This is a genomic window from Actinoplanes sp. NPDC051411 (genome assembly GCF_040682075.1).
Taxonomy (GTDB): Bacteria; Actinomycetota; Actinomycetes; order Mycobacteriales; family Micromonosporaceae; genus Actinoplanes.
Genome location: NZ_JBFBAD010000013.1, coordinates 57,672 through 98,175 on the forward strand (window position 1 = coordinate 57,672; position 40,504 = coordinate 98,175).

41 protein-coding genes (1 of these 41 running past the window's edge) are annotated in these 40,504 nt (G+C 70.4%); 17 read left to right on the top strand and 24 right to left on the bottom strand.

What is annotated here, in order from left to right; translation table 11 throughout:
* Together AB0M88_RS09885 and AB0M88_RS09890 are read right to left on the bottom strand one after the other, a co-directional pair.
* Positions 1 to 304: the 5' portion of a sigma-70 family RNA polymerase sigma factor gene (locus AB0M88_RS09885; RefSeq protein ID WP_364098222.1), read on the bottom strand. The gene continues 248 nt to the left of window position 1, outside the view; 304 of the gene's 552 nt are visible here — the first part of the coding sequence; its start codon is at positions 302 to 304; its stop codon lies off the left edge, out of view.
* Positions 305 to 369: 65 nt separating this feature from the next.
* Positions 370 to 798, bottom strand: a complete 429-nt coding sequence (locus AB0M88_RS09890; protein WP_364098225.1) for a GNAT family N-acetyltransferase — start codon at positions 796 to 798, stop codon at positions 370 to 372.
* A 65-nt stretch (positions 799 to 863) separates the two neighbouring features.
* Here AB0M88_RS09890 and AB0M88_RS09895 point away from each other — a divergent pair, with 65 nt between their 5' ends.
* From AB0M88_RS09895 to AB0M88_RS09915, 5 genes are read left to right on the top strand one after another with little or no spacing between them, the layout of a single operon-like run.
* Positions 864 to 1,496 (top strand): transporter, encoded by a 633-nt coding sequence (locus tag AB0M88_RS09895; protein ID WP_364098228.1) that lies wholly within the window; start codon positions 864 to 866, stop codon positions 1,494 to 1,496.
* Complete coding sequence (locus AB0M88_RS09900) at positions 1,493 to 1,807, top strand: transcriptional regulator (RefSeq protein WP_364098231.1); 315 nt, start codon at positions 1,493 to 1,495, stop codon at positions 1,805 to 1,807. Before AB0M88_RS09895 ends, AB0M88_RS09900 begins: the two co-directional genes overlap by 4 nt.
* A 10-nt stretch (positions 1,808 to 1,817) precedes the next feature.
* Positions 1,818 to 2,684, top strand: coding sequence for an ABC transporter ATP-binding protein (locus AB0M88_RS09905; RefSeq protein ID WP_364098234.1), 867 nt, complete (start codon positions 1,818 to 1,820; stop codon positions 2,682 to 2,684).
* Between the two features lie 19 nt (positions 2,685 to 2,703).
* On the top strand, positions 2,704 to 3,435 hold the full coding sequence (locus AB0M88_RS09910) for an ABC transporter permease (protein WP_364098423.1): 732 nt from the start codon (positions 2,704 to 2,706) through the stop codon (positions 3,433 to 3,435).
* Positions 3,436 to 3,485: 50 nt separating this feature from the next.
* Positions 3,486 to 4,235 carry a VOC family protein gene (locus tag AB0M88_RS09915; protein ID WP_364098237.1) on the top strand — a complete coding sequence of 250 codons (750 nt, stop codon included), beginning with the start codon at positions 3,486 to 3,488 and terminating at the stop codon, positions 4,233 to 4,235.
* 259 nt (positions 4,236 to 4,494) lie between these two features.
* Here AB0M88_RS09915 and AB0M88_RS09920 read toward each other — a convergent pair whose 3' ends face one another.
* From AB0M88_RS09920 to AB0M88_RS09935, 4 genes are all read right to left on the bottom strand, one after another.
* On the bottom strand, positions 4,495 to 5,406 hold the full coding sequence (locus tag AB0M88_RS09920) for a helical backbone metal receptor (RefSeq protein WP_364098240.1): 912 nt from the start codon (positions 5,404 to 5,406) through the stop codon (positions 4,495 to 4,497).
* Positions 5,407 to 5,628: 222 nt separating this feature from the next.
* On the bottom strand, positions 5,629 to 6,093 hold the full coding sequence (locus AB0M88_RS09925) for a DUF4229 domain-containing protein (RefSeq protein ID WP_364098243.1): 465 nt from the start codon (positions 6,091 to 6,093) through the stop codon (positions 5,629 to 5,631).
* A 13-nt stretch (positions 6,094 to 6,106) separates the two neighbouring features.
* A complete protein-coding gene (locus tag AB0M88_RS09930; protein WP_364098246.1) occupies positions 6,107 to 6,535 on the bottom strand; it encodes a hypothetical protein in 429 nt (142 codons plus the stop codon).
* Positions 6,536 to 6,574: 39 nt separating this feature from the next.
* On the bottom strand, positions 6,575 to 7,537 hold the full coding sequence (locus tag AB0M88_RS09935) for an aminofutalosine synthase MqnE (RefSeq protein ID WP_364098249.1): 963 nt from the start codon (positions 7,535 to 7,537) through the stop codon (positions 6,575 to 6,577).
* Between the two features lie 305 nt (positions 7,538 to 7,842).
* Here AB0M88_RS09935 and AB0M88_RS09940 point away from each other — a divergent pair, with 305 nt between their 5' ends.
* Positions 7,843 to 9,393 carry an NlpC/P60 family protein gene (locus tag AB0M88_RS09940; RefSeq protein WP_364098252.1) on the top strand — a complete coding sequence of 517 codons (1,551 nt, stop codon included), beginning with the start codon at positions 7,843 to 7,845 and terminating at the stop codon, positions 9,391 to 9,393.
* A 224-nt stretch (positions 9,394 to 9,617) separates the two neighbouring features.
* On the opposite strand, the gene AB0M88_RS09945 is transcribed toward AB0M88_RS09940, so the two are convergent.
* Together AB0M88_RS09945 and AB0M88_RS09950 are read right to left on the bottom strand one after the other, a co-directional pair.
* Entirely contained in the window at positions 9,618 to 10,199 is a 582-nt protein-coding gene (locus tag AB0M88_RS09945) for a hypothetical protein (RefSeq protein WP_364098255.1), read from the bottom strand.
* Positions 10,200 to 10,256: 57 nt separating this feature from the next.
* Positions 10,257 to 10,640 carry a hypothetical protein gene (locus AB0M88_RS09950; RefSeq protein ID WP_364098257.1) on the bottom strand — a complete coding sequence of 128 codons (384 nt, stop codon included), beginning with the start codon at positions 10,638 to 10,640 and terminating at the stop codon, positions 10,257 to 10,259.
* Between the two features lie 766 nt (positions 10,641 to 11,406).
* Between AB0M88_RS09950 and AB0M88_RS09955 the strand changes: the two genes are divergently transcribed.
* From AB0M88_RS09955 to AB0M88_RS09965, 3 genes are all read left to right on the top strand, one after another.
* A complete protein-coding gene (locus AB0M88_RS09955; protein WP_364098260.1) occupies positions 11,407 to 12,288 on the top strand; it encodes a hypothetical protein in 882 nt (293 codons plus the stop codon).
* A 248-nt stretch (positions 12,289 to 12,536) separates the two neighbouring features.
* A complete protein-coding gene (locus tag AB0M88_RS09960; RefSeq protein ID WP_364098263.1) occupies positions 12,537 to 14,276 on the top strand; it encodes a DEAD/DEAH box helicase in 1,740 nt (579 codons plus the stop codon).
* 92 nt (positions 14,277 to 14,368) lie between these two features.
* The gene (locus AB0M88_RS09965) at positions 14,369 to 14,989 is read left to right on the top strand and encodes a putative glycolipid-binding domain-containing protein (protein ID WP_364098266.1); all 621 of its coding nucleotides are present in this window, start codon (positions 14,369 to 14,371) and stop codon (positions 14,987 to 14,989) included.
* Between the two features lie 19 nt (positions 14,990 to 15,008).
* Here AB0M88_RS09965 and AB0M88_RS09970 read toward each other — a convergent pair whose 3' ends face one another.
* Complete coding sequence (locus AB0M88_RS09970; RefSeq protein WP_364098269.1) at positions 15,009 to 15,458, bottom strand: Lrp/AsnC family transcriptional regulator; 450 nt, start codon at positions 15,456 to 15,458, stop codon at positions 15,009 to 15,011.
* A 212-nt stretch (positions 15,459 to 15,670) separates the two neighbouring features.
* Here AB0M88_RS09970 and AB0M88_RS09975 point away from each other — a divergent pair, with 212 nt between their 5' ends.
* Positions 15,671 to 15,982 (top strand): BldC family transcriptional regulator, encoded by a 312-nt coding sequence (locus tag AB0M88_RS09975; RefSeq protein ID WP_364098426.1) that lies wholly within the window; start codon positions 15,671 to 15,673, stop codon positions 15,980 to 15,982.
* Here the strand turns inward: AB0M88_RS09975 and AB0M88_RS09980 are convergent.
* From AB0M88_RS09980 to AB0M88_RS09990, 3 genes are all read right to left on the bottom strand, one after another.
* Positions 15,970 to 16,599 carry a UbiX family flavin prenyltransferase gene (locus tag AB0M88_RS09980; RefSeq protein ID WP_364098272.1) on the bottom strand — a complete coding sequence of 210 codons (630 nt, stop codon included), beginning with the start codon at positions 16,597 to 16,599 and terminating at the stop codon, positions 15,970 to 15,972. The two genes, AB0M88_RS09975 and AB0M88_RS09980, sit on opposite strands and share 13 nt — an antisense overlap.
* Positions 16,600 to 16,707: 108 nt before the next feature.
* Positions 16,708 to 17,604: a menaquinone biosynthesis prenyltransferase MqnP gene (gene mqnP, locus AB0M88_RS09985; protein ID WP_364098275.1), complete on the bottom strand. Its 897-nt coding sequence runs from the start codon at positions 17,602 to 17,604 to the stop codon at positions 16,708 to 16,710.
* Positions 17,601 to 19,061 (bottom strand): menaquinone biosynthesis decarboxylase, encoded by a 1,461-nt coding sequence (locus AB0M88_RS09990; RefSeq protein ID WP_364098278.1) that lies wholly within the window; start codon positions 19,059 to 19,061, stop codon positions 17,601 to 17,603. Before AB0M88_RS09990 ends, mqnP begins: the two co-directional genes overlap by 4 nt.
* A gap of 108 nt (positions 19,062 to 19,169) precedes the next feature.
* Between AB0M88_RS09990 and AB0M88_RS09995 the strand changes: the two genes are divergently transcribed.
* On the top strand, positions 19,170 to 20,327 hold the full coding sequence (locus tag AB0M88_RS09995) for a hypothetical protein (protein WP_364098281.1): 1,158 nt from the start codon (positions 19,170 to 19,172) through the stop codon (positions 20,325 to 20,327).
* A gap of 76 nt (positions 20,328 to 20,403) precedes the next feature.
* Here AB0M88_RS09995 and AB0M88_RS10000 read toward each other — a convergent pair whose 3' ends face one another.
* The 8 genes from AB0M88_RS10000 to hemL are packed head-to-tail and all read right to left on the bottom strand — an operon-like array spanning position 20,404 to position 27,563.
* Complete coding sequence (locus AB0M88_RS10000) at positions 20,404 to 20,883, bottom strand: DUF3291 domain-containing protein (protein WP_364098284.1); 480 nt, start codon at positions 20,881 to 20,883, stop codon at positions 20,404 to 20,406.
* Between the two features lie 11 nt (positions 20,884 to 20,894).
* A complete protein-coding gene (locus tag AB0M88_RS10005) occupies positions 20,895 to 21,530 on the bottom strand; it encodes a transcriptional regulator (protein WP_364098287.1) in 636 nt (211 codons plus the stop codon).
* A 31-nt stretch (positions 21,531 to 21,561) separates the two neighbouring features.
* Complete coding sequence (gene ccsB, locus AB0M88_RS10010; protein ID WP_364098290.1) at positions 21,562 to 22,557, bottom strand: c-type cytochrome biogenesis protein CcsB; 996 nt, start codon at positions 22,555 to 22,557, stop codon at positions 21,562 to 21,564.
* On the bottom strand, positions 22,557 to 24,164 hold the full coding sequence (locus AB0M88_RS10015) for a cytochrome c biogenesis protein ResB (protein WP_364098293.1): 1,608 nt from the start codon (positions 24,162 to 24,164) through the stop codon (positions 22,557 to 22,559). The genes ccsB and AB0M88_RS10015 overlap by 1 nt, the downstream gene beginning before the upstream one ends.
* Entirely contained in the window at positions 24,161 to 24,994 is an 834-nt protein-coding gene (locus tag AB0M88_RS10020) for a cytochrome c biogenesis protein CcdA (RefSeq protein WP_364098296.1), read from the bottom strand. Before AB0M88_RS10020 ends, AB0M88_RS10015 begins: the two co-directional genes overlap by 4 nt.
* On the bottom strand, positions 24,994 to 25,554 hold the full coding sequence (locus tag AB0M88_RS10025) for a TlpA disulfide reductase family protein (RefSeq protein ID WP_364098299.1): 561 nt from the start codon (positions 25,552 to 25,554) through the stop codon (positions 24,994 to 24,996). The genes AB0M88_RS10020 and AB0M88_RS10025 overlap by 1 nt, the downstream gene beginning before the upstream one ends.
* Positions 25,555 to 25,557: 3 nt before the next feature.
* Positions 25,558 to 26,181 (bottom strand): histidine phosphatase family protein, encoded by a 624-nt coding sequence (locus AB0M88_RS10030; protein WP_364098428.1) that lies wholly within the window; start codon positions 26,179 to 26,181, stop codon positions 25,558 to 25,560.
* Between the two features lie 38 nt (positions 26,182 to 26,219).
* Positions 26,220 to 27,563, bottom strand: a complete 1,344-nt coding sequence (hemL, locus tag AB0M88_RS10035; protein ID WP_364098302.1) for a glutamate-1-semialdehyde 2,1-aminomutase — start codon at positions 27,561 to 27,563, stop codon at positions 26,220 to 26,222.
* Between the two features lie 125 nt (positions 27,564 to 27,688).
* Here hemL and AB0M88_RS10040 point away from each other — a divergent pair, with 125 nt between their 5' ends.
* The 3 genes from AB0M88_RS10040 (at position 27,689) to AB0M88_RS10050 (ending at position 28,828) form a co-directional block, all read left to right on the top strand.
* Entirely contained in the window at positions 27,689 to 28,021 is a 333-nt protein-coding gene (locus AB0M88_RS10040) for an STAS domain-containing protein (protein WP_364098305.1), read from the top strand.
* 67 nt (positions 28,022 to 28,088) lie between these two features.
* Positions 28,089 to 28,499, top strand: coding sequence for a MerR family transcriptional regulator (locus AB0M88_RS10045; RefSeq protein ID WP_364098307.1), 411 nt, complete (start codon positions 28,089 to 28,091; stop codon positions 28,497 to 28,499).
* Positions 28,481 to 28,828, top strand: a complete 348-nt coding sequence (locus AB0M88_RS10050; protein WP_364098309.1) for a thioredoxin domain-containing protein — start codon at positions 28,481 to 28,483, stop codon at positions 28,826 to 28,828. Before AB0M88_RS10045 ends, AB0M88_RS10050 begins: the two co-directional genes overlap by 19 nt.
* Before the next feature lie 3 nt (positions 28,829 to 28,831).
* On the opposite strand, the gene AB0M88_RS10055 is transcribed toward AB0M88_RS10050, so the two are convergent.
* Together AB0M88_RS10055 and AB0M88_RS10060 are read right to left on the bottom strand one after the other, a co-directional pair.
* On the bottom strand, positions 28,832 to 29,380 hold the full coding sequence (locus tag AB0M88_RS10055) for a response regulator (protein ID WP_364098311.1): 549 nt from the start codon (positions 29,378 to 29,380) through the stop codon (positions 28,832 to 28,834).
* Positions 29,381 to 29,391: 11 nt separating this feature from the next.
* Positions 29,392 to 33,798 carry a HAMP domain-containing protein gene (locus AB0M88_RS10060; RefSeq protein ID WP_364098314.1) on the bottom strand — a complete coding sequence of 1,469 codons (4,407 nt, stop codon included), beginning with the start codon at positions 33,796 to 33,798 and terminating at the stop codon, positions 29,392 to 29,394.
* A gap of 114 nt (positions 33,799 to 33,912) precedes the next feature.
* Here AB0M88_RS10060 and AB0M88_RS10065 point away from each other — a divergent pair, with 114 nt between their 5' ends.
* Together AB0M88_RS10065 and AB0M88_RS10070 are read left to right on the top strand one after the other, a co-directional pair.
* A complete protein-coding gene (locus AB0M88_RS10065) occupies positions 33,913 to 35,934 on the top strand; it encodes a SpoIIE family protein phosphatase (protein ID WP_364098317.1) in 2,022 nt (673 codons plus the stop codon).
* A gap of 47 nt (positions 35,935 to 35,981) precedes the next feature.
* Positions 35,982 to 36,599: a dihydrofolate reductase family protein gene (locus AB0M88_RS10070; RefSeq protein WP_364098320.1), complete on the top strand. Its 618-nt coding sequence runs from the start codon at positions 35,982 to 35,984 to the stop codon at positions 36,597 to 36,599.
* Here AB0M88_RS10070 and AB0M88_RS10075 read toward each other — a convergent pair.
* Positions 36,596 to 37,711 carry an FAD-binding oxidoreductase gene (locus AB0M88_RS10075; RefSeq protein WP_364098323.1) on the bottom strand — a complete coding sequence of 372 codons (1,116 nt, stop codon included), beginning with the start codon at positions 37,709 to 37,711 and terminating at the stop codon, positions 36,596 to 36,598. The genes AB0M88_RS10070 and AB0M88_RS10075 overlap by 4 nt on opposite strands.
* Before the next feature lie 151 nt (positions 37,712 to 37,862).
* Between AB0M88_RS10075 and AB0M88_RS10080 the strand changes: the two genes are divergently transcribed.
* On the top strand, positions 37,863 to 39,932 hold the full coding sequence (locus AB0M88_RS10080) for a S9 family peptidase (RefSeq protein WP_364098326.1): 2,070 nt from the start codon (positions 37,863 to 37,865) through the stop codon (positions 39,930 to 39,932).
* 46 nt (positions 39,933 to 39,978) lie between these two features.
* On the opposite strand, the gene AB0M88_RS10085 is transcribed toward AB0M88_RS10080, so the two are convergent.
* Positions 39,979 to 40,386, bottom strand: coding sequence for a glycoside hydrolase family 2 protein (locus AB0M88_RS10085; protein ID WP_364098329.1), 408 nt, complete (start codon positions 40,384 to 40,386; stop codon positions 39,979 to 39,981).
* Positions 40,387 to 40,504: the final 118 nt, after the last annotated feature.

Genomic DNA, 40,504 nt, shown 5'->3' on the forward strand with positions numbered 1-40,504 from the left:
CCGTCTCGGACGGCGCCGCGTCCTCGTAGCTGATCGGCGGCGCGGCGTCTCGGGCCAGCCGCCGATGCAGGCGCCCCCGGCGCTCGGTCTGCCGCCGATGGTTGGCCAGCACCCGCCGGGCCACCCCGAACAGCCACAGCCGCCCGGCGTCCACCGGGATGTCCGCGCGGCGCCGCCACGCCACGGCGAACGTGTCCGCGCAGAGGTCGTCCGCTTCGGCGGCCGAACTCGTCCGGCGTCGAGCGAAGCTCCACACGTCCGCGATGTGCGTCGCGTAGAAGTCGCGGAAATGCTCCTCGGTCATGTTCCCTCCACCGGCCGGGCAGGCGGCCTACCTGTACCTGTCCGGCGACGGAGGAATCTCGCCGGCTAGAGCGGCTTCACCCAGCGCGACCACTCGCTCTGCCGGGTGTAGCCCGCCGCGGCCCAGATGCGGTGGGCCTGATCGTTGTCGTCGAGGACCATCGCGTCGGCGCGGGCGCCGCCGAGCGCCCGGAAGCGTTCCTCGGCCGCCGCGATCAGCCGGCGTCCGATGCCGGCCCGCCGCCGGTCGGGCGCGACCGCGAGCCGGTAGAGGTGGCAGCGCCACCCGTCCCATCCGGCGACGATCGTGCCGACGATCTCGGGGCCGTCGACGGCGACCAGCAGAGCGTCGGGGTCGCGCAGGCGAAGCGCCGCCAGCGCCGCCGGCGTGTCGGCCGGACGGTTCTCGTTCGCGCCCGCGACCTGCCAGAACCTCAGGATCGCGGACAACTCGTCCGCCTGCGCGGTGCGCACCGCCAGATCTCCCACGTACATGATCCTTCCAGGTCGCGAACTTTATGGCACAAACTTCTTTGACTTTGTGCGGTAAAGTTCTTTGCATGACACCGATCGACGACGACAGACCTCTCACCGACCCGGCCGAGTCGTTGCGCCTCATCCGCGAGGAGCAGGCCAACCTGGCCCGCACCCTCGTCCCCGACCCGCGGTTGATGTATTGGCCGTGGGGCGTCGCCTGGCTGATCGGCTTCGGCCTGCTCTTCCTGCGCTTCGCGCCGGGCGGCCGGGTGCTGGTCGACATGCCGGCCTGGCTGCCGTCGACGATCCTGATCGTCCTGCTGATCGGCGCCGGCATCGCCACCGGCGTCGCCGGCGGCCGGGCCGGGCGGCACATCGCCGGGCCGTCCAGCCGCCAGGGCTTGATGTATGGGTTGACCTGGTCGATCGCCGTCGCCGGCATGTCGATCGTGTTCGCCCAGTTCACCAACGAGCTGTCCGACGCCCGCCAGAGCCTGCTCTGGGGCGGCGGCATGGTCGCCCTCACCGGCGCGCTGCACATGGCCGGCGGCGCGATGTGGAACGACCGCAATCTCTTCGTTCTCGGCGCCTGGACCAGCGCCGTCAACATCGTCGGCATCCTGTTCGGCGTCGGCTGGCACCCGCTGATCGTGGCGGTCCTGGCCGGCGGCGGGATGCTCGTGCTCGGCCAGGTCGGGTGGAAGCGCCTGCGATGACCGGCACCGACGAAATCCCCGAGCTCGACCCGGTCATCCACGCACAGGCTCGGCTGCGGGTCGTCTCCGCACTCTCGGTGATGCGCGAGGCCGACAGCATCGCGTTCCCCCGGCTGCAGGAGACACTCCGGATGACCGCCGGCAACCTCTCGGTTCACCTGCGCAAACTCGAGGACGCCGGCTATGTCGAGGTCACCAAGACCCACCACGGGCGCACCCCGATGACGCTCGTGAAGCTCACCCGCCGTGGCCGCCTCGCCTTCGACGACTACACGGCGGCGTTACAGGCACTGCTGAACCCCCCGTCATGAAGGAGCAGTCGTGATCCTGGCCCGCGCTCTCGAGGCGACCCGCCGTTACGGCGACACGCTCGCCCTCGACCACATCAACTTCGACGTCCACGCCGGCGAGCTGGTCGGCCTGCTCGGCCCCAACGGCGCCGGCAAGAGCACCCTGGTCAACCTGCTGACCGGCACCCGCCGGCCGACCTCGGGCAAGGTCGAGCTGTGCGGCGGCGACCCGCGCGACCCGGCCAGCCGGCGCCGGCTGGGCGTCACTCCACAGGAGACAGGTCTGCCCGCCTCGCTGCGCGTCGGCGAGGTCGTCGACTTCGTCCGCGCGCATTTCGACCACCCGCTCGGGCGGGGCGAGTTGCTCGACCGATTCGGTCTCGCCGATCTCGTACGCCGTCAGACCGGTGGACTCTCCGGCGGGCAGAAGCGACGGCTCGCGGTCGCCCTGGCGTTCGTCGGCCGTCCGCAGATCGTCTTCCTCGACGAGCCGACGACCGGGCTCGACGTGTCGGCCCGCCGGTCGCTGTGGGACGGCATCCGCGCGTTCCACGACGACGGCGGCACAGTCGTGCTCACCAGCCACTACCTGGACGAGATCGAGGCGCTGGCCCGGCGGGTCGTGGTGATCGGGGGAGGCCGGGTGCTCGCCGACGACACCGTCGAGGCGGTACGCGGCCTGGTCGCCATCCGCCGGGTCAGCCTCACCTCGCCCGACCCGCTGCCGGCCCTCGACGGCCTGCTCGGCGTGGAGCAGCAGGGCGACCGGCTGCACCTGCTCACTCCCGACGCCGACCGTCTGGTCCGCGACCTGGTGGCTGAGCACGTGAAGTTCGCCGACCTCGAGGTGCGGCCGACCTCGCTGGAAGAGGCATTCCTGACTCTCACGAGCGCTTGAGGAGGCGGCCGTGTCGTCCATGGTTCTCACCCACACCCGTTACCAGCTGCTGGAGACGATCCGCATCCCGATCGCGGTGATCGGCAGCGCCTTCTGGCCGGCCGCGTCGATGCTCGCCTTCGTGGTCCCGTTCGCCGGCGACGATCCGGTCTCCGCCACCTACGCGACCGCTTCGATGATCACTTTCGCGGTGATGAGCACCAACCTCTTCCAGTACGGCGTCGGCGTCGCGGCCGATCGCGCCGAACCCTGGGATCCCTATCTCCGCACCCTGCCGGCCGGCGCGTTTCCCCGGTTCACCGGGCGCCTCCTCGCCGGCCTCGCCATGATGGCCTTCTCCGTGCTCCCGGTCCTGGTGATCGCGGCCCTGTTCACCAAGGCGACGGTCACCCCACTGGCCTTCCTGGCCGCGATCGGGGTCACCGCGGTGATCGCGATCCCGTTCATCCTGATGGGCCTGGCCATCGGCTACGCCCTGCCGCAGAAGGCGGCGATCGTGGTCGCTCAGGTGCTGTTCTTCCCGCTCGCCTTCGCCGGCGGCCTGATGACCGCGCCCGGTCAGGCCCCCGGGTTCGTCGAGCACCTGGCGCCCTACGTTCCGACCGGCGGGGCGGCCCGACTGATGTGGGCGACCGTCACCGACTTCCCGTTCGACGCCCGTTCGATCGCGTCACTGGTGGCGTGGACTATCGCACTCGCCGGATTGGCGGTATGGGCCTATCGACGGGACGAGGGTCGGCGGTTCAGCTAGAACCGCGACACTTAAGTCGCTTTTAAGGCCCCCGATGTAACGATGCCGGTATGACCTCACCGGCGCCCGGCGCACCGAACTGGGTGGATCTGGCCACGGCCGATCTGGACGGCGCAAAACAGTTCTACACGCGCTTGTTCGGCTGGACCACGGACGTTTCGGACGGCTATACGACCTTTCTGCTGAACGGACTTCCGGTGGCCGGCGCCGGCCCTCTCGCCGGCGACAGCCAGCCGACCGCCTGGAGCACTTACCTGGCCACCGACGACGCCGAAGCGGTGGCCGCACGGGTGACCGGGGCCGGCGGCAAGGTGCTGGTGGCGCCCTTCGACGTGATGGAGCAGGGCCGGCTGGCGGCCTTTCTCGATCCGACCGGGGCGCCGTTCAGCGTGTGGCAGCCGGGCACGGTCGGCGGGGCCGCCGTTTTCGACGTTCCGGGCGCTCTGACATGGAATGAGCTGAACACCCGCGACATCGAAGGATCCGCCATTTTCTACGCATCTGTCTTCGGCTGGACATTTCGGGAGAGTTCGATGGACGGGCGCTCCTATGTGGTCGCCGAATTGAACGGAACCGCGATCGCCGGCATACAGCCGATGGTCGGCGATCAATGGGGCGACCTGCCGCCGCATTGGATGGTTTATTTCGCGGTGCACGATTGTGACCGGGCCGCCGCCACCGTTTCCGGGCTCGGCGGCACGGTGCTCCAGCCCCCGCGCGGCATCGCGATCGGGCGCTACGCGGTCGTGGCCGACCCGTCCGGCGGCGTCTTCTCACTCCTGGCCGGCAACACCGCATAGCGACTTGGGCCGGCAACACCGCATAGCGACTCCGGCCAGCCACCCCGCGTGGCAGCTTCGGCCGGCCACCCCGCATAGCGACTTGGGCCGGCCACCCCGCATAGCGACTCCGGCCAGCCGCCCCGCGTGGCAGCTTCGGCCGGCCACCCCGCATAGCAGCTTCGGCCGGCCACCCCGCATAGGGGCTTCTCCGGCCTGCCCCGGCCACGAGCGGTGCGCTCGTGATCGCGAGCGCGCCCTCGCGATCGCGGCCCGAGTCCTAGCCGCGGGTCGCGGCGGCCACGGTTCGCACGAGGTCGACGGTGCGTGGACCCCAGGTCGAGGCGATGTCGTCGTCGAGCAGAAAGATCCGCCCGGTGCGGACGGCGGAGATCACGTTCCACCCCGGGCGCACACTGACCGTAGCCGCGCTCTGCCGGCAGCACATACTGTCGGCCAGAAAGATCATGTCCGGATCGGACCTGATCAGACCCTGTGGAGAAAGCTGGGGATAACTGCCGCCCAGCGGCCCGACGTGATCGGCGACGCTGGTCAGGCCCAGCATCTTGAAGATCGACCCGACGAAGGTCCGCGACGTGACCGTGTAGAGGGTCGGATCGAGCTCGTAGTAGTAGGTGAGCGGCCGGGCCCGGGGAAGCACACCCTCCGCAACCTGGGCGATCTGCCCGGCCATCTGACGGTGCAGGGCCTCGGCCTCGGGCCGGTGGCCGGTCAGGGCGCCGAGTTGGCCGATCTGCCGATAGGTGTCGTTCAGCGTCGCCGCCGGGGGCGTGAGCAGCACCGGAATCTTGAGCCGCCGGAGAACAGCGGTGGCCGGCCCGAGGTCATCGGAGATCACGACCAGGTCGGGGCGCAGCGCGGCGACCGCCGTGACGTCCGGTTCCAGCCCGGAGAGGCCGGTCTTCGGCGCGTCGGTCGGATAGTTCGAGTCCTCGTCGACCGCGACGACCTGCCGGCCGGCGTCGATCGCGAAGAGCATCTCGGTCGCCGACGGCACGAGCGAGACGATGCGCTCCGGACGCCGGTCCAACGTCAACGCGGCCACCGTGACCGGGTAGCCGAACGTGCTGAGGTCAGGTGCGGAGGCGACCGGGAAGCGGCCGTTCTCCCCGCATCCGGCCACGGTCAGCAGGGTCGTGACCATGGCCGAGGCAAGCAGAGCACGTCTCATGGGGTAGAGACGCTAGCTCAAATTCCACCAAAAGCCGCTTATTGGGCGCCACACTTCGCCTTATCAGGCGGCAGAATCCGCCGCCCCAGTTCCGGTCGGCGCTTGCTTCCGGCCGCCGCTCACTTCGCGGCAGCACTTGCTCCTCGCCGCCGCTCACTTTGCGTCGGCGCTTGCTTCTGGCCGCCGCTCACTTCGCGTCGGCAGCTAGCTCCTCGCCGGCGCTTACTTCTCGTCGCCTGCGGTGGCCGGCCGGTGGTCGTCCGGCGGGCCGGCCTTGACCGCGTCGACGGCGGCCGACGCCGCCGCGGTCGACGCCTTCGCGGCGTTGGCGGCGCCCTTGGCCCGGTCGTTGCTGTCGAGGGCCGCTTCCTCGGCGTCGTCTTCGTCCTCTTCGGAGCGGCGAACGGCGGCGGCGGCGACCCGGTCACCGGCCGCGACCGCCTCCTCGTCGCCGGCCAGGGCGGCCCGCAGCCGCTGCTTCTCCGCGCTGCGCTTGGAGGCGGCCGAGCTGAGCTGGTCGCCCATCTGGTCACGCCACCGGCGCAGCACGAACAACGCCAGCACCGCCGAGACCAGCAGCGCGACCATGGCCTTGACCAGGATGTTGAGCGGAGTCGGCAGGAGCAGGAGGAAGCACAGCAGGAACAGGCCCAGCCGCCCGTAGCTGTATTTGAACGCGGGACTCATCTCTATCTTCTCTCTAGCCCGCGCGGTGGCTCAGCCACCGCAGACCGTAGAACCAGACCAGGCAGTAGACCACCGCGAAGGCGGCCGCCCCGACGAACCCGCTGACCAGCCGCGGGAAGTCGATCGCGGCGAGGCCGGCGAAGCTCAGCCCGATGGCCACCGCGAAACCGGCCGCCAGCACGGCGACGACCACGCGGTTGGCGCCGAACTTCTCGGCCCGGAACTCCTCGGTGAACAGCCATACCGGCAGGATCACCGCCAGCCAGCCGCTGGTGTCGCCGAAATGCGAAACCCGGGTCACCGAGAGGATCGACTCGAGGATCAGCACCAGCACGATGCCGGTCACCAGGCCGGCCAGGCAGGTGCCCACCAGGTCACCCAAGGTGGCCAAGCGTCCGTTGGGGTCGCGGCGCGGACGCCGCTCACTCTTAGCGTCGGTCATGGCACGTCGAGCGTACGCCGTGGCTTTCGGCCCCCTGGTTCACGCCCAGACCTGCTGAGGCTCGCTGCGACGGTCGGCGAAACTGGGTGCCGTGTCGTACTCGCGGACCACCGCGTACGTGCTGTTGCGCTCGATCGGGCGGAAGCCCGCGTCCCAGATCAGCGTCAGCCGGTCGTCGTGGGCGATGTCATCGGGCGTGTCGAGGTCGTCGGCGCCGAAGTTGAGCGACAGCTGGGTGACCGCCGAGCCGTGCGTGCCCCAGGAACTCTGCACGTGGGCGACGTTGTCGAACAGCAGTCGCGACACCGCGAAGGTCTTCAGCGACTCGGCCGGTGCCGGCGTCGTGCCGGCGTCCGCCGAACCGGGCTGGTGGCGCAGCGGAATGAAGACCGCGAAACCGCCCGTCTCGTCCTGCAATTCGCGAAAGCGCACAACGCGGTCGACCCGGTCACCAGCCTCCTCGGCGTGGCCGTAAAGCATCGTCGCGGGCGTCTTCATGCCTCGCTCGTGAGCGAGGCGGTGGATGCGCTCCCACCGGCCGTCGTCGCCGGCACTCTCGTCGCCGGTCAGCGACTCCAGCCCGGCGGCCATGAGCTCGTCGAGGACCTCGCCGGCCGGCCGCCCGCTGATCTCCTCGAACCGCTGCACATCGGCGACGGTGAAGCCCCGGAGACTCACGCCGGGCAGCGCCGCCGTCAACGCACCGAGCGCCTCGAGGTGATCGCGCCAGGAGAGGTCAGCGAGCATGCCGTTGACGATGTGCAGCTCTGTGACCTGCTCGCCCGCCAACTCCGCGGCCCGGCTCACGGCCTGGTCGAGGCCGAGATGCCGATTCGCGGCGAACGTGACCCGATCGCCATTGATCTCCGTACGCTGGTGGTGGGCGAGACGCCCGAGCCAGGCCAGATCGTCGCTCTCGAAGAGGGCGATGCCGTCCTCGCGAGTCAGCCGCTCACCGGCATAGACCTTGGCCTCGAGCTCACGCTTCAACCCGGCATCCATACGACGAACCCCTTCCCGATGCTCGCCGTCGAGGGTACGGCCCGCCCCTGACACTTCCTCGGAGACCGGCTCCGAGGCGAGATGTCTCACCCGGCTGTTCCCTCGATTCCCAGCCTTCTTTCACCTCGGATCAATCGACAGCAATGTCGGGCTTGGGGTAAGTCTGTAGGGGGACAAGAAGGGACGGGCACTCACCCGTCCCGGACGGGGAGCTCATGCCGACTGCACAGCACGCACACCGCCGGGCACGCTCGGGGCAAGCCTGGTGGCGCCCCGCGGCGTATTCCGCGGCGGCTGCCGCTGCCGTGGCCGCCCTGTTCAACCCGCTGCCCGCGCTGGCTGATCCGGCCATCGGCCAGGGCGGCGTTCCGGGTTCGGTGCCCGACGCCGGCTCGCGGCCGATCCCGGCCGGCGCGCTGGTGCTGCCCGGTCAGTCGTCGGCCACCGCGACCACGCCGATCACCACCCCGGCGCTCTCCGGCTCGACCAACCCGATCCTGCAAAAGATCCAGAAGGGCCGCGACAAGATCGAAACGCTCGGCGATCAGCTGATCGGGTTCGGTCAAGATCGCACCAGCTTCAAGACCCAGGTCGACAACGCCCAGCAGCTTTATCAGCAGGCCGAAAACGATCTGCGCACCGCCGAGGCAAATCTGTACGAGGCCGCCCAGCAGGACTGGCGCGAGGCCGCGGCCATGCCGCCCGGCCTGACCGGCTCCGGCCTCCAGGGCCTCGACGACCTAGCCCACCTGCAGCACGGCCAGACGACCTCGTCCGACCTGGCGCTGAGCCAGCTTCAGCAGGCGCAGATCGCGGCGCAGATCGCCCTCGACACGCAGTCCCAGGCCGAGACCCAGTTCTCCGCCGCCGACGCGAAATACACCAAGCTCCAGGCCGAGATCAACAAACTGCAGGCGGCTCAGCAGAAACTCGAGAACGCCAACCAGCCGCTGCTCAACGCGGCCGAGGCCAGCCAGGCGGCCGCCGACAGCCAGCTGGGCTCGCAGATCCTGGCCGGCTCCGAGGCCGGCCGCGGCGCCGACCCGCGCGCGGTCCAGGCCCTTCAGTTCGCCCTCTCCCAGCGCGGCAAGCCTTACGTCTGGTCGACCGAGGGCCCCAACACCTACGACTGCTCCGGCCTGATGTACAGGGCTTATCACAACGTCGGCTTCCCCCTGGTGCGCGTCTCCCGCGATCAGTATTGGCAGACCCGCAACAAGGTCGTCGACCGTTACTCGCTGCTCCCGGGCGACCTGCTCTTCTTCAGCTACACCAACAGCTGGACGGGCATCCACCACGTCGCGATGTATGCCGGCGACGGCATGATGGTCGAGGCACCGCGCACCGGTCTCAACGTGCGCCTGGTCCCGGTCCGGTGGACCGAGCTCTTCCAGGCGACCCGGGTCTTCGGCTCGGTCGAGGGCGGCCAGCAGGGCCCCGACCTGGGCAACCCCGACCCGCAGCCGACCGAGACCACGCCGGCCCACACCGGCAAGCCGACGACCAAGCCGCCGACGAGCAAGCCCCCGACGAGCAGCACGCCGAGCCACTCGGCCAGCCCGTCCGGTTCGCCGTCGACCAGCCCGTCCGGTTCGCCGTCGACCTCGCCGAGCCACACGACCAGCCCGTCGCCCACCAAAGACCCGTCACCGACCGGCGATCCGTCGACCAGCACCCCGTCGCCGACCGGCGGCGACTCGACCAGCCCGTCCTCGTCCGGCGGCGCGGCATCCGCCGGCGGCTCGACCTCGCCGTCGAGCACCGAAGCGACCAAGGCGAGCGAGTCGGCCTCGAAGTCCGCGTCGGCCTCGAAGTCGGTGTCGACCTCGCCGTCGTCCTCCGACGGGACGAAGTAAATCGCCATATAGCTGGTCGAGCACGGGCCGCCCGAGCGGTCCGGTTGATGCCGGGTGCGCTGACGAGCACGGATATGGCACGGTTAAGGGCAGCGCCCGACGTCCCAACCCGTCGGCACGCGACGGCTGGGAGGATGCATGGACGAGCGGCAGGCGACACCGGACGGCGACCGCGGCTCGGAGCCGCACGCTGGGCGGCCGCCCGCGAGCACGGACCAGGAGGGCTACGCTCCCCCGCCGCCGCCCGCAGCGGGTGCGCTCTGGGCCGCGCCCGCCTCCCCGTCCGACGACGAAGACAAGCCCGCCAACGCGCCGACCAGCGGAGCGAGCGGCCGCGCCACCGTGCCCGGGGCCGGCGGCTCAGCCCCCGCCGGTCCTTCCGCGCCCGTCAGCGGCTCGGCGTCGGTCAAGCCCACGCCGCCCGGCACGGCAACCGGATCGGCCCGCGTGCGGCCCGCCGGCTCGGCCAGCGGCTCCGCGTCTGTTTCGGCATCGTCTGGCGGCTCCGCCAGTGGCTCCGCGTCCGTCTCGGCACCATCCGGCGGCTCGGCCAGCGGCTCGGCTGCCGTGTCGCCCTCCGGCTCGTCCAGCCGGGCGAGCGGGTCGGCGCGACCGGTGAGCCCCGGCAGTTCCGGCCTCGTGCCCGAACGCATCGACGGCTCATCCCGCCCGATCTCGGCCATGCCCGGGGCGAACGCGGCTCGCGCCAGCGTCCCCGGCTCCGCCACCAGCAATTCCTCCGCCGGCCGCACTCCGGCAGGCGGCAGCTCGGCCGGCACGTCGGCCGCCAGCGGCTCGGCCGGCACGTCGGCGGCCAGCGGTTCGGCCCGGGTGAGCGGCTCGGCCCGAGTCCGTCCGGCCGATCAGCCTCGCGAAACCGACAAGTCGGAAACATCGGACAAGTCACCGGACGACGGCTTCAACGCCTTCGGTCCCCGCACTCCGAAAACCGACAGCTCAGACTCGCTCAAGCCGGCCTCGCCCAAGACCGACGACGGCTTCGACGCGTTCAAGTCCAAGACCGGCGCCGACAGCTTCGGCGCGAGCTCAAAGAGCACCGCCGACGAGGGCTTCAACCCGTTCGGGCCGAGCTCGAAGGCCACCGCCGACGAGGGCACGGACAGCAAGTTCAACCCGTTCGCCCCCAACCCGGCGCGCGCCGCGAGCGACAACCTGAGCGCCTCCGACGCCGGCGACCCCAACCGCCCGGTCGGCAGCGACCCCGATTCCAGCCGCTCGACCGCCACCGGCCCGGAACCTGCCGACCCGAAACCGTCCGACCCCAGGCCGTCCGATCCGAAGCCGTCCGATCCGAAGCCAGCCGACCCGAAGCCAGCCGATCCGAGGCCGGCCGATCCGAGGCCGGCCGATCCCAAGCCGTCCGACCCGAGGCCGGGCGACCCCAGGCCAGGCGACCCCAGGCCAGGCGACCCCAGGCCAGGCGACCCCAGGCCGAGTGATCCGAAGCCGGGCGACCCCGAGCCGTCCGAGCCGGAGCCGGGCAAGCCCGAGCCCACCGAGCCCGAGCCGGGCCGCCCGACCCCGCCGATGCCGGTCCCGCCGCACCGCCCTGACCCGAGCCGCCCCGACCCGAGCCGCCCCGATCCGGAGCGTCCCGACCCGAGCCGTCCCGAGCCCGGTGGTCCCGAGCCGGTCCAGCCGCCCAACCCGTTCCCGGCCCCCGAACCGCCGGGTCCCTTCCCAGCGCCGCAGCCGGGCCCGTTCCCGACACCGCAGCCGGGCCAGCCCCCGGTCCCGCCGACTCCCGGTCCCAGCCCGGTCCCACCCGGCCCGAACCCGGCGCCGCCCGGCCCCAACCCCGCGCCGCCCAGTCCCGATCCCAGCCCAGTGCCGCCCGGCCCCGGACCTAACCCCGTGCCGCCCGGCCCCGGACCCAGCCCGATCCCGCCCGGCCCGGGCCCCTCGCCCGTACCGCCGGGGCCGTCACCGGCCCCGGTCCCGCCGGGCCCCGGCCCGAGTCCGATCCCGGCGCCCCCGCCCGGTCCCGGCCCGGTGCCCGGCCCGCAGCCGGTCTTCCCGCCGCCGATGATGTCGTCCGGTTTGCCGTCCTACACGGTGCCGCCGGCAGCCGCGAAGTCACCGGCCGGCCACCAGTTCGGCGCCAACTCGCCGTCTGCCGACAACCCGTCGGCCACGCAGCCCTTCGCCGCCGGTTCCCCGGCGTCGGCAACCCAGCCGTTCAGCCCGGGCTCTCCGGCCGGGTCGGCTCAGACTGGAACGCCTCCCGTCTGGCCCGGCTCGCAGCCGCCGACCACCTCGCCCTCCGGGGCGGGACCGGCGACTCAGCCGGCTCAGCCGTCGTTCGGTTCGGGCTCGCCGGCACCGGCTACGCAGCCGTTCGCGAGCCAGCCCTACGGCACCGGCTCCCCGTCCGCCTCCCCCGAGGACGCCCCTCACCCCTACCGCGACTCGGCCGGCCACCCGTACGGGGTCGGCGGCGCGGCCGCGACCCGCAAACCGTTCGGCGGGTATTCCTCGCCGAGCGCGCAGCGCACCGCACCGTCTGACACGTACGGTTCGTCCGTTCCGCAGCAGCGGAATGACCTCGGCAGTGACGGATATCCGTCGCCCGACGCCACCATGCCGGTGCCGACCGGGTTCCCACCGGCCGACATGACCATGCCGGTCTACAACTACGGCTCGATCGACTCGACCATGCCGGTGTCCACCAATCCGGTGGAGAACTCGGGCTCGCTGACCGGCCACATCCTGGCCCAGGGCTGGCATGACGAGGCCACGGACCGGCGCCGCAGCAACGTCAAGGTGGCGGTCGCGATGCTGGTCGTGCTGGGTCTGCTGGTGACGGTGAGCCTGGTGTTCCTGCTCACCGCCGGTGACGCATTCACGAACATGGTCCGGGGCGTGTTCAAATAGGCGACTTTGCGCTAGGGCCCGGTCGTCCTACACTGGCCGGGCCGCGATGCGTTGTGAGGTGAGCCTGCCCACTACGCACGTGGAATGCGGTCGGCGCTTTCGGCGTTGACCCGTACACTTATGACAGTTACTGACGCGGCGCGCCCCCTGAGGTGCGCCACGGGCGTTCTTGCGGGCATTTCAGCGGCCGCTTCTCGACAAGCTGCGGCGGGCCATTCGCGAGCATGCGCCCCCGTAGAGAGGTTCTCTTGACCACTTTCGCTGATCCCAGCACGTTCCCGTCCGTCTTCGAAACCCCCAGCACTGACAAAGCGGCCGAGAAGGCTGTCACGGCCGACACGACCACCCCGGTCGAGACGACCGAGGCCGTCGAGGCCGTCGAGGCCATCGAGGCCATCGAGGCCGTCAAGCTTCCGAGCTTCGCTGACCTGGGCGTCCCGGCCGAGCTGGTGCGTGTGCTCAACCGCGAGGGCATCACCACGCCGTTCGAGATCCAGGCCGCGACCATGCCCGACGCGCTGGCCGGCCGTGACGTTCTCGGCCGTGGCCAGACCGGTTCCGGCAAGACGCTGGCCTTCGGCCTGCCTCTGCTGACCCGGGTCGCGGCCGGTGGCCGGGCCCGCCCGCACCACCCCAAGGCGCTCATCCTGGTGCCGACCCGCGAGCTGGCCATGCAGGTCAACGACGCGCTCATCCCGCTCGGCCGGGCGGTCGGCGTGTTCCTCAAGACCGCGGTCGGCGGCGTTCCGTACGACCGGCAGATGGACGCGCTCCGGCGCGGCGTCGAGGTGATTGTCGCCACTCCGGGTCGTCTCGGTGACCTGATCGAGCGCGGCGCCTGCAACCTCGACGAGGTCGAGATCACGGTGCTGGACGAGGCCGACCAGATGGCCGACATGGGCTTCCTGCCCGAGGTCACCGAGCTGCTGGCGAAGACGCCCGAGCTCGCTCAGCGGCTGCTCTTCTCGGCCACTCTCGACGGTGACGTCGACACCCTGGTCAAGCGGTTCATGCACGACCCGGTCACGCACTCGACCGCCCCGGCCGAGGCCAGCGTGTCCACGATGGATCACCATCTGCTGCTGATCCCGCCGCACGACAAGTTCCCGATCACCGCCTCCATCGCCAACCGGGAGGGCAAGACGATCGTCTTCGCTCGCACCCAGATGGGCGTCGACCGGCTGGTCGAGCAGCTGCGGCAGGTCGGTGTCCGGGCCGGTGCCCTGCACGGCGGCAAGACGCAGCGGGTCCGCACCCGCACGCTGGCCGAGTTCAAGGAGGGGCGCACGCCCGTCCTGGTCGCCACCGACGTCGCCGCCCGCGGCATCCACGTCGACGGCATCTCGCTGGTCGTGCACGTCGACCCGCCGAAGGACCCGAAGGACTACCTGCACCGCGCGGGCCGCACGGCCCGGGCCGGTGAGTCGGGCGCGGTGGTCACGCTGGTGCTGCCCAAGCAGCGTCGCAGCACTCAGCAGATGATGGGCAAGGCCGGCGTGGCGCCGGCCGAGGTCCGCGTACGCCTCGGGGACGCCAAGCTGTCCGAGGTCACCGGCGCTCGTGAGCCGTCGGGTGTCCCGGTGGTGGAGGAGCCGGAGCCGCGTCGTGATCGTGGCGACCGTCCGCGGGGCCGCTTCGGCGACCGTCCGCGGGGTGACCGTCCGCAGCGTTCGTACGGTGACCGTCCGCGCGGCGACCGTGACCGGCCGGCGTACGGCGACCGCCCGCGGCGCAGTTTCGACGACCGTCCGCAGCGTTCGTTCGGTGAGCGTCCGGCGCCGTCCGGCGAGAAGGCGAGTTACTCCGCCGACCGCCCGCGCACCGACAAGGCCGGTTACACCGACCGGGCGCGCGGTGAGCGCAACTTCGCTGACCGTGGTGGCCGCAACGCCGACCGGACCGGTGGTTTCCGCGCCGGCGGCCAGCGCAACGATCACCGTGACGGCACGGCGGGTCGCTTCGGCGCCCGGCCGGCCCGCTCCTACTGACGGTTCGACCTTCGACAAGCCCGGCCCCGATTGGGGCCGGGCTTTCGGCTGTACGGGGTGACAACGCCCGCCCGGCCCGGTAGAGGTGAATCATGTCGACTCTGCCCGTATCGCTGTTCTGGCGTCGCAAGGACACCACCGGCACCGAGCACGCCCTGGTGGACGCCCGCCGCGGCCTCTACGCCCGCGGCCACCAGCTGGCCGTCGATCCGGTCGCTTTCACCTGCCGATACGAGCTGCAGACCGATCCGACCTGGGCGACGGCCCGGCTCGACGTGGCGGCCGAGGGTGCCGGCTGGGTGCGCAGTGTCCGCCTGGAGCTGGCCGCCGGCCGGTGGCGGGTGACGGCAACCGAGCAGGGCAACCTCGACGCGACCCTCACAGCGGCCGGACACGCCCGTGCGGGCCTGCCCGGCATGGAGGATCCGGATCTGCTCTACGGAGCCTTCGACGTCGATCTGAGCGGCTCGCCGTTGACCAACACGCTGCCGATCCGCCGGCTGGACCTGGCGAGGGCGGAGGTCGGCGTGGCGCACCGGCTGAGCGTGGCCTGGGTGCTGCTGCCCAGCCTCGAGGTGGTTCAGGCCGATCAGATCTATACCGCGCTGGGCGACGGCCGGGTCCGCTACGCGAGCGAGACGTTCAGTGCCGATCTGATCGTCGACGACGACGGTTTCGTGCGCGACTATCCCGGACTGGCCGAGCGGGTCTGAGCGCGTACGGAAACCGGGGTCAGCCGAGGCCGGGCTGCGGCCGGTTTTCCCATTTCGTGCTCAGCGCGATCGCGGTGCGGGTCGAGGCCACCCCGGGCGTCCGGTTGATCCGCACGATGAGTTGTTCGAGTTCGGCGATCGTGCCGACCCGCACGATCAGTTCGTACGACTCCACGCCGGCCATGAAATAGCAGCTCTCGACCTCGGGCATGGCCCGCAGGGCGGCGAGCACGTCGTCGGTGTCGGCGCCCGAGTCCTCGATGATGCCGATCAGTGCGGTGACGCCGAGTCCGAGCGCTTCGTGGTCGACCTCGGCCCGGTATCCGCGGATGGTGCCGGCCGCTTCGAGCTTGCCCACCCGCTCGTGCACGGCGGGGGCGGAGAGCCCGACCTGGCGGGCGAGTTCGGCGTACGAGGAGCGGGCGTTCTCCCGTAGCAGATCGATCAGCCGGAGGTCGATGGAGTCCATGCTTGAGACCCTAATCGGGTGGCAGATGGTCACTCACGCCCGGTAGCGGCGAATGGGCGGCAGGATAACGATCACTGTCGCAATTAGGGCTTTTTCCGCATTCCAGGGACTCGGTTCCGGGGCAATGCTCTAATGGCTTTACGTCCCGATCGAGCATGCCGACACTCACCGTGATCACGGCCGCTCCAGAAGACCGACGCGAGGAGGGGGTTGTGGACACTGGAGATCGTCTGCTGACACCGGGCGAGGTGGCCGCGCTGTTTCGCGTCGACCCGAAAACGGTGACGCGCTGGGCCGCCGCTGGGCGCATCGGCAGCATCCGCACTCCGGGTGGCCACCGCCGGTTTCGCGAGTCCGAGGTGCGCGCATTGCTTGAGGGCGACGGCGTGGTCGAGGAAATGCGCGAGGACGACGCGGCTAATCGGCCCCGCAATGCGGGTCCGGCAAATCCCGGTGGTTACGGTCCGCCCAATGGCTTGCGCTTCACCGCGGGCCCTGAGCACCGTACGCATTATCCGCGCTGAGCATTCAGCTCACCCTTCCAACGCGTGAACAGGGTGTGGGGTACGCCGAGGGCGTCGAGCACTTTTCCTGCCACGAAGTCGATGAGTTGCTGAGCCGTCGCCTGGGCCCCGGCACCGTAGAAGCCGGGGCTGGCCGGCAGCACCACCGCACCCGCGTCGTGCAACGCGATGAGGTGCTCGAGATGACTGCGGGTGACCGGGGTCTCCCGAGGGACGATCACTGTGCGTCGTCGTTCCTTGAGGTTGACCTCGGCCGCGCGCTGGAGCAGGTCCTTGGACAGGCCGATCGCGATCCCGGCGCAGGCCGCCGTGCTGGCCGGCACGACCACCATCCCCTGCGCCGGGTAGGAGCCGCTGCTCGGTCCGGCCGCCAGGTCACCGGCCGGCCAGTAGGTGAGGTCGGCATCGCCCGGGTCGCGGCCGAGCCAGGCCCCGACGTCGTCTTTCCAGTGGGCGTCCCGGAGCGTTGAACCGGTCTCGTCGAGCAGGGTCAGCCGGGCCGCCTTGGAGACGACGAGGTCGACGGGTTCGCCGGCGTCCAGGATTCCGGTGAGTACGGCCTTAGCGTACGGCGTGCCCGACGCCCCGGAGACGCCGACGATCCACGGTTCGCGCATGTCTCCCAGTGTCCGTCAGGTCGGAAGTCGGGCCGACGTGGCCAGGACCGCGTCCTCGGCCACCGGCCGGTCCGCGCCGGGATTAGACGGATGTCGCCGCCCGGCCGGTTACAAAATAATCAGGTCGAGGAGCGCGAAGAGGAACAGCGCGATGCCGACGAAGCCGTTGGCGGTGAAGAACGCACGGTTGACCTTGGAGAGATCGTTCGGGGTGACGACCACGTGCTGGTAGGCGAAGGCGGCCGCGGTCAGGGCGAGCCCGACCCACCAAAGCCAGCCGAGGCCGGTCAGCTGGCCGAACCACACGAACAGGGCGAAGGTCACCACGTGGGTCACGGTCGAGATGTGCAGCGCGGTGCGTACGCCGAAGCGGGCCGGCGTCGAGTGCACGCCGATCCGGCGGTCGATCTCCACGTCCTGGCAGGCGTAGATGATGTCGAAGCCGCCGATCCAGAGGCCGACCGCGACGCCGAGCACCCAGGCCGGGCCGGAGTCGTGGAAGGTGCCGGTCATCGCCAGCCAGGCGCCGACCGGGGCCACCGCCTGGGCCAGCGCGAGCACGTAGTGCGGGAAGTCGGTGAACCGCTTGGCGTAGGGGTAGACGACGAGCGGGATCACGGCGAGCGGGAACAGCGCCAGGCAGAGCCAGTTGAGCAGGCCGGCCGCGATCGCCATGACGACCAGGGAGACGGCGGCGCCGGTCCACGCCGTACGCAAGCTGACCGCGCCGGTGACCAGCTCGCGGTTCTGCGTGCGCGGGTTGAGCGCATCGATCTTGCGGTCGAGGATGCGGTTGGCCGCCATCGCGAACGTGCGGCCGGCGACCATCGCGACCGTGACCAGCAGCAGGTCGACCCAGTGCACGCCGGTGCCCAGGCGGTCGAGCGCGACCAGCGCCGACAGGTAGGCGAACGGCAGGGCGAAGATCGAGTGCTCGATCTTGACCAGCTGGAGGAACGACTTGACCCGGCCGGGATTTTCTCCGACTGCGGCGACTGCCGTCATATGCCGTATTCCTTCCAGCGCTTGTCGACCAGACTCGTGATCTCGCTCGACATGACCATCTCTTCGGGCCAGCCTCGGTGGTAGCCCTCGCCCGGCAGCTTACGGGTGGCGTCGATGCCTGCCTTGCCGCCCCAGAACTGCTGGTAGGACGAGTGGTCGAGGTGGTCGACCGGGCCCTGGGTGAGCAGCAGGTCGCGGTCGTAGTCGACGTTGCCGAACGCGCGGAACGCCACCTCGGCGTAGTCGTGGACGTCACAGTCCTCGTCGACCACCACGATCAGCTTGGTCAGCGACATCAGGTGGGCGCCCCAGATCGCGTTCATGATCTTCTGGGCGTGCTTCGGGTAACGCTTGCGGATCGAGACGATCGCGCAGTTGTGAAAGACGCCGGCCGCCGGCAGGTCGTAGTCGACGACGTCGGGGATCAGCATGCGCAGCAGGGGCAGGAAGATGCGCTCGGTCGCCTTGCCGAGGCCGTGGTCCTCCTGCGGCGGCTTGGAGGTGATGATCGAGTGGTAGACCGGCTGCTTGCGCATGGTCATGCACTCGACGTGCAGCACCGGGAACGGCTCGACCGGCGTATAGAAGCCGGTGTGGTCGCCGAACGGGCCCTCGGGCATTCGCTCGCCGGGCTCCAGATAGCCCTCGAGGACGATCTGGGCGTGGGCCGGCACCTGCAGCGGCACGGTCAGGCAGTCGACCATCTCGACCCGCTCACCGCGCAGGAAGCCCGCGAACAGATATTCGTCGATGTCGGACGGCAGCGGGGCGCTCGCCGCGTAGCTGACCACCGGGTCGCAGCCGATCGCGATGGCCACCGGCAGCCGCTGGCCGAGCCGCTCGGCGACCGCGTGGTGGGCGGTCGAGTCCTTGTGGATCTGCCAGTGCATGCCCAGCGTGTTGCGTGAGTGCTGCTGGAGGCGGTAGAGCCCGAGGTTGCGCTTGCCGGTCTCGGGGTGCTTGGTGTGGGTGAGCCCGAAGTTGTGGAAGATGCCGCCGTCGTCCGGCCAGACCTGCAGGCCGGGGAGCCGGCCGAGATCGACCTCGTCGCCCTTGAGCACGACCTCCTGGCAGGGTGCGGTCTTCACCTTCTTCGGCGGGACCGACTTGAGCTGGAGCACCTTGCCGATGCCCTCGCGGATGCCCGACCAGCCGACCGGCAACTCCGGCTTGAGCAGTGAGCCGATGCGGTCGCCGACCTCGTCGAGCGAGTCGACGCCGAGGGCCATCGCCATGCGCTTCTCGGTGCTGAACAGGTTGATCGCCACCGGCATGTCGCCGCGCGTCGGACGCTCGAAAAGCAGGGCCGGGCCGCCGGCCCGGACGGTCCGGGTGACGATTTCGCTGATCTCCAGCGTCGGGTCCACCGGCACGGTGATTCTCCGCAGCTCACCCGCCTTTTCCAGGGCGTCGAGGAAGCTTTGCAGATCGTCGTGGGGAAACCCGCGTGGCGCCATACATCCAGTGTTCCCCACCGGTACGGCCGACCCCACGAGGGGTCGATCACCATAACCCGCCATGTCCGATTTGCGTTGAGTTGACGATTGTCCGCCCGGCTCAGCGAGGTGACCTTGAAGCTCCGGAACGTGGCGCACTGGACCGCGCCGGGCGTGCTGATCGCCGCGCTGCTCATCGCGGGCCCCCGATCGGCAGCCGGCGTCGAGGGCCAGGCGGCCGTCCGGGCAAAAGCGCTTCCGGCCTGCGGCCCCGGCGGCGCCTCGACCCACGGGCCGACTGCCCCGGCCGGCCCGGACACCCCCGGCGCCTGCCGCGCGAACGGCCCGATCCTCGAGTCGACGCTGCGGCTCACCCAGCCCGTCCAGGCCGGCTTCACCCCGGCCGGCTACCACCACCTCGGCGCCAACACCAGCGGCGAGTGGGATGGGGTCTCCGGGCGCATCTCGGTGGTCAACGGCTCGGTCCGGTCCCGCTCGTACGACTTCGTGGCCAGCCGGTTCATGGTCAAGCGGGACCTGGGCGGCGGCGACATCGCCTGGCTGGAGGCCGGCTGGGCCGAGACGGGGTGGGCCGGCGTCGGCTCGCCGCACGTCTACACCTTCAACACCAACACGAAGACCTGGCAGTTCTACAACCAGTACGACATCAAGTCGGGCGACCGGCTCTGGGTCGACATCCACAGCGACACCGACGGGGTGTGGGGAGCCTGGCTGTGGTGGAACAACCGGTGGAATCTGCTCACCGCCCAGAAGCTGCCGATCGGCTCGAGCGCGTACGTCGAGCAGTACGTCGAGGTCCACGTCGACGACGGCCATCCGACCCGCGTCGACGTGCCGCCGGTGACCGTCGACAACGTGCAGCTCAAGTCGGCCGACGGCGGCGGCCAGCGCTTCTGGCGGGCCGACGTGCCGACGGTCACCGGGACCGGGCCGGGCGAGCAGCAGCGCACCGGCGGATTCTGCCTCGACTGGATCAACCCCTATGACACCTGGACGGCCGGCGACTGCGACGACGGCGGCGGCGGGCTGCTGATCACCCGGCCGGCGGCACCGTCCGGCGAGGCCGAGGTGGTCGGGCCGTCGGCCACACCGACCGGCCCGGCAGCAACCGGCCCGACGCCCGTGAGTCCGGCGACGGCTGCCCCCACGACCTCCAGCCCGACCGATCCCGCGGTGCCCGCGAGCCCGAGCGCCGCGCCGACCCCGGCGACGACCCCGACCCCGGCGGGACGCCGCCCGGGCCTCCTCGGCCACCTACTGGGCTGACCCGGCCCGACCGAACAAGGTGCCCGCTGGGTTGAAAGCCGGACGAGGTCGCTGGCCCGCTGAGCGGATGCGGGCGTCAGACGGCCGGGACCGGGGCCGGGAAGGGCTGCCGGAACGTGAAGGCCTCCGGGCTCGGGCCGTCGGCGAGCAGGCGGCCGAGCCGGGAGATTCCCCCGCGCAGGGTCGGCCGCCGGCCGGCCGGAACCCACCACATCACCAGCCCGTCGTGCCGGCCGTGCGGGAGGAACCACTCGCGGCGTCGCCGCAGGTAGTCGAGGTGAGAGCTCTGATAGACGAATGCCCGGAGATGGTCCAGCGACTCCCAGACCGACAGCGTGAAGATCGTGCGCGGGTCGGCGGGCAGCGAGATCGTGCCGTCGCCGGTTTCGCCGGTGAGCCGCCACACGAAGCCGGGCGAGCGGTCGGCGAGATCGTTCATCAGCGTGACGCCCTCGACGAACTCGGCCATCGACGGGTCGTCGAGCGGGGCTGACAGGCGGGCGTTGTTCATCTGGGCCAGGTGAAAAGCGCTCATGCCCGCCAGCACATCAGCCACCGACTCTAATGTCAATCAGATTGTTTTTTAGAAACCGTGACGCAGCAGCGCCCCGGAGCGGCATCCATCCGGGCCTCCCACTCGCCGCCGGCCAGGAGCCCGGTGATCAGGGCCAGGTTCATCCCGCAGATCACCGGCGGAAACTGCTCGGCCAGCCGATGGAAGGGGCAGTTGCGCAGCTCGATCCGGTCGCGGTCGCCCGCCACCGGCGCGTAGCCGTGCTCGGCCAGCAACTCGGTGACCTCGGCGGGCGCCGAGGCGTCTCGGCCGTGCCGCTGGGCGACCTCGTACAAGATCTCCTCGGCGCCGGCCCGCTCCAGCGCCTCGGCGAGCAGCTCGGCCGCGGTGCGGTAGGCCCGCGGCGGCACGCTGACCGCGTGCTCCGCCGCGGCGACCCGATAGAGCTTGGCCGGACGGCCGGCGCCGGGCCCGGTCTTTCCCGACCTCCGGGCGTACGACGTTTCGAGTAACCCGGCGGCCGCGAGTTTGTCGAGGTGGAACGCGGCCAGGGTGCGGCCGATGCCCAGCGCCTCGGCCACCTCGTCCCGCCCGACCGGCGCGCTCGCGTCGGCGACCAGCTGGTATGCCTGCCGGCGCACCCGGTCAGCGAGGCTGGCCAGCGCGTCAAGATCGTCGAGAGGAGTCACGCACCCATCGTATTGTCAATACGAGTTGGTCTTACATACCGCCCGGGTTGGCGTACGAGTGCAGGCCCGAGAAGAACAGGTTGACGCCGAACAGGTTCATCAGCATGGTCGCGAAGCCGAGCAGGGCGATCCACGTCGCCACCGTCCGCTTGACGCTCGGGGTCGACCGGGCGTGCAGGTAGGCCGCGTAGACCACCCACGAGATGAACGCCCAGACCTCCTTGGGGTCCCAGCCCCAGTAGCGGCCCCAGGACGCCTCGGCCCACAGCGGCCCGGCGATCAGCGCACCGAACGTGAACAGCGGGAACGCGAACGCGTGCAGCCGGAAGGTCAGCCGCTCGAGCATCGCCGCGGCCGGAATGTTGCGGCCCAGCGAGTACGGGAACTTGCGCTTCCCCTCGTCGTACCCGTTGCGGATGAGGAACATCGAGGCCGGCACCGCGCCGACCAGGAAGATGCCGGAGGCGAGGATCACGGTCGAGACGTGGATGACGAACCAGTACGAGTGCAGGGCCGGCACCAGCGGGCCGACCGGGGTGTAGGCCACCATGCCGGCCGCGCCGAGCAGCACGACCAGGCCCAGCGTGGCGAAGAGGCCGAGGTGGCGTACGACCGGCCGGCGCAGCACGATGCCCGCCCAGACGACCGACCCGACGAAGGTGGCCGAGAGGATGTACTCGTACATGTTTCCCCAGGGCATGCGGTCGGCCGCGATGCCTCGGGTGGTGAGCGTGCCCAGGTGGAGCAGCACGGCCACCAGGTTGATGCCGACCGCGATCCGGCCGACCAGTTCGCCCGGGTTGTTCCGCGCGGGCGGGGGCGGCAGGTCGTCGGCGGGCGGGAACACCTCCGCGTCCGGGTTGTCGGCCACCGGCGCGCCGGCTCCGACCAGCGCGCGAGCGGGGCGGACGGCGGCCCGGCCGATGCGGCTGCGCTTGCCGAACGCGTATTCCCCCGCGTAACACACCATCGCGACCAGGTAGGCCAGGACGGTGAGCGCCATCAGGTGGTTGGACAAGTCCGCCATCAGGGTGTCCCTTCCTCGGCGGCCTTCACGAGAGCCTTGAACTCGTCGGAGAAACCGGGATAGTCGGTGCGCGGGAGGCCACCGGACGTCAACACGCTACCGCCGCCGGAGTCGGGCGAACCTGGCAGGGCGCGGAACCAGACCCGGCGCCGGTGCATGGACAGCGAGAGCATCAGCCCGGCCAGCCCCAGCACGGCCCCGACCAGCACCATCTCCTGGGTCGGGTCGTAGCGGATGGTCAGCGTGGCGAACGGCTCCAGCCCGACGAACTGCAACGTGGTGCCGTCGTCGAGGGTCCAGCTCTGGCCGACCTTGAGCTCGTGCGGGCGTACGCCGCTGATGTTCTTGAGCTCGCCGGAGGCGATCTGGCTCTGGTTGAGCGAGTAGACCGAGCCCGGGGTGCCGACGTCGAGGCCGAGGTCGCCGCGGTAGGCGGTGAGGAACAGCGCCGGATCGTTGGCGGCCGGGAAAGACGAGGTCGCGCTGCCGTCCGAGGCGACCGTGGGCAGGAACCGCCCCTCGAAACCGATCTGCTGGGTGGAGTCGCGCTGGTCGGTCTTGGGGTCGAGGTTGATGTCCGGGAACTGGATCGCGCCCTCGGAGGTCTGGTTCTGATCGATCGGCAGGAACGCCGCGGTCTTGGTCTGGGCGACGCCGAAGCGGTCGGTGTAGCGCACCACCGCCGCGTACCCGTGGCCGAGCAGGTGCACGTTGGCGTGGTGCAGCCGCAGCGTGTGGTTGACCGTGAACTTGTGCTGGACCCACGGGCCGTCGTCCTGCTGGGCGAGCACGGTCGCCTCGAACGTCTTCGGCTCGCCGCTGCTCTGGTAGGTCGCGGAGAAGTCAGTCAGCTTGAGGCAGAAGTCGGCCAGGTCGGAGGGGGCCACCCGGGGGCCCAGCGTGGACTCGTCGTATTGCGCGACCGAGTTGCAGAACCCCTGGTCGGCGCCCCCGACGAGGATGCGGTCGCCGTGCCAGCCGTACCAGTGCCCGAAGCCGACCCCGATCAGCACCGCGAGCAGCGCGAAGTGGAAGAGCAGGTTGCCGGTCTCCTTGAGATAGCCCTTCTCGCCCGCCACGGTGAAGCTGCCGTCGGCCTGCTCCCGCACCTTGGTGCGGAACCGGCGCCGGCGCATCATGGTGGCCACGGCCTCGGCCACCTCGGCCGGATCCTCCGGCCTCGCGGCCTCGGGAGATCGCTGCGGCAGGCGGTCGAAACGCTTCGGGGCCTCCGGCGGGACCGTACGCACGGCGCGTACGTGATCGAGCAGACGCGGAATCACGCAGCCGATCAGCGACGTGAAGAGCAGCAGGTAGATGGCCGCGAACCACGGCGAACCGTAGACCTCGAACCCGCCCAGCCGCGCCAGCCAGGGCGCCCACTGCGGATGGGCCGAATAGTATTGATCGACCTTTTCCGGACTGACCGCGCGCTGGGGGAAGACCGACCCGGGGATGGCCGCGACGGCGAGCAGGAACAGCAGCACCAGCGCCGTCCGCATGCTGGTGAGCTGCCGCCACGAGTTGCGCAGCACGGCCCACAGCCGGTTGACGCGGCGCGGGGGTGGCGCGGCGGACGGCGCCTCGCGCTCCTCGACGATCGTCACAGCAGAGACCCTCCGGAGAAGTCGAGACTCGTCTTCAGCCAGACCAGGAAGTGGTCCCAGCCGCCGGTGACCAGCCCGATGCCGACCAGGATGAGCAGCGCCCCGCCGATCCGGGTCACCCAGCGGCTGTTGCGGCGGACCGCCCGGAACACCCCGAGCAGCTTGCGGAAGAAGAGTCCGAACAGGACGAACGGCACGCCCAGGCCCAGGCAGTAGGCGAGCACCAGGACCACCGCCCGGCCGGTCTCGCCACTGGTCGCGGCCAGGCTGAGCACCGCGCTGAGGGTCGGGCCGGTGCACGGGACCCAGGAGAGCGCGAAGATGCCGCCGAAGATCGGGGCGCCGATCAGGCCGGCCGCCGGCAGCTTGCTGATGCGGGCCTCGCGCTGCAGACCCGGAATCCAGCCCAGGTAGCCGAGGCCGAGCACGATGATCAGCACGCCGAGCGTGATGTCGAGCGCCCGCTCGTGGGTGCGCAGGGTGAAGCTGATGTTGACGACGGTGACCGCGAGCAGGGTGTAGACGACCGCGATGCCGAGCACGAACAGCGAGGTGCCGGCCAGGATGCGGCCGCGCACGCGGGTCGCCGACCGGGTCCGCACAGCCACGCCACCGCCGCCGCTCTCGTCGGCGGCCTGGTCGACGGCCTGGTCGACGGGCTTGTCGGCGTCGAGGTCGGAGCCGGCCAGGCCGGTGACATAGGACAAATAGCCCGGGACCAGCGGCAACACGCACGGCGAGAGAATGCTGACCAGCCCGGCCAGGGCGGCGAAGACGACCGCCAGCAGCAGCGGGCCGCTGCTTGCCGTGGAGTGGAAGTAGTCGCCCATCAGCCGTTCACCTCCGCCGCCACCTTTTGCACCATCGGCAGCAGTTGCGTGTAGACGGTGGCGTCGCGGATCGCGTACGCGATGCGGCCCTGCCGGTCGATGATCAGGGTCTGCGGCGTGGCCACCTGGGTCACGTCGAACTGCAGGGCGACCTTGCCGTCGAAGTCGTAGATGCTCGGGTACGTCGACCGGCCGCGCACGAACGCCTTGGCCGCGTCCTTGTCGTCGCGCGAGTCGATGCCGAGGAAGGCCACGCCCTTGGACCGCGTCTCCTGGTAGGTCTTCTCGAGGTCGTCGGCCTCGGCCCGGCAGGGCGCGCACCACGAACCCCAGAAGTTGACCACCACGACCTTGCCCTTGTCACTGGCCAGGTCGTACGAGGTGCCGTCGAGCAGGTCGCCCTTGACGTCCTTCCCGATCGGCGTGCGCTGGTCGGGGGCGCACTCGACGACCGTGTCCCTGGTCGTGCACTTCTTGGCCCAGTCTTCGCCGCTGCCGCAGCCGGCCAGCGCGCCGGTCGCGAGGGCGGCGGTGATCAGTACGGCGGCGAGGCGGCGCATCTCCTAGGCTCCCTTGGCGGTCTTGGCCGAGGCGGAGAGCGCGACCAGGTGGGCCGCGGGCTCGGAGTAGTCGATGCCGACGACCTTCGACCCCTCGAACCGGAACGAGGTCAGGCTGGCCAGGCCGCACTGCCGGCGGCGCGGATCGTGCCAGAGACGCTTCTTTTCCACATAGCGCCGCAGCGTCCAGATCGGCAGCTGATGCGACACGCAGACCGCCTCGTGGCCCTCGGCCGCGACCCTCGCTGCCTGGAGCGCGGCGAACATCCGCTCGGCGATCGCCAGGTACGCCTCGCCCCAGGACGGGGTGATCGGGTCACGCAGCACCCACCAGTGCCTCGGGTTGGTCAGCGCGCCGTCGCCGACCGACACCCGCTTGCCCTCGAAATAGTTCGCGCTCTCGATCAGCCGGGTGTCGGTCGCGATGTCGAGCTTGAACTCACCCGCGATCGGCTCGGCGGTCTCCTGCGCGCGGTCGAGCGGGCTCGCGACCACGTGGGTCACGTCGCGCCCGGACAGTGCCTCGGCGGCCGCCTTGGCCATCTGCTTGCCCAGCTCGGAGAGGTGGAAGTCGGGCAACCGGCCGTACAGAATCTTGCTGGGGTTGTAGACCTCGCCGTGCCGCATGACATGCACGGTCGTCCTGGTCGGTTCGCTCACGGTGCCTATGCTCCCCCGCTGGCCGCCGCCCTGGCCGCGTGGGGCAGAGCATCGGCGATGTGTTCCATGGCCTCGTCGTCGAGCGCCGTCGAGACGAACCACGATTCGAACGAGCTCGGTGGCAGGTAGACCCCGCGCGAGAGCATCTCGTGGAAGAACGCCTTGAACGCCGCCTGGTCCTGAGTCTTGGCCGAGTCGTAGTCGACCACGTCCACGTCGGTGAAGAAGATCGAGAACATGTTGCCGGCGTACGACAGGCGGTGGGTGACGCCGGCCGTGTTCAGAGCGTCGGAGGCCAGCGCACCCACGGTCGCCGACAGCTCGTCGAGGCGCTTGTAGACCGCTTCGTCGGCCAGCCGCAGCGAGGCCAGACCGGCCGCGCAGGCGAGCGGGTTTCCGGACAGCGTGCCGGCCTGATAGACCGGGCCGGCCGGGGCGAGCCGCGACATGATCTCGCGGCGCCCGCCGAACGCGGCCGCGGGCAGGCCGCCGCCCATCACCTTGCCGAAGGTGAACAGGTCGGCGTCGACCGGGTCGAGCCCGGCCCAGCCGCCGGCCGAGACCCGGAAGCCGGTCATCACCTCGTCGACGATGAGCAGCGCGCCGTGGGCGTGGGCGATCTCGGCCAGGCGCTGGTTGAAGCCCTCTCGCGGCGCGACCACGCCCATGTTGCCGGCCGCCGCCTCGGTGATGATCGCCGCGATCTCGCCGCCCTCGGCCGCGAACACCGCCTCGACCGCGGAGACGTCGTTGTAGGGCAGCACCAGGGTCTCGGAGGCCGCCGCGCCGGTCACGCCGGGCGAGTCGGGCAGGCCCAGCGTGGCCACGCCCGAGCCGGCCGCGGCCAGCAGCGCGTCGACGTGGCCGTGGTAGCAGCCGGCGAACTTCACGATCTTGGACCGGCCGGTGAAGCCGCGGGCCAGCCGGATCGCGGTCATCGTCGCCTCGGTGCCCGAGTTGACCAGGCGCACCTGGTCGACCGAGGTGCGGCGCACGATCTCCTCGGCCAGGTCGACCTCGCCGGCGGTCGGGGTGCCGAAGCTGGTGCCCCGGGCCGCCGCGGCCTGCACCGCGGCGATGATCTCGGGGTGCGCGTGGCCGTGGATCAACGGGCCCCACGAGCACACCAGGTCGACGTAGCGCCGGCCATCGGCGTCGGTCATCCAGGCGCCGGAGCCGTGGGCCATGAATCGGGGCGTGCCGCCGACCGCTCGGAAGGCACGCACGGGTGAATTGACCCCGCCGGGCACGACGGCCGAGGCGCGGTCGAACAGGGCCTGAGAGGCCGGGGCGTCCTGCGGGTAGGGCAGGCCCTCGGCGCGGTATGAGGTGGTCACAGCGGATCCCATTCTGTCAGCGCGGTCGGACCGGATTCTCAAGAGGGTTGTTCACATCACCGGCGGATGTCCGGATCCGCCCGATCTCATCGTCGCCCAGCGGGCCGATCCGCACCGGAGGCGATAGGCTCAGGCACGTGGAACGACCGGAGCTGTCCATAGCGGTTCAGCGCACCCCCGACGAGGTCGTTCTCCACCTCGCGGGGGAAATCGACGTGCTCACGGTCGCCAACCTCTCGACGATCGTCAACGAGGCCGTGGCCGCCGAGCCGCCCGCGCGCATCGTGCTCGACATGGCCGGGGTCACCTTCTGTGACTCACAGGGCCTGGGCACGCTGGTCGTGCTCAGCCGCAAGGCCCAGCATGCCGGATCCCTCCTCGCGCTGACCAACGTCGGCGATTTCCTGATGCGCGTGCTCGACATCACCGGCCTGCGCAGTGCTCTCATGATCAGCTCGGCGACGTCGTAGAAAACACCATTGCCCTCACGCCGATGTGAAGGCCTAGCGTCGGCCCAGACATGAAGAGGGGCGACGCATGCTGATCGGTGAGCTGGCCGAACGGGCCGGGACGAGCGCTCGCACGCTGCGTTACTACGAGGAGCAGGGCCTCATGCGGCCCCGGCGGGACGCCAACGGTTACCGGCAGTACGACGATGCCGAACTCCGGGTCGTCGCCGAGATCCGGGCCCGTCTCGCGGCCGGCTTCGGGCTCGAGGACATCCGGCCGTTCGTCGAATGTCTCCGGGCCGGCAACGAGGCGGGACACGTCTGTCCCGACTCCGTGGTGGTGCTGCGCCGCAAGCTCGCCGAGGTCGACGGCTATCTCGACCAGCTCACAGAGGTCCGCGACCGGCTGCGCGCCCAGCTCACCGAGGCCCAACAGGATCGCGTCCAGCGAAACCGGGCCGTCGAACAGCGGGAGACCCGATGCCGGAAACTGCCCTGACCATCCTCACCGACGCGACCTTCGCCCCCACCGTCCGGAACTCCCGGATGCCGGTCGTGGTCGATTTCTGGGCCGAGTGGTGCCCGCCCTGCGGCCCGATGGCCCGCCACCTGGCCGAGCTGGCCGGCGAGTTCGAGGGCCGCCTGCTGATCGCCAAAGTCAACGCCGACGAAAACCCTGAGACGATGCGCCTGTATCGAGTGATGTCCATGCCGACGCTGCTCTTCTTCGAGCACGGCACCGTGGTCAACACACTGGTCGGGTTGCGGCCCAAGGCGGTACTCCGGCAGGCCCTGAGCGCGGTGCTCACCCCGTACGTCAATAGCTGACGCCTAGTTTCCCCAGCGTGCCCTCTCCAAGAGCGCCAGCGCGACGGCGGCGGCATCGCCGCCGCCGGAGCGCAGCACCCGGGCCGCCTCGTCGACCGTGTCGGTCAGTTTCTGCCACTGCGCGTCGCGTTCCCGGGCCGCCTCGGCCTGGGATTTGAGCTGCTGGGTCTTGGTCCACAGCTCGACGAAGATCGAGACCTTGGCCCGCAGCACCCACGGGTCGAAGGGCTTGGTCAGATAGTCGACCGCCCCGACCGCATAGCCGCGCAGCGCCAGCTGAGCGTCGCGGTCGGCCGCGGTGAGGAACAGAATCGGCACGTGCCGGGTGCGTTCCCGCCGCTTGATGTGGCTGGCCGTCTCGAAGCCGTCCATGTTAGGCATCTGCGCGTCGAGCAGGATGACCGCGAAGTCGTCGGTGAGCAGCTGTTTGAGGGCCGCCTCACCGCTCTCCACCGCCACCGGCAGCACCGGCAGGCCCTGGAGGATCGCCTCCAGGGCTAACAGGTTGTCCTTGCGATCGTCGACCAGCAGGGCTTTGGCGCGTTCCGGCACTAGTGCTCCCCTCAGCCGCGCTCAGGTTCGGCGGTCTCGGCGTTGACCCAGCGCGCCATCAGTTCGATCAGCTCGTCCAGGTCGACCGGCTTGGTGATGTAGTCGCTGGCACCGGCCGCGAGGGCCGACTCACGGTCACCAGGCATGGCCTTCGCGGTTAGGAAGACTACCGGTAGGTCCTGGAAGCGCTGATTGCGCCGGATGCCCCGGGTGGTCTCGTAGCCGTCCTGGTCGGGCATCATCGCGTCCATCAAGACGATGTCGACCTCCGGGTGCTCGGCCAGCAACCGTACGCCGTCCACGCCATTGTCGGCGTAGAGAACGTTGAGCCCGTGCATCTCCAGCGCGCTGGTCAGGGCGAACACGTTGCGCACGTCGTCGTCGACGATCAGCACCGTGGCGCCGTCCAGCTGCCGGCTGGCCGGGGTGACCACGTGCCCCTCGATCTCGGTGTGCTGGGTCATCGACGGCGGCAGCTCCATCAGCGGGAGGTCGAGCGGCGCCGGGGCGGGCTGCACCACCACCGTGGCCGGCGGCAGGCCGGCCGCGCTGATCGCCGGGATCGCGTCCGGGGTCAGCGCGTCGGGCATGTAGAGCGTGAAGGTCGAGCCCTCGCCCGGCCGGGACGACACCACGATCGTGCCGCCGAGCAGGGCGGCCAGGTCGCGGCTGATCGACAGGCCGAGGCCGGTGCCGCCGTACTTGCGGGTCGTGGTGCCGTCGGCCTGCTGGAACGGCTCGAAGATGATCGCCAGCTTCTCGTCGTTGATGCCGATGCCGGTGTCGGCGACCGAGAATCCGATGACCTGCCGGGCCGCGCTCAGCGCCGGCACGTCGAAGTCGGTGTTGGGCGGCGCCGCGAAGATGGTCAGCGTCACCGCGCCGGTGTCGGTGAACTTGACCGCGTTGGAGAGCAGGTTGCGCAGGATCTGCTGCATCCGCTGCGAGTCGGTGACGATCGAGGCCGGCAGCCCGTCGTCGACCGAGACCCGGAACTCCAGGCCCTTCTCCTGGGCCTGGGGCAGGAACGCCTGCTCGACGTAGCTGCGTACGCCGTCGAAGTCGACCTGGTCGGGCTCGACGTCCATCCGGCCCGCCTCGATCTTGGCGAGGTCGAGGATGTCGTCGATCAGTGAGAGCAGGTCGGAGCCGGCACTGTGGATCGTGCGGGCGAACTCGATCTGCTTGTCGGAGAGGTTCTGCTCGCCGTTGTCGGCCAGCAGCCGGGCCAGCAGGAGCAGCGAGTTGAGCGGCGTGCGCAGCTCGTGGCTCATGTTGGCCAGGAACTCCGACTTGTAGGCGCTGGCCCGCGACAACTGCTGGGCCTGCTGCTCCAGGTCGAGCCGGGCCAGCTCGATCTCGCGGTTCTTCGTCTCGATGTTGGCCTTCTGCTCGCTGAGCAGCTGCGCCTTGTCTTCGAGCTCGGCGTTGGTGCGCTGGAGCTCGGCCGACTGGTCCTGCATCTCGCGGGCCAGCCGCTGCGACTGGGCGAGCAGTTCCTCCGTACGCCGGTTGGCCTGGATCGTGTTGAGCGCGACCCCGATGGTGGCGACCAGGCGCTCGAGGAACGTCAGGTGCAGCCCCGAGAAGGCGGCCACCGACGCGAACTCGATCACGCCGAGCATCTCGCCCTCGAACAGCACCGGCAGCACGACCAGGTCGTTCGGTGGCATCGACATCAGGCCGGAGCGCATGGTCAGGATGCCGTCGTGGGTCGCCCGCACCCGGATCGTGCGGCGGGAGACCGCGGCCTGGCCGACCAGCCCCTCGCCCGGCCCGAAGGTGACCTCGTGGTTGCGGGCCACGTAGCCGTACGACGCGGCCAGCCGCAGCCGCATCACCGCCTGCTCGTTGTCGACCAGGAAGAACGCGCCGAGCTGGGCGTCGACCAGCGGCGTCACCTCGGTCATGATCATGCGGCAGACCTCGCCGAGGTCGCGCTGGCCCTGGAGCAGGCCGCCGATGCGGGCCAGGTTGGAGTCGAGCCAGCCCTGCTCGGCGTTGGCCTTGGTGGTCTCGCGGAGCGTGACGATCATCTGGTTGATGTTGTCCTTCAGCTCGGCGACCTCGCCCTGGGCCTCGACCGCGATGCTCTGGGTCAGGTCACCCCGGGTCACCGCGGTCGACACCTCGGCGATCGCGCGCAGCTGGATGGTCAGCGTCGAGGCGAGCTGGTTGACGTTGTCGGTGAGGTCCTGCCAGGTGCCGGAGACGCCCTTGACCTGGGCCTGACCGCCGAGCTTGCCCTCGACGCCGACCTCCCGGCCGACCCGGGTGACCTCGGTGGCGAACGACGACAGCTGGTCGACCATCGTGTTGACCGTGTCTTTGAGCTCGAGGATCTCGCCGCGGGCGTCAACCGTGATCTTCTGCGACAGGTCGCCCTTGGCCACGGCCGTGGTCACCGAGGCGATGTTGCGGACCTGGGCGGTCAGGTTGGACGCCATGTAATTCACGTTGTCGGTCAGGTCACGCCACGTGCCGGCCACTCCCCGCACCTGGGCCTGACCACCGAGCTTGCCCTCCGAACCCACCTCACGCGCCACCCGGGTCACCTCGTCGGCGAACGACGACAACTGGTCGACCATGATGTTCACGGTGCTCTTGAGCTCGAGGATCTCGCCCTGCGCGTCGACCGTGATCTTCTGCGACAGGTCACCCTTCGCCACCGCGGTCGAGACGCTGGCGATGTTGCGGACCTGGGCGGTCAGGTTGGACGCCATGTAGTTCACGTTGTCGGTCAGGTCACGCCACGTGCCGGCCACCCCGCGCACCTGGGCCTGACCCCCGAGCTTGCCCTCCGAACCCACCTCACGCGCCACCCGCGTGACCTCGTCGGCGAAGCTCGACAACTGGTCGACCATCGTGTTGACCGTGGTCTTCAGCTCGAGGATCTCGCCCCGGGCGTCGACCGTGATCTTCTGCGACAGGTCACCCTTCGCCACCGCCGTCGTGACGGACGAAATGTTCCGCACCTGGCTGGTCAGGTTGGACGCCATGTAGTTGACGTTGTCGGTCAGGTCGCGCCAGGTGCCCGACACGCCCTTGACCTGGGCCTGGCCGCCGAGCTTGCCCTCCGAACCGACCTCGCGGGCCACCCGCGTGACCTCGTCGGCGAAGCTCGACAGCTGGTCGACCATCGTGTTGACCGTGTTTTTCAGCTCGGCAATCTCGCCCCGGGCGTCGACCGTGATCTTCTGCGACAGGTCACCCTTGGCCACCGCGGTCGAGACCTGGGCGATGTTACGCACCTGGTCGGTGAGGTTGTTGGCGAGTTGGTTCACGTTTTCGGTGAGGTCCCGCCACGTACCGGAAACGCCCCGGACCTGGGCCTGACCGCCCAGCTTGCCCTCGGTGCCGACCTCGCGGGCCACCCGGGTGACCTCGTCGGCAAAGCTCGAAAGCTGGTCGACCATGGTGTTGACGGTGTCTTTGAGCTCGAGAATCTCGCCCTGCGCGGCCACCGTGATCTTCTGCGACAGGTCACCCTTGGCCACCGCGGTCGAGACCTGGGCGATGTTACGCACCTGGCTGGTCAGGTTGGAGGCCATCGAGTTGACCGAGTCGGTGAGGTCCTTCCAGGTGCCGGCCACGTTGGGCACCTCGGCCTGACCGCCCAGCTTGCCCTCGGTGCCGACCTCGCGGGCCACCCGGGTCACCTGCTCGGCGAACAGCCGCAGCGTGTCGGTGAGGCCGTTCATGGTGTCGGCCAGCTCGGCCACCTCACCCCGCGCCGAAACGGTGATCTTCTGCGACAGGTCGCCCCGCGCCACCGCGGTCGCGACCTGCGAGATCGAGCGCACCTGGTGGGTCAGGTTGGACGCCATCAGGTTCACCGAGTCGGTGAGGTCCTTCCAGGTGCCGGCCACCCCGCGGACGTCGGCCTGACCGCCCAGCTCGCCCTCGGTGCCCACCTCGCGCGCCACCCGCGTGACCTCGTCGGCGAACGACGACAGCTGGTCGACCATCGTGTTGACCGTGCGGCCGATGCGCAGGAATTCGCCCCGCAGGGGTCGGCCGTCCATCTCGAGGGCCATGTGCTGGGAGAGGTCGCCCTCGGCCACCGCCACGATGACCCGGGAAATCTCGGTGGTCGGGCGGCCCAGGTCGTCGATCAGAGAGTTGACCGAGCGGACGCTGTCGGCCCACGCTCCGTCGAGGCCCTCGTCGTCGAGCCGCTCGGTCAGCCGGCCGTCCCGGCCGACGATGCGACTGATCCGCCGCACATCGAGATTTTGCCGCTCCTGCAGCGACACGACCTCGTTGAACGCGTCGGCGACCTCGCCCGCGGCCCCGCTGCGCCGGGGCAGGCGGACCTTGAGATCGCCGCGTCGCACCCGGCGGAGCGCCTCGGCCAGTTCGCCGAGAAGCGCGGTGTCGTCGGGCATGCCGACGCTGGCTTCTTTCGCCGCAGTCATGCTGGTCCTCACTCGCTGAGCCGTGGCCGTCCGGGCCTTATCCTCTCTCGCCCGACCGGGTCAATGCGAGAGACGACTTTGTGCATCGGGCCTTCAACAAGAGAGGATGCATGCGTGTCAGTGGAGGCCGGAGCGCCCGCGGGCGGACTCGTCCGCCGCGTCCGTCTGCCCAACGACCGCCGCACCCCGGCCGCCGCGCGAGCGCTGGTGCGGTCGGTGCTGGAAGAGGCCGGGCTCGACACGCTGCTCAACGAGGCCCTGCTGCTGACCACCGAACTCTCCACCAACGCGGTGGTGCACGCCAACACCGAGCTCGACATCGAGGTGCAGGCCGACCACTCGGGCCTGACCGTCACGGTCACCGACTTCGCGCCCGGCCCGGTCGAGCAGCTGGCGGTCGGCCCCCGCAACGAGAGCGTCGACATCGGCGAGGTGGCCGAGCGCGGCCGCGGCCTGCTGCTGGTCGACCACTTCGCGAGCCGCTGGGGCACCGTGCACGAGGGCAGCGGCAAGGGCGTCTGGTTCCGCCTGGAGGGTTCGGCGTCCACGCCCACCCCCTCGCTGCCGGCCGGCCACGTGCCCGAGGCCGGCACGCCGAGCGTCGGCGCGCTGACCTCCCTGCTCGAGATCGACCCGGTGCGATCGGGCGAGGACGGGCTGGCCGAGTTCGCCACCGACCTGATGTCGCGGCTGGCCCGGCTGACCGGGGCGGCCGGCGGGGTGGTGCGACTCGACCGCGGCGAGGGCGGCGGCCGCCAGCAGCTGGCGCGGTACGGCCGGGCCCCGCGCGACGACGCGGCCACGATCCGGGTGCCGCTGACCGTCCACCGGCCGTACTCGGGTGAGCTCGAGCTCGACGCGTCGCCGACCGGCTATGCCCAGCCCCTGGCCACGATCGTCGCCGAGCGGCTGTCGCTGCACCTGGAAAACGACCGGTTGCGCCGAGCCGACGTGCGCCGGCAGACCTGGCTGACCTTCCTGGCCGAGGCGAGCGAGCTGCTTGCCCAGTCCCTCGACGTCAACCTCACGATGGCGCTGATCCCGCAGCTGGTGGTGCCCCGGCTCGGCCGGTGGTGCGCGGTGCACACCACCGACGCCTGGGGCCGGCTGCAGCTGGCCGCGGCCACCCACGCCGACGAGGCGGCGGTCCCCGAGCTGCACGCCACGCTGGCCGAGACCGGCCCCGACGCGATCCTGGCCCGGCTCGAGGAGGCGTCCCGACTCGGCACCCAGATCATGTTCGGCGCGCCCAACGAGGGTTTCGCGGTGCCGCTGGTGGCCCGGGGCACCCGGCTGGGCACCCTCGCGGTCGGGCGCAACCCGCGGCACAAGCACGACGCCGACGAGGTCGCGGTGGTCGAGGACGTCGCCCGGCGAGCCGCGCTCGCGATCGACAACGCGCGCATTCACGACGAGCGGCGCAAGGTCGCGCGTACGCTCCAGGCCTCGCTGCTCCCGCCCGCCCTGCCCCACGTCGACGGCATCGGCTTCGCGGCCGAATACGTGCCGACCGGCTCCGAGGTCGGCGGCGACTTCTACGACGTGGTCCCGTCCAGTGACAACCACTGGCTGGTCGTGGTCGGCGACGTCTCGGGCAAGGGCGTCCAGGCCGCCACGGTGACCGGCCTGGTCCGCGACGTGATCCGCATCCTGGTCGACGACGGCAAGCCGATGGCCGAGATCCTCTGCCGGGTCAACCGCACGCTCGTGCAGCGCGGCGGCGGGCGCTACTGCACGCTCGCGATGGCGATGGTTTCCCGGGAATCGGACGGCATTCTCACCGTCTGCCTCCACCTGGCCGGCCACGATCGCGCGGTGCTGGTGCGCTCGGACGGCAAGACCTCGTTCGTCGGCGAGGGCGGCACCGCGCTCGGCCTGCTCGAGTCGATCTCGTCTCCCGACGTCGAAGTGCGACTTCAGCCCGGTGATTCGCTTATCTTCTATACAGACGGCGTCACCGAGCGCCGGCGAGGCCGGGAGCTGTTCGGCACCGGGCGGCTGCGCGAGGCGGCGGGCCCGCTGGCCGGCTATCCGGCCGACGTGATCGCGGCCCGCCTGCGCTCGACCACGATCAATTTTTCGGTCGAGGAGCCCCGCGACGATATCGCGATCCTGGTTCTGAGAAACGACGCCTGACGTCGATTTCGCCCCTTTCGGCGACATTCGCGTGGCATCGTGAGGGCATGCCGAAAACCCAGTACTACGCGGCGACCAGCATCGACGGCTTCATCGCCGACGAGCACAACTCGCTGGAATGGCTCATGGACGTCGACGGCGGCAGCGAGAACCCGTTCGGCGGCTTCTTCGCGGGGGTCGGCGCTTTCTGCATGGGTGCGAACACCTACGAGTGGGTGCTGGAGAACGACAACGTGCTGGCCGAGCCGCGCAACTGGCACGATCTGTACGGAGACGTGCCGTGCTGGGTCTTCGGCAGCCGCGAGCTCCCGCTGGTGCCCGATGCCAACATTTTCATGGTCAGCGGCGACGTGCAGCGCGTGCACGAGGCGATGCACGTGGCCGCCAAGGGTAAGAACGTGTGGCTGGCCGGCGGCGGCGACCTGGTCGGCCAGTTCGTCGACCACGGCCTGCTCGACGAGATCATCCTCGGCATCGCCCCCACGCTGCTCGGTGCCGGTGTCCAGCTGCTGCCCCGGCATCTCTCGTCGCAGGAGCTGATCCTCACCGGGGCCGCCGCGGTCGGCCGTTTCGCCTATCTGACCTACGCCGTGGGCACGATCGCCGGGCTGCGCCACCACCCGTCGACCGCGCGGCCCTCCCGGCAGCACGCCGTCCTCAGTTAGAACAGATCTTGGCGGGTCGCCATGTCGAGCCGCGCCGCGACCTCGGGCGGCGCCGAGACGACCGCGACCCGGCCGGTGCGGGCCAGAAAGACATGGCTCATCGCGTCGAGCACGCTCCCGAGCCGGTCGGGCGGCAGATCGCCGGGCAGCACCGCGTGGACGCCGCCCAGGCCGGCCGAGCCGCGCACCGGCACCGGGCGCCCGGCCGCGTCGCCGAGCGCATAGACCGCGGCGGCCAGGTCGAAGACCGGTGTCGAGACCCGGAGCGCGACCTCGGACCGGCCGAACGGGTAACGGCCCCACCAGGGCGGCGCGATCGGGGTCGTCACCGTGCCCCAGGCGGCCGCGAGCGCTTCGGCCGAGGCGTCGGCGTCCTCGAACAGGGCGGCCAGGGTGCCGGGCTGACCGCCCGGGAGATCAACTTCGAGAGCGCCGAGCGCGGGATGGTCGTCGAGCGCCTGCTCGACCCGGTCGCGCATCTCGAGCGGGCTGGCGACGGTCACGCCGACCCAGCGGCGGGAGGCGGGCACCGGCTCGAGGCGCACGGTCGCGCTCGTGATCACGCCGCTGATCTCGGCGATGCCGGGCCGGCCCTGCTCGCCGTCGGACTCGCCGGCGTCGCCCGACCGATCCACATAGGCGATGCGGTCGACGTGCTCGGCCGGGGTGCCGCGGCGCAGGCGCAGCGGACCCGACTCGTTGACCGCGAGCATGCCGCCGAGGGTGGCCGTCGGCGAGGGCGGGTCGACCGGCAGGCGCTGGCCGCGCAGCGCGAGGGCGGCCTGCAGGGCCCGCACCGGGGTGCCGGTGCCGACCTGGGCGGTCGCCGCGCCCACGTCGTGGTGCCAGATGCCACCGAGCCGGGCGGTGTCGAGGAGCAGGTCGACGCCGGTCGGCGGCCGACCCCAGTCAATCTTGCTGCCGGAGCCGCGCGGCAACACGCGGAGACCGCGGTCGGCCGCGAACCGGAGCACGTCGGTCGCCGCCTGCGCGGTCGCCGGAACGGCCACGAAGGCGACACGATGGCCGCCGACGGCGTCGACCGACCGGCCGGCGCGTGCATAGTCGGGACCGCAGATGTCCACGAGGGCGTCGAGGACCGGGTCACTCATGTCGAAGTCCCCCAGGGGTTCGGTCCCGGTCAGACGCCACCCCACGATCGACCGGTCTGAAGATCGTCCACTCTGGCATATCGTACATGTGTTCGAACGCGCGGTGTCCGTGGTCGACAAAAAAGTCCCCACGCACCGGTAACGTAAGGGTGTGACTCCCGACAGCCCGCCCTCGCTCCGGCAGGTGCCCCATGAGCGCACCTTCCACGGCGACACGGTCAACGACGAATACTTCTGGCTGATCGACAAGGACGATCCGCAGACCACCGCCTATCTCGAGGCCGAGAACACCTGGACCGAGCGGGCCACCGAGCACCTGGCCGACCTGCGCGACACCGTCTTCCAGGAGATCAAGGGCCGCACGCAGGAGACCGACCTGTCAGTGCCCAGCCGCAAGGGCGCGTATTGGTACTACACGCGCACGGTCGAGGGCAAGCAGTACGGCATCCACTGCCGGGTCCCGGTGCGGCCGGGCCAGGACGACCCGCCCATGGGTGACGACCGCCCGGGCGAAGAGGTGCTGCTCGACGGCAACGAACTCGCCGAGGGCAAAAACTTCTTCGCGCTCGGCACCTTCGACGTGTCCCCCGACGGCACCCGGCTCGCCTATTCGACCGACTTCGACGGCGACGAGCGGTTCACCCTGCGCGTCAAAGATTTGACGACCGGCGAGATCCTCCCCGACGAGGTGACCGACACCCACTACGGCAGCGCCTGGTCGGCCGACGGCAGCGCCCTGTTCTACATCACGGTCGACGAGGCGTGGCGCCCGTGCCGGGTGTGGCGGCACGCGGTCGGGCAGGCCGGCGTCGACGACGTGCTGGTCTTCGAGGAACCCGACGAGCGGTTCTGGGTCGGGGTCGAGCTCAGCCGCAGCGAGAAGTTCATCGTCATCGACGCCAACAGCAAGATCACTTCTGAGGTCCGGGTCATCCCGTCCGACGAGCCGGCCGCCGAGCCGGTCGTCGTCACCCCGCGCGAGCAGGGCGTCGAATATTCGATCGAGCACCACGGGCACCGCTTCCTGATCCTGCACAACAAGAACGCGGAAGACTTCGCCCTGGCCTACACCTCGGCCGACAGCCCCGGCGAGTGGGTCGAGCTGATCCCGCACACCCCGGGCACCCGGCTCGAGTCGGTCGACGCGTTCGCCCGGCACATCGTGATCTCGCAACGCCGCGACGGCCTCACCGGCCTGCGGGTGATGGGCGACGGCAGCACCGACTCCTACGACATGGAGTTTCCGGAGCCGCTCTACAGCGTCGGGTTGACCAGCAACCCGGAATACGACACCACGTCCGTCCGCATCGGCTACACCTCGATGGTCACCCCCGAGTCGGTCTACGACGTCGACCTGGTCACCCGCACCATGACGCTGCGCAAGCGCAAGCCGGTGCTGGGCGGCTACAACCCCGACGACTACGAGCAGTTCCGCGACTGGGCGTCGGCCGGCGACGGCACCCGGGTGCCGATCTCGATCGTGGCGCGCAAGGGCACCCCGCGCGACGGCTCGGCCCCGGCACTGCTCTACGGCTACGGGTCGTACGAATACAGCGTCGACCCGTACTTCTCGATCAGCCGGCTCTCGCTGCTCGACCGGGGCGTCGTCTTCGCGATCGCGCACGTGCGGGGCGGCGGCGAGATGGGCCGCCGGTGGTATGAGGAAGGCAAGCTCCTCGCCAAGAAGAACACCTTCACCGACTTCGTGGCCTGCGCCGAGACCCTCGTGCGGCACGGCTGGACCAGCGCGGCCCGGCTGGTCGCCCGGGGCGGTTCGGCCGGTGGCCTGCTGATGGGCGCGATCACCAACCTGGCCCCGGAGGCGTTCGCCGGGATCGTGGCCGAGGTGCCGTTCGTCGACCCGCTCAACTCGATCCTCGACCCCAACCTGCCGCTCACGGTCACCGAGTGGGAGGAGTGGGGCAACCCGATCGAATCGTCCGAGGTCTATGCCTACATGAAGGCCTACAGCCCGTACGAGAACGTCGAGAAGCTGCAATATCCCAGGATTCTGGCGATGACCAGCCTCAACGACACCCGGGTGCTCTATCACGAGCCGGCCAAATGGATCGCTCGGCTGCGGGCGGTCGCCCCCGAGGGTGACTACCTGCTCAAGACCGAGATGGGCGCGGGACACGCGGGCCCGAGCGGGCGCTACGACTCCTGGAAGGAAGAGGCCTTCATCCTGTCCTGGGTGCTGGACGTGCTCGGGCTGGCTTAAGGCGTACCGAGAAGGGGCCGGGCTTCAAAAAGCCCGGCCCCTTTTCTCATGCGTTGTAGGCCTCGGCCGACACCTGTACGCCGTGCGAGCACCCGAGACGCGACGGCCACGAGACCGTGACCTTGCGTGACTCGCCCGGCAGCAACCAGAAGTAGTTGTCGTCGTAGCGGACCGGCAGCACGCGATCGCCGTGGCTGTCACGGACCGCGAGCCGGATCAGCGCGGCCACGGTCGAGCCACGGTTGGTGACGGTCGTGGTCACCTGGTCGTCGTCGCCCGACCGCTTCACGCCACTGGTCGACACCGCGAGCCGGGCCTTCGGCATCGAGGTGAGGACCTGCATGTCCGTGCCCTTCTGGTAACGCCAGTAGGTGTTCTCGGACAGCACGTTGTCGCGGTTGTCGCGCATCTCCAGGCGTACGAGATGAAGCGCCTGCCCCGCCGGGGCCGTCACCGTGAAGGCGGGCGTGGGGGGGGGGGCCGGGCGGGGGGGGCTATGGGTGTGGGGTGGTACCCCCAGCGGGAGGGGGGGGGGAGATGAGGGGGGGGACCACCCCAGAGGCAGATAGGAG

Excerpts from the sequence above, each read along its gene's own strand:
- AB0M88_RS09935 (WP_364098249.1), bottom strand. The coding sequence starts at position 7,537 with ATGGATGCCGGGTTGAAGCGTGAGCTCGAGGCCAAGGTCTATGCCGGT.
- AB0M88_RS09900 (WP_364098231.1), top strand. The coding sequence starts at position 1,493 with ATGACCGGCACCGACGAAATCCCCGAGCTCGACCCGGTCATCCACGCA.
- AB0M88_RS09910 (WP_364098423.1), top strand. The coding sequence starts at position 2,704 with ATGGTTCTCACCCACACCCGTTACCAGCTGCTGGAGACGATCCGCATC.
- AB0M88_RS09895 (WP_364098228.1), top strand. The coding sequence starts at position 864 with ATGACACCGATCGACGACGACAGACCTCTCACCGACCCGGCCGAGTCG.
- AB0M88_RS10050 (WP_364098309.1), top strand. The coding sequence starts at position 28,481 with ATGCCGGAAACTGCCCTGACCATCCTCACCGACGCGACCTTCGCCCCC.
- AB0M88_RS09930 (WP_364098246.1), bottom strand. The coding sequence starts at position 6,535 with ATGACCGACGCTAAGAGTGAGCGGCGTCCGCGCCGCGACCCCAACGGA.
- AB0M88_RS10045 (WP_364098307.1), top strand. The coding sequence starts at position 28,089 with ATGCTGATCGGTGAGCTGGCCGAACGGGCCGGGACGAGCGCTCGCACG.
- AB0M88_RS09980 (WP_364098272.1), bottom strand. The coding sequence starts at position 16,599 with ATGCGCGAACCGTGGATCGTCGGCGTCTCCGGGGCGTCGGGCACGCCG.
- AB0M88_RS10060 (WP_364098314.1), bottom strand. The coding sequence starts at position 33,798 with ATGACTGCGGCGAAAGAAGCCAGCGTCGGCATGCCCGACGACACCGCG.
- AB0M88_RS10070 (WP_364098320.1), top strand. The coding sequence starts at position 35,982 with ATGCCGAAAACCCAGTACTACGCGGCGACCAGCATCGACGGCTTCATC.
- AB0M88_RS10075 (WP_364098323.1), bottom strand. The coding sequence starts at position 37,711 with ATGAGTGACCCGGTCCTCGACGCCCTCGTGGACATCTGCGGTCCCGAC.
- AB0M88_RS09990 (WP_364098278.1), bottom strand. The coding sequence starts at position 19,061 with ATGGCGCCACGCGGGTTTCCCCACGACGATCTGCAAAGCTTCCTCGAC.
- AB0M88_RS09915 (WP_364098237.1), top strand. The coding sequence starts at position 3,486 with ATGACCTCACCGGCGCCCGGCGCACCGAACTGGGTGGATCTGGCCACG.
- AB0M88_RS09925 (WP_364098243.1), bottom strand. The coding sequence starts at position 6,093 with ATGAGTCCCGCGTTCAAATACAGCTACGGGCGGCTGGGCCTGTTCCTG.
- hemL (WP_364098302.1), bottom strand. The coding sequence starts at position 27,563 with ATGGGATCCGCTGTGACCACCTCATACCGCGCCGAGGGCCTGCCCTAC.
- AB0M88_RS10025 (WP_364098299.1), bottom strand. The coding sequence starts at position 25,554 with ATGCGCCGCCTCGCCGCCGTACTGATCACCGCCGCCCTCGCGACCGGC.
- AB0M88_RS10020 (WP_364098296.1), bottom strand. The coding sequence starts at position 24,994 with ATGGGCGACTACTTCCACTCCACGGCAAGCAGCGGCCCGCTGCTGCTG.
- AB0M88_RS09920 (WP_364098240.1), bottom strand. The coding sequence starts at position 5,406 with ATGAGACGTGCTCTGCTTGCCTCGGCCATGGTCACGACCCTGCTGACC.
- AB0M88_RS09965 (WP_364098266.1), top strand. The coding sequence starts at position 14,369 with ATGTCGACTCTGCCCGTATCGCTGTTCTGGCGTCGCAAGGACACCACC.
- AB0M88_RS10030 (WP_364098428.1), bottom strand. The coding sequence starts at position 26,181 with ATGCGGCACGGCGAGGTCTACAACCCCAGCAAGATTCTGTACGGCCGG.
- ccsB (WP_364098290.1), bottom strand. The coding sequence starts at position 22,557 with ATGGCGGACTTGTCCAACCACCTGATGGCGCTCACCGTCCTGGCCTAC.
- mqnP (WP_364098275.1), bottom strand. The coding sequence starts at position 17,604 with ATGACGGCAGTCGCCGCAGTCGGAGAAAATCCCGGCCGGGTCAAGTCG.
- AB0M88_RS09890 (WP_364098225.1), bottom strand. The coding sequence starts at position 798 with ATGTACGTGGGAGATCTGGCGGTGCGCACCGCGCAGGCGGACGAGTTG.
- AB0M88_RS09970 (WP_364098269.1), bottom strand. The coding sequence starts at position 15,458 with ATGGACTCCATCGACCTCCGGCTGATCGATCTGCTACGGGAGAACGCC.